Genomic DNA, 41,796 nt, shown 5'->3' with positions numbered 1-41,796 from the left:
TATTTGTACATTTTTATTTGGCCACTTTTGTACATTCTTATTTTAGCATTTACACTCACCAAGCAGTTCTGAGAACTTCCTTAATATTTTATTTGCTTGTATGATTTGTTATATAGTTTAACTTTATATTTGAGGAGTTATCCTTGTTTTTTTAATCTAATCTACAGATTAGAAAAGCTAAGATAGATATATCTAGTATAGTATTAGTACATAGGAGGGATTTATGGACAAGAAACTTAAGGAAGAATACATGATTGTTTGTGAGATGATTGATTTGTATCATAGGAAGAATGATAGTTTTTCTGATGATGAGATTAGTGAGCTTAAGGCTTATGTCAAAAGTAAGCTTTCTTCTTGTATTCATGGTTCTAGTAAGCTATTTTGTTCTTACTGTAAGATTCACTGCTACGAACCTGCGAGGCGAGAGCAGATTCGTGAGATTATGAAGTTTTCTGGTCCACGCTTTATTTTTTATAGACCTGGCATGTCTATAAAGCATCTATTACATAAATCTAGTCTTATAAGAAAACTTGCAAGTAAAAAGTCCTACAGAAAATAATTTTCTAAGTAGGACTTTTTCTTTACTCAATGTCTAATTCTATTGGTTCATCTATTGTTTCTGATACGTATTTGCCGTCTTTTTTTCTTTGTTTTACGCATTCTGTTAGTAGATATTCTATTTGACCATTGATTGATCTAAAGTCATCTTCTGCCCATTGGGCTATTTGAGCGTATAGTTTTTCTGATACCCTTAGGGGTATTTGTTTTTTTGCCATTAATACAAGCTTCCTGTGTTAACTATTGGGCTTGCTTCGTGGTTACCACAAAGGACTACTAGGAGGTTTGATACCATGGCGGCTTTTCTTTCTTCGTCTAGGTCTATTACGCTATTTTCTTCAAGTTTAGCAAGTGCCATCTCAACCATCCCTACAGCGCCATCAACTAGCATTGCTCTAGCATCTATTAGGGCTGAAGCTTGTTGTCTTTGTAGCATAGCTGCTGCAATTTCAGATGCGTAAGATAGGTGGGTAATTCGTGCTTCTATTATTTCAAGGCCTGCAAATTCTACTCTTTCTTGGATTTCTTCTTTAATCCTTCTAGCGACAATTTCACTTGAACCTCTGAGTGATCCATCGTCCGGTTCTCCATCGCCAGTCGTGTCGATTTCATAGTGAGGGTTCACATCGTAAGGATATTGGCGAACAATATTTCTTAGGGCTGTATCTGTCTGTAGGGAAAGATATTCCTTGTAGTTGTCAACATTAAATACTGCCTTGGCTGTATCCTTTACCTTCCACATCACAGCTATACCAATTTCTACTGGATTTCCTAGATAATCATTGATTTTTTGCTTGCTATTATTTAGGGTCATTACTTTAAGCGATATTTTTTTGCTAGGTGCTTGGTAATTTGCCGTGTTAGCCTTGTCGAAAAATCCCTTGTTATCACTAACATCTCCTGATTGGCCAAGTTTGGTGCTTGCTGCTGGATTTATAGCAGATACGAAAGGATTTACATAGTAGAAGCCTTCGCCCTTTAGAGTTCCTATATATTTACCGAAAAGCGTTAGGACCAAGGATTCTTGAGGTTTTAAAATTTTAAGACCTAATAGCATAATCCAACCCAAGATTATATAGGCTATAGCTATAACAAATAAAACAATGTTTAAACTAGAATAATCTCCACTATCGAGAATATTTCCATTAACTACAATAGTTAAGATAGACCCGGCTAGAAGGGCTAGGTAGATAATTAAGATGACAATACCATTCTTTTTCGCTTTAAGAATTTTCTCTTCAACATTATTAGAATTTTCGAGTTTTTTTTCGAACTTATCCATACTTCCTCCTTTTATTCTTTATGATATCATAATGATATCATCATATTTTTATTTAGTCAATAGCTCTTAATATATTTTACATAATCTTACAAGACTTTTTTATTAAATTTAGGGTAAATATAGGCTAGGAGGGACTATGAAGTATTTTTATAAAAGTATAAGAGTAGCCAACAACGACATCATTAGAGGCGTTTTAAATACAGCTGATGATTTTAACGAGAATAAAAAGTATATTCCAATAATTTTCTATCATGGTCTTATGGATGATAGGAATGGAATTAATTATATGTCAATCCAGCAAGCAAAGTACCTAACTGCGGCAGGCTTTATTGTATATAGATTTGATTTTAGGGGCTGTGGGGAAAGCGAGGGGAGCTTTTACGATTTGACCTTTACTAGGCAGATTGAAGATGCAAAGCTAATTTATGAAAGTGTAGAAAGAGAAATTTTTGTAGATAAAAACAAAATATTTATTAGGGCCCACTCAATGGGAGGGGCTGTAGCAATAAAAATAGCAGAGCTTAAAAATCCCAAGGGACTTATACTTTATGCGCCGGGAATCAACTATTCTTTGGAAAACTCAAATCTTATAAAAAGCCTAGATGACTTATCCAGAAGCCAACTTGTAGGCGAGAAGGACTTGGGTGGCCTTAGACTATCGGCAAAGATTGTAGAAGATAGCAGAAAATATGATTTTTTAAAAATGGCAAAGTCTTATGAGGGCAAGGTCCTCCTTGTTAGGGGAGAAAAAGATCCTGTTATAGAAAAAGAATCCATGACCCTTCTAGAAGAGAAGTTCACGGATTGTAAGTATATAGAAATAGAAAATATTGGCCACAACTTTACGAGTTATGAAAAAAGACTAGAAATTTTTGAATTGACCAATGATTTTATTAGGGAAAATATTTAGAATTTCTTTTCAATGAGAATAACATAGGGTGAGATATCTGTTTTATTTGGGTAGGATAATTTAAGGATAGCAAAATCCTTTGGGTTTAGCTTTTCTAAGAAAATTTCAAGCCTATCCGCTTCGATTTTTCCTTGGGCGTGGCCTGGGTAGATGGTTATAATCACCCTGCCATTTTTCTGTAGAAGGCCTAAGATCTTCTTTAAACTTTCTATAGTAGAATCGGCCCTTGTAGTGATGGTCTTATCAGAATTTGGTAGATAGCCTAAATTATAAACCGCCAAGTCGATTTTTTCTTTTATGTAATTATCAATATGGGCATGACTGTCCAAAATAAAGGAAAAATTATCCCTAGGTCCAAGTAAATTTAAGGTATTTTCCCTTGCCTCTTCTTGAATATCAAAGGCGATAAGCTTCTTTGCACCCAAAACATCGAGGATAAAGGCCGAATCATGACCATTACCTGCCGTCATATCCACAGCGAGATTTATATCCTTCTTTCTAATAAGAATTTCCTTAACAAGCTCTGTTACTCTTTCAATCATACTTGCTCCTTAGAATAAGCATACTAGTAAGCTATCTTTTTATATTTTTGAATTTATGTAAGATGAAATTATAAGTATCAGGATCAGTTTTTTTAGAAATATCGAGGGCTTCTTTTATATAATCTTCGTAGGGAAGCTTATCATCCATTAGAATAATAGCTTTAGTATAAAGCATTACAGCGGACTTAGGATTGTCCGAATTATAAGCTAAGGCCATATTAATATATTCTAGAGCTTTCTGATTATCTTCCAATATGTAATAAATATTACTAATATTATGGTACAAAACTGCTCTAACATTATTATCTAAAACATCGCTCTCTTCTATAAACTTACAAATTATCAGCCTCTCTTGAATATCATCTAAACACGTTGCATAGTTCATCAAAATCCTATAATCTATATTATCATAATAATTATTATTTAGATCGTTGAAATCAAACTTTCCACCTGCATTTAGTGCCTTTATAATCAAATTCTTTCTAAGAGCAGGATTACCTTTGACTTCCATACTCCTAAAAAACAATATCAACTTTAAAGCCTTAATCTTCACAACATCTCTAGAAGTTCTTTCTTTTATTCTTATAAGTTCATTAATCTCAAGAGACTGATCTTTTCCTTCGTACCTATCTTTGCTATTTAAGGAAGAAATGATATTTTCAATATTTGAGCTATCTTCATACATTATCTCAAAATACTTTTCAATCAAATCGACAGATAAAATAGAAGAAAGTCTATCCAAGTTATCCAAATCAAAGTTAACCTTGGCATTTTCCATATTAGAAATAGTTTTGATATTAATAAAACTAAGCTCAGCCAATCTCTCTTGACTTAAATTCCTCTTATTTCTAATATCCTTTAAGAATTTCCCGAAAATATATTTTCTATCATTCATATACATCACCTAAATTAATATTTTATCATATATTTATATATTATTCCATAGACAATTTTTATATGGTAGTAAAAGAATTATATTGTTAAGATTAATTAAAGATAGATTAAATAAAGATTTATTTTCTAATATACATGAATCATGTATAGAATGCGAATATAGTGATTGCAAAGGCATTATACACATTCTTGAAAGTGAAGTTGATGAATTAGTGGATATAGGGGCGGAAATTGTTTGTTTGAATGATAATATAAATTTATTAAATACATTCGATAATGATGAAAGTGGAAACATTGATTTAACACAGCAGTCCCCAACATGTAAATTGAGAGATTCAAAAGGAAACTGTAAAATTCAAAAAAATAAACCATTATTTTGTATGCTCTTTCCATTTATGATAGTCAATTATTTGGATGGAAAAAATTATTGGGCATTAAGTAAAAAATGTTCGTATTATGATTACTTAGTATCTAATTCTAAAGTTGAAGATACTATAGAAAATTTTATTAACTATCTTGAAGAGATTCCAAGTAAAATATACAACGAAATTACAAGTACATTTATCAAAACAAAGGAGGTAGTCCACTATATTTATAGTGATGAAGAAGTTGAAATAATTAAAGAAATATAAATAATATATATTATTTATAAATAAATCTAAAGGAGGTGAATTTATGTCTAAATGCAAAGGTAGTATTTCTACAAAAAATGTTGTAAAAATTAGAATAATTAAGAAGGCATAGTAAAAACACAAGGGCTGTTGCAGAATCAAAAATTTGTAGATTTCAACTAAAGAACACATACAAAAATTTCAATAAGTTATCAAACGAGACTGAAATTTTTATGTGGTAATTATAATGATGATACGATACAATCATAGTTTTGCAGCAGCTCATTATTTTAAGAGGTAATTATGAAAATTGATTTACAAAAAAAATTTATTATTGCTATTCATGGAATTTTGCTTATTTTAATATCCTTGACAATGGTTTTTTATCCTATTTATATATCTAAATTTATTGATAACATTTCAAATATATATAGATTGAAAAATATTTTTTTGGTGATTGCATTACTAGTGATAGCTAAGGGAATTTTTAATATTTTCGATATGTTATTGGAAAATTATCTAAATTATTCATTAGAGTATGATCTCAAAAAAAATATGATGTCTAAGTTACTTGATATTAGTTACCTAAATATTATTAGAGAAGATGAAGGAAAATTGATTAATTTAAATAAGGATGTGGACTCATTAATAGATTTTTATATAAATTTTTTATCGATAACATTTAAGAATATTTTAATTCTTTCTGGAATTTTTATTGTATCAGTTAATAAGTTATCTTATTTTTCATTTTTATTTATTGTGATGATTATAGCTTTCTTAATCTTATTAAATAAAATTAAGGAAAAATCTAAAATCAAGGTTAAAAATACCAAGGAAACTTATGATAGAATGATAAGTCTATTCTCTGAGACTTTTACTTTATTGGAGGAGTTTGTATACATTGATAAAGATACTTATTTAATAAACAGGTTGAGAAAATCAATATCGAAATTTTTTAGTTACGAAGTTGTATCAAACTTTATTTCTTATGAGTATTGGATTAGTTCTATTTTTGTATTTTCATCTATGAAGATAATTGTGATGATATCAGGAATATTTTTAATCAACAATGAGCTAGTAACTTTGGGAAGCTTATATTTGTTTATATATTATATTGATTTAATAGAAGATCCAATTATGGAGATAAGATTACAATTAGAGACTCTACCTAATATAGGGATTGTAAAAGAAAGAATATTTGGATTTTTAGATTTGAATTCTAGAAAACTAGAATATGGGAATTATGATTTGTGTGAAAAAGTATCCAAGATTGAGTTTTCTAATGTAAGTTTTTCCTATTCTGAGAAGGAAATTTTTAAAGATTTTAATTACACTTTCTCTAAGAAAAAATATCTTGTAAGAGGAGTCTCTGGATCGGGTAAGTCAACACTGATTAACTTGATGGTTAGGCTATTTGATCCAATAGATGGAAGTATAAAATATAATGATATTGATATAAGGATGTTTAAGAAAGAATCTATTAGTGAAAAGATAGAATACATAGATCAAAAAATTGAATTATCTAAGGAAGCTATCATTGCTGATGTGATTAGTGAAAATCAAGAATCCATAAGAACTCTAAATATTTTTCTTCCAAATAAGGATTTTGCCACCCCATTGGATGAATTATCTAATGGTGAATATAGGAGCTTATATCTTCTTAAGGCTTTAAATTCAAATAAGGATATCATTATAATGGATGAGACGTTTTTGGGGATTGACGAAGGTAAATGTGATGCTTTCTTTAAGCTTGCTGATAATATTGATAAGATCATAGTTATTATCAGTCATGAAGAGAGAATTATTGCCATGGCAGACGAGGTGATTGATCTTGGAAAATATTAATGTAAAAACTTTAATTAAAGAATATCCTAAATATTTTGTATTAGACTTGCTAATTTGGCTTTTAGCACATAATATTCCTTTGTTATTATCATACCTAATCAAACTTTATTTTGACTCAAATCAAAATAATAATTTATTAATCATTGTATTTTTATATACAATTATCTTTCTGTTAAGATTTCCACTTATAAAATTGGGAGCAGATATAGATATTAAGGCGCAACATAAGTGGGTCAATGTTATGTATGAGAGAATCATTAGCAAATGCCTTGAATCTAGAAAAGTTTCGGATTCTAATAGCCAAATATTTATTGATACTATTCAAAATGATATTAATTCAATAGTATCATATATATCATATGGAGTTGATACAATCTGCAATGTAGTTGGCTCTATAATAGCGTTTATAATAATTGCCTCAATAAATATTTATGTAGCTATGGTTATACTAGTAGTTCCTATACTTATATTCTTCATATTGAATTTCCTAAAAGATAAGCTTTACGATAAAAGTATGATTATAAGAAACAATGAAACTAACCTCATAAAGATATACCAAGATGTTATAGGTGAAAGCAGAAAAATAAGGATTGAATCTCTGGAGAATAAATATTTTGATATCTATAATAAACATTTAATGAAAAATAAGAGTGATAAGTTTAAGTATAGCTATTTCAATATTATGATAAACACTATCAACCAATCTTTGGTAGATTTGAATTTAATATCTATACTCTTGGCAGTAATATATTTTAGAAACTTTTCTGTAGGAGACCTTGCTTTGTTGATAAGCTATAGTTTTATCATAAATGACTTATCGACATATGTATCGACATTTATAGTAATAAATAATGATTTGAAAGTGAGTTTAGATTCCTTTAATAATAAGCTGAACTTCAATTTATGCGAAGATAAATCTATTTTTAAAGTTGATAATATCATAAATAGAATAAGTTTGGGTGAAGTAAATGTATTAATTGGAGACAATGGTTCTGGTAAGAGCAGGATTTTTAAAGAGCTTGCTAGTAACAGAGAATATTGTTTGGTTCTTAAGAATTCATCAGTATTAAGCGAAGATTTATATGAGAACATAGTTACTGACGGTAATCCTTATATGTATAGAGAAATTGTAGAAAATTTTTCATTAAATGATTTGGAGGATAGGAAAGAACTAATTAGTGATGAACTATCAGGAGGGCAAATCGATAGAATTGCTATAGCCAGAGCTTTGCTATCAGGTAAGGATGTGATTTTAATCGACAATAATTTATTTTCTATAGATTTTGCTATTAGATCATTAATATTTGAAGAATTCGAAAATTCTGGCAAAACATTTTTGATTGCTGATACTGAGTATAGAAATGAATACAAAAATTTTAATGTTATATATTTAAAAAACTAGTGACAAGAAGTGATACTGAAATGTTTTATCTAACGATATAAATTTAGAAAAGTAGATTGGTCGATAAGAAAATATAGTTTTTTAATAAGATGTGAGAACAAGAGAATAAAGAATATTTTTTGAAAAAATTCGATGTGGATGATAATAGGTTATTGAAATCTTTAACCCATCTAAATGTTTCCATTAGCATGTTCGGTCAAACTCTTTTTAGTATTAATATTTTATCATCTTTGTCAGTTACATATATTTGTAGTATTCTGGTTAAGAATCAATATTTACAACTATCTGACCTCTTGGCTTCTCTAAAGTTAGTTTCAATTTCTACAGCGACTTTAGCAGATTCTTTTGGATATTTGGTTAACATTTTATCTACTAAGAAAATAAAGGAGATGGTGATAAGTGAGATTCCTGAAAGGAAAGAAATTGTCAAAGAAGAAAAAATTCCACAACTAGACCTTAGGCTAAACAATCTATCATTTTCCTATGGACCTATCAAGGTCTTTGATAAGATGGATTTGGATATAGAAAAATCTAAGTCCTATGCCATAATTGGAAATTCAGGTTCTGGTAAGTCCACTCTTGCCAAGATTCTTATGAAGGTAAATGAAGACTATGGGGGAGAGATTTCATTTTCTAATGGCAACTTCAAGGATTTTTCGGAAGAAGAATTATATGATAGTATCTACTATATCCCACAAAATCCTATAGTATTTGAGGATACTTTTATAAACAATATAGGCATGGCTGATGATGGGCTTGATAGAGATAGGATTGAAGGAATTATCGATAGGGTCGGCCTAAGTCGAGTTTATCATGAGAAGAAGGACGGGATAATAAAAAATGGAAGTCTTTCTGGTGGCGAGAAAAAGAAATTAGAACTTGCTAGGGCCTTGTATAAGGGAAGTGAAGTATTAATCTTCGATGAGCCAACTAGTGGACTTGATCCAGAAAGTGCTAGGTCAATCGAAGGATTAATCGAAAGCCTAGATAATCTAACTAGAATAGTAATCACTCACAATCAAGACAAAGCCTATCTACAAAGCTTTGACCATGTAATAAATATTGAAGATTACAAGAATTAAGCCCAGGCTCTCAAAGTTTATCCAAAGCTTTTATAAAACAAATTTATCAAGATAGTAGGCTATGCCGTCTTCGTCATTTGTGAGGGTTACGTAGTCTGCTATTTCTTTTATTTTTTCTACTGCATTTCCCATGGCAACTCCCACTCCAGCAGCTTTAATCATAGTCTCATCGTTCATTTCATCACCAAAGGCTATGATGTCTTTTTGGTCTATATTAAATATTTCTGCTATTTCTAGAAGGCTTTTTCCTTTGGAAAGTCCTTTTGGCATAACTTCATAGTAAAATCTTGAGGATTTAACTTGGACTGTAAGTTTTCCAAATTTTTCATAAAGTTTTTTTGCTGGATCATCAATTATTTCAGGGTCTGCTGCAAAGAGGATTTTATTTACAGGAAAGTCGATTTTTTTATAGAGATCTTCTACTTCGACTGCCTCCATCTTTAGGGTAGTAGCCTCACCCTTTGTGTAAGGACCGATTTTTGGGCTATAAACTGTATCCTTATAAGGGACCATGGTCTCGAGGACTAGGTCTTTGGCAAATTCTAAGATTTCTACTGCAAGCTTATGATCCATTTCGTGGTTAGAAAGAAGATCTCCTGTAGCAAAGTTTGTTATTGCTCCTCCATTAAAGCTTGAAATAAGACCTCCATATTTTTCAAATTCTAATCTTTCTGCCAAGTCACGAGCCCCAGCAGTAGGCCTTCCAGTAACTATTACGACCTTGTGGCCTTCTTTCATGGCAGAAATTAAGGCTCTTTTTGTATTTTCAGTTATGACCCTCTTGCTATTTACAAGAGTTCCATCGACATCTACTCCTATTAATTTCATTATTTCTCCTTTAATAAATTCTTTTCTATATAATAAGCTATCCCGTCTTCATCATTCGATAAAGTAATTTCGTCTGCTTCTTTTTTTAATCTATTGCTAGCATTAGCCATAGCGATTCCAACTCCTGCCATCTGGATCATTTCCATATCGTTTATTTCATCACCGAAGGCATAAGTGTCCTCATGTTTTATGGAAAAATAGTCGGCTATTTCCAAAATGCTTTTGCCCTTGTTTATTCCAAGTGGCATACAATCTAGAAATTGGGGCATGGAATGGATGGGATTAACTCTTTTTTTGAATCTATCCCTAAACTTTTCTATATTCTTTTCTATTATTTCTGGCCTTGCAGAAAAAAGGAGCTTATTTAGGGGAAAATCTATCTTATCTTCTAAGTTTCCTATTATCCTGTAAGGCATTTTGTTTTTTTGTGATAAAAATTCTAGGCTGTGGGTTCTGTCATTCTCAGCGAGGATTTCTCCTTTGTGATAGATTATATAATCAAAACCAAGACTTTTGCCGAAAGCTATCATCTCTTTTATGAGATTATAATCTAGGTAGTGGTTAATAATGGTCATTTTTTCTTTCATATCGTAGACATGGGCACCATTTGATGAAGAAATAAGACCGCCGTATTTATCAAAGGCCAGGGCTTTTCCTAGAAAGTCCGCCGCATAGAAGTCCCTACCAGTAATTATAGCAAGTTTATTGCCTTCTTCCATGGACCTTATTAGTGTTTTTTTCGTTCTTTCGCTTATTTGATTTTTACTATTAAGAAGACTACCATCTAAGTCTACTCCGATTAATTTCAATATATCCTCCGGTTTAAATAGAAATACCAGGCCTATATCAAACCTGGTATTAGTAATTAAGCTTCTATCTTTAGAAGGTCTTCGCCATGAACTATTTGACCTAGTTTAAGACAAGTGATTGTCTTATCATCAGTATTTGTAATAATGATTGGTGATTGGATTTCTTTGCCAGCTTCTTTTATAGCATCAATGTCGAATTCTATTAGAAGGTCACCACATTGAACTTGGCTATTGCTAGCTACTTTGATTTCGAAAGGTTTGCCTTCAAGCTCTACTGTATCTAGACCTATGTGAATTAATAGCTCCGTACCGTTAACACTAGTGATACCAATAGCGTGGCCAGTTTCTGCAAGCATTGAGATTTTGCCAGCAACTGGAGCATAGACCTTACCCTCACTTGGGATAGTGATAACGCCCTTGCCTACAATCTCTTGGGAAAAAACAGGATCGACACATTCTTTAATATCCTTAACCTCTCCTGTAATTGGTGCAAGGATAATTTCATCTTCTTTGACTTCCTTTTGGATATGTTCATCTTTTTTTTCTTCGCCAGAAAAAACTCCCTTTAGTTTATCTAAAAATGACATAATTCCTCCTTATCTTACTATCATTGCTCTTTATTATTAATATACTAATTTTTTTGAAAAAATCATTATCGTAACATATGTTACAGAAATAGGACTAGCCTTTAGCTTATAATAGATACAGTTAAGGAAATAAGAAATAAAGGAGAAATGTATGTTTTGTTATCAATGTCAAGAAACTTTTAAGAATCAAGGATGTAAAATACAAGGAGTTTGCGGTAAGAATGAAGATACTGCAAATATGCAAGACTTGCTTGTTTATGTAACAAAGGGACTTGCTGAAGTGATAAATAAAAGGGGCGAAGTTGAAGAAAAATATTACGATAGACTATCAAACAATCTTTTCGTAACCATTACCAATGCAAACTTCGATACGAAAGCTATACTTAATCTAGTTAAAGAAACTTTGGCTATGAAAGATGAGCTTCTAAAAGATGTAGAAAGTGATAAGCTTTCAGAATTTGCTAGATATAGGTCAGACGATAGCGATGAGCTTAGGAGAAAGGCTATCGAAGTTGGTGTTTTAAATATAATGAATGAGGATGAAAGGTCTCTTACAGAGCTTGTAATCTACGGACTAAAGGGAATGGCAGCCTACAACCACCACGCCAATGTCCTAGGCTTTAGAGATGAAAAAGTTGACAAATTTCTAGCCTATGCCCTAGAAGAAACTACTAAAGCTTGCACAGATATTACTAAGCTAATAGACCTTGTAATGGAGACTGGAAGCCACGGAGTTATGGCTATGGCCCTACTTGATAAGGCTAATACAGAAACTTTCGGCAATCCAGAAATCACAGAAGTAGATTATTCAGCAGGTAAGAAGCCAGGAATTTTAATCTCAGGCCACGACCTAAACGACATGAAGATGCTCCTTGAGCAAGCAAAGGATAGCGGAGTTGATATCTACACCCACTCAGAAATGCTTCCAGCAAATTACTATCCAGAATTTAAAAAATATGATAATTTCCATGGCAATTATGGTAATAGTTGGTGGAGCCAAAATGAGGAGTTTGAAAAATTCAACGGTCCAATCCTTATGACTACTAATTGTATAGTTCCTATGAAGAAAAATAACACCTACAAGGAAAGGATGTTTACAACAGGAAACGCAGGCTATCCAGGCTGTAAGCATATAGAAATAGATGAAAATGGCAAGAAGGATTTCTCAGAGATAATTGAGCTAGCTAAAAAATGTAAGGCTCCAACAAACTTAGAAGATATCAAAGTTGTCGGAGGCTTTGCCCACAAGCAAGTAATAGATCTTGCCGATAAGGTAATTGATGAGATTAAGAAGGGCAATATCAAGAAATTTGTAGTAATGGCAGGCTGTGACGGAAGACACAAAGAAAGGTCTTACTATACTGACTTTGCCAAGGCCCTTCCTAAAGATTATGTAATCCTTACAGCAGGCTGTGCGAAATATAGATACAATAAGCTTGGCCTAGGAGATATAAATGGGATACCAAGAGTGCTAGATGCTGGTCAATGTAATGACTCATTCTCACTTGTCCAAATAGCCCTTGCCCTAAAGGATGCTTTTGGCTTAGATGATATAAATGATCTTCCAATCGAATACAACATAGCTTGGTATGAGCAAAAGGCTGTAATAGTTCTACTCGCCCTCCTAAGCCTTGGTGTAAAAAATATCCACCTAGGACCAACTCTTCCTGCCTTTCTTTCACCAACAGTCGTAAATTTCTTGGTGGAAAATTTCAATATTTCAGGAAACACTAGTGTGGAAAAAGATTTAGAGGAAATGACAAGATAAAAAATAAATAAGAAGAAGTGACCTATCCCCAAAATTCAGTTTTTTGGGGATTTTATTTAAAATTTTATAAAAAATTTTCGAATTATTTTGAAAAAGTTTTCATTTATGATATCATGTTAGATAGAGAGGGTAATATGTATTATATTGGTATCGATATTGGATCGACAGCAAGCAAATTTGTTGTCATAAATAATGAAAAAAATGAAATACTTTATAAAGAAGTCATAAGTAGCGGATGGAATAGCAAGGAAACTGGAAGATTGATAATTAACAAGTTAGAAAGCCTTGGCTATAGTAGAAAGGAAAGCCACATAACAGCCACAGGTTATGGAAGAATTGCAGTCGACTTTGCCGATAAGGTGATTACAGAAATTACCGCCCATGGCAAGGGAGCACATTTTTTAGGTTCAAAAGATAAGACAGTCATAGATATTGGAGGACAGGATACTAAGGTAATAGTCCAAAATGAAGATAGGGTTGTTGATTTTTTGATGAATGATAAGTGCTCAGCTGGAACGGGTAAATTTTTGGAGGTTATGGCAAATAGACTTGGTCTTGACCTTGATGAATTTTTCCAAATGGCTAAAAATGGCAAAGATATTGAGCTTTCATCAACTTGCACTGTTTTTGCAGAATCTGAAGTAGTTTCTTTGATGGGCAAGGGAACAAAAAGAGAGGATATAGCAAGTGGGGTTATCAATTCTATAGTTTCAAAAGTTTCAAAACTTGCTCAAAAAAAGTCCAATACCGAAGGTTATTTTCTAACTGGTGGTTTTTCAAATAATACCTACATAATGAAATCTCTAGAAGAAAAACTAGCTAGTAAGCTTTATAGCCATCCAGATGGAAGATTTGCTGGGGCAATCGGAGCAGCTATCTTATGAAAAAAGGCCTAGAAGAATTTAGACGAGAGGCTTATGTCGATGCAATTTATGCAAAGATGGAAAAAGATAATGTTGTCGGAGTTTTTAGCGATACTTGTGAGGCTCTTCTAATTTCCTATGGTTTTGTTGCCTATCCAATCATCGGCTTAGATGCCCATATTTTTGACTATTGTAAAGTAGATGATTTTTGTGACCCAATAAATTCTACTATTGCCTATCTTAAAACTCAAAAATGTCCTCTTATATATTCATCACGATTTTTTGTTGTTGATAGTTTCTGTGAGAAATTCAATACTTGTTTGAAGAAATCCACTGACAAAGATCTAGTATATGAAAACGATTTAAGAGCTTATCTTGAAAATATTAAGGATATATCTTTCGATGAAAAAATCTATAAGGAAAGTCAAGATAAACTTGGTAAAATCAAAATTCTTCTAAGGGATCTAGAAAAAAGTGATATAGATGGAAGTTTGCTTTATAAATTAGGATTCTACATAAGATTTATCAAAGATTTAGATGAAAGAATCTCTTTTCTAAAATACATAAGGTCCAAATACCAAAGGAAAAATATTAAAAGAAAAATTATACAAGCGACTTGTCCTTTTGAAGTTACTGATCTAATCGATGAAAATATTGACAAAGCTTATAAAATTGTAAAGTCCAAAAGTCCTGACTTTACTTTTGATAAATGCATATATAAGGCGGATAAAATCTTAACTTACAAGGAGAAATAATATGGATAAGAATCATGAAATGTGGAACGGATTGAGTATGGACCTTGATAAGCACGATTTGTTGTGCGAAGCTTTGCCACAAGCCTTTGGAGATGTTTTTTTATCACAAGAAGACAGACCAGAAAAGATGGATTATTTTAATGCAGTTACAGCAGATATCCACGGAATAAGACCTGCAGAATTGATTGAAGCTCAAAAGAATGGTCAAAAAGTTATTGGAAGTTTTTGTATCCATGTTCCAGAAGAAGTTGTTTGGGCAGCAAATGGAATTTCTACAGGACTCTGTTCAGGTTCACAATTTTGGGTTCCAGGTGGGGAGAAGAAATTGCCAACAGCGACTTGTCCTTTGATCAAGGCATCACTGGGAGCAAGATTTGATAGAACTTGTCCATTTTTTAGGATAGCAGACCTCTTTGTTGGAGAAACAACTTGCGATGGGAAGAAAAAAGCTTGGGAAATCTTGGCAGAAGATGCACCAATGTATATAATGGATATCCCACAAATGAAGAGGAAGGAAGATTTCGAAAAATGGGAGAAGGAAATTAACTTATACATAGATAGACTTGAAGATTTAACTGGAAATAAAGTAACAGCAGAAAACTTGCACGATGCAATTGTAATGATTAATAACAAAAGACGTGCCATGCAAAGACTTTACGACTTTAGAAAGCTCGATAATGTTCCAATCTCAGGAAGAGATACCCTTCTAATAACTCAAATCTCATTTTTTGATGACCCAGTAAGATTTACTCAAAAAGTTAATGAACTTTGCGATGAACTTGACCAAAGGGTTAAGGAAAATGTATCAGTATTTAAAAAGGGAACAAAAAGAATTCTTCTTACAGGAACTCCACTTTCAATACCAAACTGGAAATTACACCAAATAATCGAAACAAATGGTGGAGCAGTTGTAGGAGAAGAATTGTGTACGGGTATTAGATATATAGAAAACCCAGTAGATGAAACCAAGGGAGATTTGGATACAGAAGTTAAAAATCTTGCCAAAAGATATCTAGGAAGCATAAACTGCGCTTGCTTTACACCAAATACATCAAGAATTGACGATATAATTAGACTCTATCACGAATACAATGCTGACGGAGTAATAGATATCAACCTTAAATTCTGTAACATCTATGACACAGAAGGATATTTCGTAGAAAAAAGACTACAAGAAGAAAACATCCCTTGCATAGGAATAGAAACTGACTATACAGACGAAGATGCAGAACAATTAAAAACAAGAATAGGTGCATTTATAGAAATGCTTGATTAATGAAATATTTTATTTTAGTAGAAAATGCGGCTATAGCCACAAGTTTATTAGAAATATTAAGAAAAGAGAAGATAAAAGCAACCCTTGCCCCAACACCAAGACAGGCGAGCCATGCCTGTGGCGTATCGGTCTATGTATATAAAAAAGAAGATATAGAAAAAATCGAGCCTTTGGCAAAGAAAAATCAAATAAAAATAGATGAAATTTATAAATCAGACCTAGACTTTGATAGTAAAAGAAATAAATTTCTATAAAAGAGGCTAATGGGAAAAGATAAACAAATTTTCCCATTAGCTTTTATTTGTAGGTTTTTTTCTTAAAAGTATATTCTTAGTAGAGAAGTAAAAGGAGGATATCTATAAATGAGTTTTAGCTTATCAGATGATATATTAGAAAAAATTATAGAGATTAGACATGATATCCATATGAATCCAGAAGTTTCCGGCAAGGAAGTAAGGACTACAGGGATAATAAGAAAATATCTAGAAAAACTTGATAATATAGAAATAATAGACTTTCCTATCGAAACAGGCCTTATAGCAAGGCTAAATACAGGAAAAAAGGGCACTGTTGTTGGTATTAGGGCGGATATTGATGCCCTCCCACAAAAGGAAGAGACAGATGTTTCCTATAAGTCAAAAATAGAAAATGTAATGCACGCCTGTGGCCACGATTACCACACTTCAGTTCTCCTTGCCATAGCAACAGTCTTATCCCAACATAGAGACGAGCTTTATGGGGATGTAGTTTTCATTTTCCAAAGATCCGAAGAAATCACTAGGGGAGCCAAGGAATATATAGACAAGGGACTTTTCAAAAAAGTGAAAATTGATAGGGTAATAGGTCTTCACAATTGGCCAGAAGTAGACTTCGGCAAGGCTATCATCAAGAAGGGTTCCTTGATGAGCTCGAAGGTTAATTTTAAAATCGACATCTTTGGCAAGGGACAACATGGTTCTATGCCTCATCTAAATATCGACCCAATAGTCTGTGCCTCAAATATAGTAATGGCCCTCCAGACTATAATCTCAAGAAACACAAATCCTTTCGACAATGCAGTTTTGTCTGTAAATTCTATAAGTGGAGGCTCAGAAGACAACCTAGTTGTAGATAAGACCCACCTATCAGCAACAATTAGATCCCTATCAGAAGCAAATCTCGAAAAATCTATAAAAAGGATGGAGGCTATAGTAGAAAATATAGCGACAGCCTATGAATGTAAATACAAAATCACCTATACAGAAAAAATTCCATCTGTATATAATGGTGAAGAAATGTATGAAAAAGTTCTAAAATCTGCAGAAAAAATCTTAGGCAAAGAAAATATAATCACAGAAGGCCACACCATGGCAAGTGAGGACTTCGCCTTTTATATGAAAGAAGTTCCAGGATTTTTCTACTGGTTTGGAAGCGGAGAAGAAGGCCATGCCAAAGAGGCCCTTCATAGCAAAAATTTCTACTGCTCAGATAAGGCTATAAGACCTGCCGTAGAAGTTATGGCAGCTTCTGTCCTAGACCTCCAAAAAGATGACTCTATTTAAACTGAAAACCTGTTAAAGCGTTGAAATCACTTGTTTTAAGCTCGGAAATTTAGTATAATTAAAACCGAATTCATATAAAGGAGAAGGGAATGAATATTAAAAAAATTTTTGCAAGTGCTATGACTCTAAGCCTAGCTTTTGGTCTTATGGCTTGTTCAAATGATGCTAATAAGAAAGAAGACGTTAAAGAAGAAACAAAACAAGAAGAAAAAGCTGATAATAAAGATAGCAAGGAAGATAAGAAAGAAGACGCAAATAAGAAAGACGCTTCAGCTAAGAAGTTCGATAGCCCAATTTACGATGTAAAATACAATTATCTTCCAGAAAATTTTGGAGAAAACTTTAGAGATGAGAAAAAAGATCTTTTGACAATTGAGTTTGGCGAAAAAAACAACCCTGCCAAAAAGATTACAGTTCAACTTTCTGATAATGCTGAAAGATTCAAAGGACTCTTCAAAATGCCAGAAGATGCAAAAGATGTGAAGGTTGGCGACAAAGATGGTAAATTCTGGGATGATGGCTCTTTCAGATACCTAGTTGTAGAAAGAGAAGGCTACTCAATCTTTGCTAGATCTTCCCTAGATAAAGATGAAACAATAAAAGTTGTTTCAGAAGCTAAATAAGCTAAGAATAAATCAAAAAAGACCCTGTGGGGTCTTTTTTTCTATGGAAAAAGGATTCTTTACAATCCCTAGTAATTATATGTCCTATCTTCTATATCCCTAAAGAAGGTAGACTTGGATGGGGCTTCCTTTCTTATGGGCATACCCATCCTGTGCATTTCATTTAGCTTAAATATCATGAGATTGACATTTACATCATACATACTCGCCAGCTGGTTGTAGGTGTAGCCTTCCTTGACATCTTCGATTAGACTTTTTTCGTCAAGAAGGAGGTGGGCTGCAAAGATATTGGCCTCAAGTTCCATTTCTGAATTTATATCGAAAAGCTCATATTCTATAAGCTCATTAGAGGCAGCATCTTCATGGAAAATATGATGGCCTAGTTCGTGGGCAAAGACCATATTTTGGATTCTTTCATCGACAAAGGGATTGTAGAAGACAAAGCTTACTCCCTTTATTATTTTATACATACCCAAAAGATGGGTGTTGGTCTTGAAGGCTATGAGGTGGACGCCTCTTCTTTCTAGGATATCCCTAGGATCTCTTGACTTGTATTTTTCTATAAGCTCCCTAGCTTTTTTGTAGATATTATCGTAGGATACTCCCATTATTTACCTTTCTTCTCATTTTCCATCTTTGCTATATAATAGGCCTCTGATATGGCATCTAGGATTGCTCTCTTGTCATTTTCAGGGAGTTGCCCACCAGCCATAAGGCCTATTACCCCATTGATCATATCTTGGGCATCCTTTGCTCCATTTTCGCCAAAGTTTTCTCTAGCCTTTAGGATAAACTCATCCTCATCTGTTACAAGATAATCGTGAGTTGTATCTAGGTGCTCTGCCAGAAGGTCGTAGGTCTTCCTGTACCTTGGCTTTGATTCCCCAAGCTCATACCTTGATATGGTCTTGGTGGAAACCTTACATAGTTTGGCTAGGTCTTCTTGGGTTAGTTTCTTTAGTTCTCTTAATTCTTTTACTTTGTTAGCGAATGCCATATAAACTCCTTTGCTAATATAAAGACTTTTAATTTATAAAATCGTTGACAAAAGACACTCAAGGTCTTATAATATTCATAAGTCATTTATTGTCTTAATTATATATTAAAAGTCTTTAAAATTCAAGGAGAAATTATGAAAAGAGTTATACTACATTCAGATATGAACGCTTGTTATGCATCAATAGAGCAAAAATTAAATCCTAAACTCAAAAATATCCCCATGGCAGTAGCAGGAAATCCTAAAAATAGGAACGGAATAATCCTTGCCAAAAGCCAAGAAGCAAAAGAGGCGGGGGTAAAGACCGGAGAGGCAATCTGGCAGGCCTTGGGCAAGTGTCCTAATCTTACCCTAGTCCCTCCCCAATATGACCAGTATCTCAAACATTCTAAGCTTGCTAGGAAAATTTATTATGATTATACTAATCAAGTAGAACCCTTTGGCCTCGATGAGTGCTTCTTGGATGTAACAGGCTCAACCCATCTTTTTGGAAGTGGGGAAGAGATAGCCAATGAAATTCGCCAAAGAATGAAGGAGGAGCTGGGAATAACAGTCAGTGTCGGGGTAAGCTTCTGTAAAATTTTTGCAAAACTTGGCTCAGATATGAAAAAGCCTGATGCGGTTACTATCATAAGAGAAGATAATTTTAGAAAAAAAGTCTGGCCTTTTCCTGTTGGAGAGATGGTTGGCATCGGAAGGGCTACTGAAAGAAAACTCAATAGGATAGGGATTTTCACCCTAGGCGAGCTTGCCAAGGCAGACCTTGACCTGATAAGAAACTTGCTTGGCGTAAATGGTCTTTATCTTTGGGAGTATGCTAACGGTCTAGACATTCGTCCAGTCCATGACAGGGACCACCAAGAGCCAATTAAGACTATAGGAAACTCATCTACCTGTAGGAAGGACCTTTTGACTAACAGGGAAGTCTTTAATGTCCTTCAAGAGCTTGCTTTTTCTGTATCAAGGAGACTAAGAGAAGCAAGACTTGAAGCTTGTGGGGTAGAAATTTTTGTAAGAAATAATGAACTTCAATCCTACAATTACCAAAGCCCAATCAAGCTTGCCAGCCAATCATCCATAGTCCTTGCCAGAAGTGGTTTTGATTTATTTAAGGAAAAGTATAAATGGGATTTTCCTGTTAGGGCTGTGGGTATTAGGGCAATCAAGCTTAGAAAGGAAGGTGGAGGAAGTCAGATAGATGTCTTTTGTGATTATAAAAAACAAGAAAAAGAAGAAAACTGCGATAAGGCCATCTATAAGATCAGAAAAAAATATGGGAGAGAGGCTATAAGCTTTCTTGGCCTTACTAGGGATATAAAACTTCCCAAAGAAATGAACGAAATAATAACCCTACCAATGAACCATTACAATTTTTAATGGCTAAAGGCTTGCATTATTTGTGAGCTTTTTTATTTACTCTTTACAAATTGCTAGAGCGTTATATAATAACTATAACAAGAAAGGAGGGCTCATGTTTTTAGAAATTGATTTTGGGTCAGATATGCCTATATATGAGCAAATCAGACGAGCTATTATAAAGGCATTGGCTAAAAATGAATTAGATTTTGGGCAAGCTCTTCCATCAGTAAGGCAGTTAGCAGGAGATATTGGAGTTAATCTTCATACTGTAAATAAGGCCTACAAGATGCTAGAAGAAGATGGAATTATTGTTATGGATAGGCGTTTTGGTTCTAGAATTGTCGATAAGGCTTATGATATGACAGGAAGTCAAAAGGAAAAAATCGTAGAAGAACTTGAGTTTATAACCGCTCTTTCCAAGGTTAAAAATTTGAAGAAAGATGATTTGGATGAGCTTATAAGAAATATTTGGGAGGAAAATTATGAGTGAAGCTAATAGGATGGCCATATTTTATGGGTTTATAATAATTATAATAAGTCTAATTCAAGCCTTTGTAACTTCATATTCAAAAAGGGGCTACATCCTCGGAGTAAGGTTTGCTGAAGGGGTTGAAAGGGATGAAAAAGTTAGAAAGATAGTAAAAGATTATAAGATTTTGACTATCCTTATAGGATTTTCTTTGGCTATTTTTGTAATAATTTTAAGCTACCTTGTGGGAAATTTAGTCTTATTAAATTCTGTCTATATTCTTTCAATTTTTCTAAGCTACATTCCCCTAGTCCTTGCCAATAAGAAGCTAAAGGCCCTTGCTAAAAATCAAAAACTAGATAAGAGGAAATTTGTAAGCCTTGATTATTCTAAGGCAAAAATATTTAACAAGAAGGAATTTTTCGGGCTTTATCTAGGTCTTCTCCTTATAGTAATAATTTTCGCCATAAAAATCCACCTGGATTATGAAAACTATCCAGCTAAGCTAATAATGCATATGAATAGCCGAGGAGAGATAGATAGAATGCCTGATAAGTCTTACTTATCTGTCCAGTCCCCAACTATTGTAAGTTTTTTAATGCTTGCTGTGATGTTTCTTTCTAATCTTTCCCAACTTCTATCAAAGATGAGGATAAGTCCTGATATGCCTGAAGAATCCTTGGATAGGATCTTGGAAACGAGAAGGATTTGGACCTATTATTTTGCTACAAGTTCGATCTTACTTATAGTTCTTTTTCAGGTTGGAATTTCTTCCTTTATGAGGACGGGAGATGACTTAATTGTCAAGGTCTTGGGCATAATTACTGTAGGATTTTCTGTTGGTGGAAGTCTTCTTATAGGAAAGTTTAGGTCAGTTGATGGGTCGGCTTTAAACGAAACTGGCAAGTATGGTTATGAGGAAGAGGACGATAAGTGGATCTTGGGTGGACTTATTTACTACAATCCAGACGATCCAGCCATATTTGTTGAAAAAAGAGTAGGCGTTGGAAGTACAATGAATTTTGCCAACACTTGGGTTAAGCTCTTATTCGTCCTTGTTTTGCTTTTTCCTTTTGTCCTAGGCTTTGTTTTATGATATTTGAATGATAGGAGATATTATGTTAGAGATTAAAAATGTATCCAAGTCCTTTGCTAAGGTCAAGGCCCTGGATGATGTAAGCTTTGTAGTCGAGAAGGGAGACCTTTTTGGTCTTATTGGTCAAAATGGAGCAGGTAAATCTACACTTTTTAGGTGTATAATGGACTTTTTCGATTCATTCGAGGGAGAAATCCTCTATGGAGGAGTTCCTATGAGGAAAATCCCCCTAGAAAAAATTGGCTTTCTTCCGGAAGAAAGGTCGCTTTCACCTAAAAAGACTATCGAAGAAGAAATCAGATACTTTGCAAGGCTAAATTTGATGAAAAACTTAGATGCTAAGACCCTCCAATATTATTTCGATAAATTTGAGATAAAGGGCAGGCTAAAGGATAAAATCAAGGACTTATCCAAGGGTAACCAACAAAAGGTTCAACTTTTGGCAAGCCTTATCTATAAACCTGAATTTCTAATCTTGGATGAGCCATTTTCAGGCCTTGATCCTTATAATATTAGCCTTTTGCAAGATATAATCAAAGAGGTAAATGAGGCTGGAACTACCATAATTTTCTCATCTCACAATATGGAAAATATAGAAGATATGTGTAACAAGCTAGTAATGCTAAGGGATGGAAAAATTGTCCTAAATGGGTCTCCTAAAGAAATAAGAAATTCTTATCCGAAAGATAAAATTCTTATAGAATGTGAGGGAGAAATTGCTGATATCCTCGATGATTTTCCTCTTAGCTACAAAAAAGAAGATAAAACTTACAAGCTAAGGTTACAAAATCCAGAGGATGGAAGAAAAATCTATCAGAGATTAAGCCAAAGATTCGATTATATACCAGTTTTTGCCCAAACTCCTCCAAGTTTGAATGAGATATTTACAAGAAAGGTGGAAGAAGATGTCTAGATTTTGGACAGTTGCCCTAGATTCGTGGAAAAAACAAATGAAGTCCATAAGCTTTTGGATTATGGTTCTCTTGCCTATCATAATGATGGGAGTAAGTGGAGCTATAGCCTACTTTTCCCAAGACACTAATGTCAAGGACACCTATGTAGTTTGTGATCAAAAGATAGGAAAATATTTTGAAAGTATGCCTGGCTATAAAATCTCAGATAAGGCTAAGGCAGAAAAGGCCTTGGAAGATAAAAAAATAGGAAGTTTTGCAGAAATTAAAGAAGAAAATGGATCTCTTCTAGCAGATTTTCATACAAAAAATATTAACTCTCAAGCTATCCTCGCCTTTAATGGAGCCTTGAAGGAAGTACAAAATGCTTTAAACATTGAAAATTCAGGTTTGAGCTCTGATAAGCTAGAGATTTTACAAAGAAAGTCCACTTTTAAGCTTGTAGAAGAAGGCTCTGAGTCTGAGATAATGTACTTTGCTTATTTTGCCCTAGTTTTTTATATGTATATGATGTTAATAATGTATTCTAACATCATAGTTGTAGAAATTGCTACAGAAAAAGGCTCTAAGATGATAGAATTTATCTTCTCATCTATTAGGGCTGGCAAGTATTTTGCAGGAAAAATTTTCGGCAATTTCCTAGCTATACTAACCCACACCGCTCTTTATGGCTTTGTTGGAATTATAGCCTACTTTTTAGCTAAAGCTTACGGAATCCAAGAAAAATTTAACATCAACATAAAATCCTACCTAGGCGAGATAAATATTTTAATGCTAGTAGAAATCGGGATTTTGGTCATCCTAAGCCTCCTTATTTTTATGATAGTAGCTGCCATGCTTGGCTCTCTTGCTCAAAAGCAAGAAGATGCAGGAAAGGTCGCAAGTCCTATGATGATTGTGATAATTTTTGCCTTTGCCTTAGCCATGACCTTCATGAATAAGGATGAGAATATCCTAATCAAAGTCCTATCCTACCTACCTTTCCTTTCAGTTTTCTTCATGCCTTTGAGGATGATAAAGGCAAGTGTTGGGCTTGGGGCTGGTCTTATCGCTATAATAATTATGATTGTTGCAATATTTGTAGTCTACAAACTTGCTAGTAGGGTTTATAAGAAAAATATATTAAATTACACTTCTTCATCTTTTATGAAAAAGTTATTTAGAAGAGCCTAGATGGGCTTTTCTTTTTTGTTTCATAAAATCGTTTTCTATGTTAAAATTATCTTATAAAGAAGGGGGCAATATATGAACGTATATGAAAAAGCTTTAGAAAAACATAAACAGTGGCAAGGAAAAGTCGCAACCTTAGTTAAGGCAAAAGTAGCAAATGCAGAAGATTTGACCTATGCCTATACGCCTGGAGTTGCAGAGCCTTGCAGGGAAATTGCCAAAGATAAGAAAAAAGCCTACACCTACACATCCAAGGCTAATACAATAGCCGTAGTAAGTGATGGATCAGCTGTTTTGGGTCTTGGCAATATTGGTCCAGAAGCTGGCTTACCTGTCATGGAAGGAAAGGCAGTTCTCTTTAAGGAATTTGGAGATGTAAACGCAGTGCCAATAGTTTTGGATACCCAAGATGCAGACGAGATAATAAAAACCGTAAAAAATATAGCTCCAGGCTTTGGGGGTATTAATCTTGAAGATATTTCTTCACCTAGATGCGTCTATATAGAAGAAAGTCTAAAGAAAATCCTAGATATTCCAGTATTTCATGATGACCAGCATGGAACTGCTATTGTAAGCCTTGCAGCTTTGATAAATGCCCTAAAGATAGTTGGAAAGAAAAAAGAAGATGTTAAAGTCCTAATCTCAGGAGCGGGAGCTGCTGGATATTCTATAGCTAAACTTTTAAGAGATTATGGGATTAGTCATATCATAGTTTGTGATTCTAAGGGGACTATAAATAAAGATCATCTAGAAAGTAGTAATGATGTAAAAAGAAGACTTGCAGAATTTACTAATGAAGAAAACTTAAAGGCAAGCCTAAAGGAGGCCATGCGAGGAAGAGATGTATTTATAGGTGTATCTGCTCCAAATATTATAGACGGAAATGACATTAAGAACATGAATGTTGACCCAATAGTATTTGCCATGGCAAATCCAGTTCCAGAAATAGACTATGATGAAGCTAAAAAGGCAGGAGTTAAGATTTTTGCAACAGGTAGGAGCGATTATCCTAACCAAATTAACAACGTCTTAGCCTTTCCAGGCATATTTAAGGGGGCTTTGAGTGCCCACGCAAGGGCTATAACTGATCAGATGAAGCTTGCAGCAGCAATAGGCCTTGCTGAAATGATTCCAGATGATAAATTGAATGAAGAATATATAATCCCGAAAGCCTTCGAAAAAGGAGTGGCAGATAAAGTTGCTGATGCTGTTAGGGCTTATGTAAAATAAAAGTATTTTATAAAATGAAAAAGTATCCTACAAAAGCTTAGCTTGGCTAAAAATTGTAGGATACTTGTCTATTAGCTTAAAAAATCCTTCTTATTCTTCCAGGAAGGGAAAATATTTGTGGTATTGTTCGTCCAAATTTTTATTTATTTCATCATTAAAGTCCTTGTAGGCTCTCATAAGCCTAAGGCCTTCTTCTGTAACTATGCTTTTTCCTCCATCGGTGCCACCTCTTTGAGTTTTTACTATTCCATAACCCAATTCCTTTTCGCATCTTTTGATAATCTTGAGGGCTTTAGAATAGGATAGGCCCATGGTGTTAGCAGCATCCTTGGTTGAACCTTTTTCATTAATAAGAAGGAGAAGCTCATTGATTCCAGGGCCGTAGAAGTTTGTTTTCTCACTTCTTATAACTAATTTTAATTTTGCTTTATAATTTCCCAAGACATTTCCTTTCTATGATTTACTTTCTTTTTATCATTATATCACGTCCCTGGCTAAGTCTTCAAACGAATTGAAAATCAAAGCCCTTCTAGTATTATAATATAGTCCACAAAATTGTTTAAATCTAGAATTTTGCAAGAAGGAGACCTATGAATAAAGATATAAAAATGATAGTGTTTGATCTGGATGGGACACTACTTAATGATAAAAAAGAAATACTTGACCAAACAGTCGAGGTCATAGAAAAACTTAAAAAGAAGGGAATAAGGATTGTTTTAAATTCTGGCAGGACCTTTAATGGTATGTGGAAGATGCGCCAAAAGCTTAATCTTATGAGTTTTGACGATTACTCTATATGTGGGACTGGAGCCTTTGTTAGAAGAAATGCTGATGGCAAGGCCCTAATAGAAAACCCCCTAGCCAAGGCTGATTATGAGTTTTTAGAAGAGATGATAAGAGGATATGATCTCCAACTTAGTATTCACACTATGAATATCCTCTACCTCAATGATGAAGTTCCTAATGAAGCCTTTATAGTTGATCAAAAGCAAGTGTCTATGCCTTGGTTTAAGTTTGAAAAATTTGAGGATATAGAGGATAGCATATCAAGGATAGCCCTAAATGGGGATAAGGAAGTTCTTGATGATTTTTATGAAAAAAACAAGGCCAAACTCCAAAAAGATTATAAGATTATGAGAAATGAAATCCATCTTTTGGAGATATTAAATAAAAATGCTGGCAAATCTGAAAGCCTAAAGAAGCTTTGCCAAATCTTAAAGCTTGATAGGGAAAATATCATGTATTTTGGAGATGGTATGAATGATATCAAGAGTTTGGAATTCGCTGGATGTGGTGTGGCTATGGGATCAGGAAGACAAGAAGCTAAAAAAGCAGCTGATTATATAATCGGCTCTAATGAACAAGCATCCATAGCTAATTTCTTAAAGGAATATTTTAACCTAGATGTCTAGATTTGTAACCCTATCATCAGGATCATCTGGCAATGTCAGCTTTCTTGAATACAAGGGCTGTCGTATCTTGATTGATGCTGGATTTTCTGGAAAGAAAATAGAAAATCTCCTAGGCCAAATAGGAGAAAACCCAAAAGACCTCGATGGAATCTTCATAACTCATGAACATAATGACCACATCCAGGGGGCTGGAGTCCTATCGAGAAGATTTGATATACCAATATACGCCAACCAAGGAACTTGGAAGGGTTTGACACAAAAAATAAAGAAGCTAAAGGAAGAAAATATTAAAGTCTTTAAGACAAATGAATTTATAAACTTTAAGTCCATGGATATCCTCCCTGTAGCTATCCACCACGATGCTATGGAGCCAGTCGCCTATGTTATATATATTGGCAACAAGAAGCTTACTATTCTTTCTGATACAGGAATAGTTGATGAAAAAATCGCTTACGAGATAAAGGGATCGGATATCTACTATATGGAAGCTAATCACGATCTGGAAGCCCTAAAGATGGGACCATATCCCCACAATTTAAAGCTCAGGGTTATGGGGAATATGGGACACTTATCAAATGATCAAGCCGCAGAGGCCCTTGCTGATGCTCTTGTTGGAAAAAATGAGACGGTTTTTTTATCTCACCTTTCAGAAACCAACAATACCCCTGAGCTTTCAAGACTTACAGTTGACAATTACCTAAGAAGTCTTGGTTATGATACAAAAAAAGATATTGATTTGGAGGTTTGCAATAGATACGAGCCTTCAAAAATAGTGGAGTTATAATGGAATTATTAGAAATAGAAAAATCACTTATAAAAAAATATAGAAAAGAAATCTGGTCGCCCTTTATCAAAGCCATAAAGGAATTTTCATTGATAAATGAAGGAGATAAGGTAGCTGTCGCCATATCCGGTGGGAAGGATTCGCTAATCCTTTCCAAGCTCATTGAGGAGCTTCACAAACACTCAAAGGTCAAATTTGATGTGGCATATATTTCCATGGATCCTGGTTATGATAAGGAAAATAGAGAGCTTTTAGAAGAAAACATCAAATACCTAAATATAGATGCTACAATCTATGATTCAGAAGTTTTTGAAGTAGCAGAAACTATAACCAAGGGGGCCTATCCCTGCTATATGTGTGCGAGGATGCGTAGGGGATTTCTTTATAACAAGGCCAAGGAGCTAGGATGCAACAAACTAGCCCTAGGCCATCACATGAACGATGCTATCGAAACAACTATGATGAATGTCCTCTATGCAGGAAACTTTAAAACTATGAAGCCCAAACTAAGAGCCCAAAACTTCGAAGGAATGGAACTTATTAGACCCCTCTACTATCTTCATGAAGATGATATTAAAAGGTGGAGGGACTATGTAGGTCTAAAAGCCCTAAATTGTGCCTGCACCGTAACAAAGTCTAGTGAGTCCTATACTAGAAAGAAGATTAAAGAGCTAATAGCAGATTTGAAGAAAGATAATCCGGAAGTAGAAAAGTCCATCCTAAGGTCAGCAGAAAATGTTAACTGCGATATGGTTCTGGGCTATCAAATAAAAGGCGAGAAACACTCGTTCTTGGAGGAATTTGAATGATAGTAGATTTTTTTAAGGTCCTAATCCTCTCCCTAGTGGAAGGTGTGACAGAATTTTTGCCAGTGTCATCTACTGGCCATTTGATTTTGGTAAATCAATTTGTAAAAATGGAAGGGGAAACTTTTTCCAATGCCTTTAATGTAATTATCCAATTGGGAGCGATTCTTTCCGTAGTGGTAATTTATTTTAAAAGGCTTAACCCTTGGGATAGGGAAAAAACTTCCAAGTATTTTCCTAAAAATTACGACAAGCTAAATGGTCAATCCAGGGCCTATTACAGGTTAACTCACCCAGATAGAAAGACAATAGAGCTTTGGAAGAGGGTAATAGTTGGAGTTCTTCCTGCCATGGTCTTGGGCCTACTCTTTGATGATTTCATAGACGAGCACTTATTTAAACCAATGGTAGTAGCAGCTATGCTTCTTGTTTGGGGTCTTGTTATAATCTTTGTCGAGAAGAAAAACAAGAGGGAAAATAGGGTTAAGCATGATAACATAGCCATGGTTTCCTACAAGACTATCCTTGCCATAGGATTTTTTCAAACCCTTGCTATGATACCAGGAACTAGCAGGTCAGCTGCAACTATTATGGGGGCTATGATTTTGGGCCTATCAAGGTCAGCTGCGGCAGAATTCTCTTTCTTCCTAGCTATTCCTACCATGCTTGGAGCAACTCTCCTAAAGGTTGTAAAGAACTTCTCTGGCTTTACAGGCTATCAATGGGTCTTGATTCTTGTGGGAATGCTTTTAAGTTTCCTAGTAGCCTATTTTGTAATCAAGAAATTTATGGCCTACATTAGAAACAATGACTTCATCCCTTTTGGTATTTACAGGATTATTCTTTCAGTCCTAGTCCTTGTTTACTTTTTGATTTTTTGAGATGAAAAATAGATGCGAATGGGCAAAAAGCCCAATCCTTATAGCCTATCACGATGAGGAATATGGCAAGCTAAGCCATGATGATAGATATATCTTCGAAATCCTAGTCTTGGAATTTATGCAAGCTGGTCTAAGCTTTGAAATAGTCCTAAAGAAAAGAGAGGCTATGAGAGAGGCCTTCGATGGTTTTTCTTATGAAATAATTAAAAACTATGACGAAAACAAAATCGAAGAGCTGATGAAAAATGAAAAAATTATTAGAAATAGGAAAAAATTAGAAGCTTTGGTAAAAAATGCCAGAGCTTTTATAAAAATAAGGGAAGAATTTGGATCCTTTGACAAATATCTAGAAAGCTTTATTGGGGAAGTTATTGACTATAAGAGAAAAGAGGGAGAAGTCATATCCCAAAGTCCCCTATCAGAAAAAATAGCCAAGGACATGAAAAAAAGATCCTTCTCTTTCCTAGGGCCAATCACAATCCACTCCTTTCTTGAGGCTATAGGAAGGATAAATTGTCATTGCCTAACTTGTTTCAAGCACTAAGATAAGTAGCTTTATAAAAATTAATAAAGCTAAAGAAAATAAGAATTATTAGAGGTGAAATATGCAAAAACACTGGTGGCATAAGGCGACTATCTATCAAATCTATCCTAAATCCTTCATGGATTCAAATAATGATGGAATCGGAGATATAAGAGGTATTATAGGAAAGCTTTCCTATCTAGAAAAGCTCGGCATCAACGCTCTTTGGCTTTCTCCAGTCTATCAAAGTCCCATGGATGATAATGGCTATGATATTTCTGATTATAGGGCTATAGCAGATATTTTTGGCAATATGGACGATATGGATAAATTAATAGCAGAGGCGAAAAAGAGGGACATCAGGATTATAATGGACTTGGTAGTAAATCATACTTCTGATGAGCATGCATGGTTTATTGAAGCGAAAGAAAATCGAAAAAGTCCTAAACGTGATTTCTATATTTGGAGAGATGAGCCAAATTCTCTAAAGTCTAGCTTCTCCGGCTCTGCCTGGGAGTATGACGAAAAATCTGGAGAGTATTATCTACACCTATTTAGCAAAAAACAACCCGACCTTAATTGGGAAAATGAAGCCTTGCGTCATGAAATCTACGATATGATGAATTTCTGGATTGATAAGGGGATAGGAGGCTTTCGTATGGATGTAATAGACCTCCTAGGAAAAGTTCCTGATAAAGAAATCCGTGAAAATGGCCCTATGCTTCATTCCTACCTAAAGGAGATGAATGAAAATACCTTTGGAAACTATGACCTTTTAACAGTTGGAGAAACTTGGGGAGCAAGTCCTGAAATAGCCAAACTTTATTCGGACCCAAAAAACAAAGAACTATCCATGGTTTTTCAATTCGAACATATAGGCCTTCAACATAAGTTAAATTTGCCTAAGTGGTATTATGAAAAAGACCTCGATGTTTCTAAATTAAAGGAAATTTTTAATAAATGGCAAAAGGAATTAGAGCTTGGTAAGGGTTGGAATTCTCTCTTCTGGGAGAATCACGACCTACCAAGAGTCCTTTCTCTTTGGGGTAATGTCGATGAATTTAGGGAAAAATCTGCCAAGGCCTTGGCAATCCTCCTCCACCTAATGAGGGGAACTCCTTACATCTATCAGGGTGAAGAAATCGGAATGACCAACTTTCCTTTTAAGGACTTATCAGAATTTGCTGATATTGAATCGATAAATTATGCCAAAGAATGTCTAGAAAATGGTGAGGACGAAGAGGATATTTTGGATAGGATTTCTGTCGTAAGTCGTGATAATGCAAGGACTCCTATGCAATGGGACGCTAGCAAAAACGCAGGATTTTCCAAGGCGGATAAGACTTGGCTAAGAGTAAATCCAAATTACAAGACGATAAATGTAGAAGAAGCTCTAGAAGATTTAGATTCTATCTTCTACACCTATCAAAAGCTAGTAGCTTTAAGAAAAAGTGAGGACTGGCTAGTAGATGGTGATTTCGAACTTGTCGATACAGAAGAAAAAGTCTTTGCCTATTATAGGAAAACGCAGGATGAGAAATATCTAATAGTTGTAAATCTCTCAGATAAAGAAGAAAAATTCGATAAGCTAGGAGATTATAAAGAAATAATCATCTCTAATACAGATGTGGATGAAGTTAAAAAAAGTGGGCTTCTTAGTCCTTGGGATGGTTTTTGTGTAAAAATTAAATAAAAAAAAGCTGGCCCCAGAATTTCTCTAAGGCCAGTTTTTTTAGGCAAAATAGTTTATAAAGAAAGTAATAACGATAGGGTTCATCAGATTTACAGCTATGGCAAGAACTATAGGAAAGACGAACATGGCAAGCTCTGCTGGGCCTCTTTCTTCTATGATAGCCTCCATATTTGCCATGGCATTTGGAGTTTGACCCAAACCAACCCCACAATGACCTGCTGCCATTACTGCTGAGTCATAGTCTTTGCCACAAAGCCTGTAAGTAACAAGGCTAGTGTAGATTGCTATAAAGATAGCTTGGGCTATGAGGATTACAAACATAGGACCTGCAAGACTTATTATAGCAGATATGTTTAGGTTGATTAGGGCGAGGGATAGGAAGAGATTTAAGGAAATATTTCCTACTAGATTTACATTTTCTATATCAAGGTCCCTTTTCATAAAATCATAAACATTTCTTATGACTAGCCCTCCAAATTGGCAACCCACATAGTAGGGAAAGCTTAAAGAGCTTTTAGCGAGTATTAGATTTATAAAAGTTCCCAAAAAACAAGAAAAAGCAACAAGAACTATAGCCTTCATCAAGGAAGCTTGGCTGATTTGGTGTTTGGCCTTTTCTAGGCTGAAATTTTCTACTAGGCCAGAGCTTTTTAGCTTGTTTTTGATGATAAGCCTTTTGGCAACTGGACCTCCTACTAAAGAGCCTACCAAAAGACCGAAAGTTGCAGCAGCAACTCCGATGGAGGTATTATTAACAGCCCCCATTGTTTCCATTATCTTGCCAAAGGATATGGCAGAGCCGATACCCCCTGTCATAGAGGTTGATCCCATGGCTATACCATGGAGGGGATTGATTCCTAAGAGAAGGGAAATTCCTACTCCTATAATATTTTGCAGGGGAAGGAGGATTATTATGGAAATGGCAAGTTTTACGCCAATAAGTCCTGCCTTTCTGAGGCTCTTAAAGGAAGCACAAAGTCCGATAGATGCAAAAAACACATTCATAAAGAAGTCTTGGAGGATTTTATCAAACTTAAAATCCACAGCTAGGGATGATTTAAGGGCAAAAATTCCAAGGCTTATTATAAGGCCCCCTATTACAGGAGAGGGGATAAAAAATTTCTTGAAAAAATCAAATTTATTTTTAATAAAGACTCCCAGGACATAGGCAAGCATGGCAAGACCGAGAGTCTGTAAGATATCTACTTGTATAGTCATTATTTTTCCTTTCTTTTTTATTAGATAAGTATATCCCTAGGAAAAAATTTTACAAGAGCATAGGTTAAAGAAGAAGCAATCTTTATTTGCTTCCAGTATAATGAATGTTATATAATATGCTAAGGAGAGTGTTTATGAAAATAATTTTTTGGGTATCAGTCTTTGCCATTATTTATCCTATGATAGGCTACCCCCTTACACTTTTATTATTAGATAAGATTATTAAAAGAAAAAACAAACAAGACTATGCTTACAGGCCCATGGTTTCTGTAATAATTTCAGCCTACAATGAAGAAAAAGTAATTGTAAATAAACTTACAAATATTATGAAGACTGATTATCCGAATCTAGAAGTCATAATAGCAAATGACGCTTCGACTGATAAGACAGTTGAGCTTTGCGAAGACTTTATTAAAAAGCATCCTGACTTTCCTATAAGGGTAAATACAGTCAAAAATCATTTGGGTAAGACTAATGCTCAAGATGAGGCGGTTGAAACTGCTTGGGGAGAAATCCTAGTATTTTCCGATGCCAACTCTATCTTCAAAGAAGATGCTATAAAGGAACTTGTATCTTATTTTACAGCGGATGATATAGAATATGTATGCGGATCTTTGCTTTATAAGAAAGACGACCAAGCCTCTGTTGTAGCTGAAAATACCTACTGGAATATGGAACTTACTATGAGAAAGATAGAGTCTAATATCAAGACCATAGCAGCTGGTAATGGAGCAATCTATGCTTGTAGGAAGAAAGATTATAGAAATTACAATCTAGTTAGCTCCCACGACTACGAGATGCCCCTCTATGCTGGCCTTAACAAGAAAAGGGCCCTCTATAATGAAAAGGCCATAGCCTTCGAAAAGGCGGGTGCTACAACTAGTGATGAGTTTAAGAGGAAGGTAAGGATGCAAAGAAGGATTCTTACTAATATTTTCACCAACCTAAGAAGATTAAATATCTTTAAATATGGATGGTTTTCCTTCTTCCACTTTAATCACAAGACTTTGAGATTCTTGCAGGCTTTTTTTCATATAGTATTATTTATAAGTAATATATTTCTTATAAAACATGGACTAATTTACAAGCTCTTATTCCTAGGACAAGTTGCCTTCATAATCTTTGCAATTCTTGGTCAACTTACAAAGGCTAAAAATAAGCTCCTATATTTTCCAAGATATTATTCTATGATGATGCTAGCCCAAATTCTAGGAGCAAAAAATGAGTTTACAGGTAAGAGCAAGGCCACTTGGGAAAAGGCAGAAAGTACGAGGTGATTATGAAAATAGAAGTATTAATATCGGCTATGAATGTCAAAGACATTAACTTCTACGAGAAATTCAATCTCACAACTGATGCCCTAATTATTAACCAATGTGATCACAATGGCTATGAAGAGCTTGATAAGGGAAAGTTTAAGATAAGGATGATATCGACAGACACTAAGGGGCTTGGAAGAAGTAGAAATCTCGCTATCCTAAACTCTAGGGCTGATATAGTAGTCTTTTGCGATGATGATGAAGTCTTTTTAGAAGATTATGAAAAGAAAATTAAGGAAGCCTTTATCGAGCATCCTGATGTCGACTTTTTCGTCTTTAGAACCATAATTTATCAAAATGGCGAAGAGATAATCAAGGTAAGGGAAGAAAAAGACCTAAAGATATACAATGCCCTAAGATATGGTTCGGTGCATTTTGCTTTTAAGAGAGAAAAAATCGCCGAAAAAAATATCTACCTATCGACCTACTTCGGTGCTGGAACTGGTAATGGTTCTGGGGAGGATTCGATTTTTATTGCTGATTGCATAAGAAAAGGCCTTAGGCTTAGGACTTCGATGAAGACGATAGCAAAAATTTATAATGATGATTCTACTTGGTTTAAGGGTTTTGATGAGAAGTTTTTCTATGATAAGGGAAAACTAGCCAAGGCTCTATTTCCAAAGATGTATAGGTTTTATATAGAATATTTTATTAGAAGATATCCAGAAAAATTAGTAAATGTTGATATAAGAAGAGCAAGACAGATAATGTTAGAAGGTGCAAAGGATTTTGGAGGTTAAAATGAAAGAAAAAAGATCGCTCTTTAGTGCAATTCCTGCAGGCCTAATCTGGGGAATACTTGCAGCAGTTGTTTTTTACTTTGCCTTGTCCTATTCAGGATTTAATGAATATAAGGCGAAGAGTAAGATTATTACTACAGATTTGGAAAGTGTTAATGAAAATGCAAGCGATGCAAAAACTTATGCAGCAACCATTAACTCAAATAAGATTAAAAAGACTGTCCTAGATAATTTGGGCATAGATATGTCCCTAGGCATGCTCGATACCAAGCTTAAAATCGAGCCAATCGAAGGTTCTTCAGTAGTAGATATTGTTGTTACTGATACAAATAAGCAAAGGGCAGAAGATATAGCTGATGAATATGCAGACCTTGCTGTAAGAGTAATTGGAAACATCTACGGAACAAAGGCTCAAGTTATGGAATATTCTTATCAATCAGCAGGTAAGGTTAATAATGGTATAACTTATTCAGCAATTATAGGCTTGGCTGTTTTCATCCTAGCTACTCTTATAGGAATGATTAGGGTAAATTCTTTTAATAACAAAGTCCTCCTTGCTAGGGCTAAGAATACTATCCTAGATGAAGAAGATCAAGAGCCTTACGAAGCAAGCGATGAAGACTATGAGGGAATTGTTTCTGATGGCAAAAGAGAAGTTAAGAATGGTAGGATGAGCTTTAGAAAAGAAGCTAAAGAAGATTACTCATATCAAGACAATGACGAGTCTAATGATAATGATTATGATAATGATAATGATGATGACTTCGATTATTTAGATACGAAAAGCCAAGAACTTCCTGATTTTGACAAGGAAAATCCAGCTGAAACCATAGTAATTGATAAAAACGAAATACTCTATGGAATTAATAGACAAAATAGGGTCGAGGAAGATATAGTTATCAAAGATTATCCAATCTTAGGCAAGCTTCCACCATATAGCAAAGGAGAATTAGATGTTTAGAAAAAAAGATGAAGAGAAAAAAGAGATCGCTCTTCAAGCCTTCTATAATCTTGAAGATGGTTTGCTAAGTGCTCTTAGCAATGATGATAAAGTAATAGCCTTTACATCAACATCAAAGCACACAGACCAAGACTTAAATGTCTATGTTATGGCCAAGCACCTAGCTGAGGAAGGTGATAGAATCCTCCTAATAGATGCTAATCTAAGGGAAGCAGGCCTTGAAGAAATAACTAATGATAAAAAAGAAAGAGGCTTTATTGATGGAATCCTCGGTGATTACCAAATAGATGATCTGATAAATTATGATGGAAAACACGATAATATTTATATAATGTATTCAGGTAAGGTTTCAGATTATGCCGATGAGTTCCTAGAACCAGCAGACATTAAAAATTTCTTTGAAAGCCTAAGGGCTTCTTATGATTATATATTTGTAAACACAACAGCAAATACAGATATAGCAGAAGCTAATATGTTTGCTTCCCTTGCAGATAGAGTAGTTATTTTTACAACCTATGCTAACAAGGATAACGACATCTACCAAGAATCAATTGAACAACTCGAAAGAGTTAATGCAGATATCCTGGGCCTAGTTATTACAAACTATGTTTATAGCGAAGCCGAAGTAAAGGAATTGTTTGGAGAAAATTAATGAAAAAGATTAAAGTATTGATGCTTCTTTGTCTAAGCCTTATCTTGGCTTCATGCTCAAATGACACTTATGTATCAAAGCGTCATCCAGAAGAAAATAACAAGACTGAACTAACAGAAAAATCTAAAGAAGACAAAGAAAACAAGGATGGCAAAGAAGCTTTAGAAAATTCTAAAGATGAAAAAGATAAAGATAGCGAAGAAACAAAAGAAACAAAAGAAGCTAAAAACGAAAAAGACAAGGGCGATGAAGACTCTGATGTTATGGCTGGAGTAAATTACCAAGTTGAAGATGTGGTAAATATGAGATCCGAACCAAGCACAGACTCTGAAATAGTAGGAGAAGCCCATCCAGGGGATGAAATTTTAGTTCTCCTAGAAAAAGACGGCTGGTCAAGAGTCTCAATTAATGGCCAAGCAGGCTACATCAAAAGCGATTTATTAAAACCAGTAAAATAATGATAAGGCTCTTGTGGGATAACCCTGCAAGAGCTTATTTTTCCATAAATTTCAATAAATTTGCTAATAATATGGCCATATGTGATATAATTATATAGAGGTATTATGATAAATTTATTTTTTGATTACTTACTATGGCCCTTGCTTATGGTTATAGCCGCCATAAGTTTTCTAAATTCTATCATGGAAAATAGGAAGAGCAGGATTGTTATTTCTATAATAATTTTGATTATGGCTGTGGTAATAATGATGGTTGTTTATAAGAAGTTTGACGAGGGAATATTCATCCAGCTATATTTATTCCTTTTTTTACTATCCATAGCTTTGGTTATCCTCGCTTTGAAAAAACAGGAAGACTCGTTCACCCTAATTGGTATAGGGCTAATGGTAGTTATGCTTGTTATTTTGCTAAGCTTTCCACTAGAATAATCGGACTTTTTGTAAAAATTGTAAGGATAGAAGCTTCTGCTAATAATAAATAAAATAGCTTTATCAGGGATAGATTGTCTATTGCTGATTTTTATTTACAAATAAGGGCAAAAAAAGATGATATTTAGAAACTGTTTTTCCAAATATCATCTTTTAATTTTATTTGCTTGAAGCATCTACAATAAGTTGTAGGTAGCTTGCGGTATCCTTTAATGTTGCTCCAGTAATTGAATCAATTGTGCCATCTTCCTTCTTTGAAGCTATGGCAGCCTTGATTTCGTCAACAGTCTTGCCGGAAACAAATTTTTCGATGGCTTCGAAGTTATCCTTGATAGAGACTTTAGATTTGGCTTTTTCTGCCATTAGCTTTGAGTACTTATCGCTATTTTCAAGTTTTGATCCCAATACATTCTTGCTATCAGCATAGCCCTTAGCAAATTCATCATCGGCATTGCTTAGGCCAAGTCCATCTTCCAAGTATTGGTATTCATCAAAGCTTGCCGCAACTATCCTATCGCCTTCCATAGCTACTAGGCAATCAGCAAAAGAATTATCCCCGTGGCCTTTTCCTATTATAGTCTTGAAAGTTAAGTTTTCAGGATCTTCGGCATGACCTACTGATATAAATTTATTATCCTTTGCACTATCTACTATGGCTTTGATTAGGTAAGGTGTGGATTCAAAGTCAGTTTTTCCAACAGCTTCCATTATTTGCTTATCTGTCTTATCTTTTAAGAAAGCTTCAACTTCTCCTATGCTTTTTCCCTTTACGAAATTTGCTATTGCTTCATAATTTTCGCCTAGGCTAGTTTTGGCTCCGGATTTTTTCATCTCGGCTGAGTAAAGCTTCTCATTTTCCATTTTAGATACGAGTTTTTTATCCTTGACAGCCCCTTTGCCAAAGTCCTTATCAGAATTTACAACTGCCTTTAGGTCGCTTGTGCTGTTTTCATATTGGTATTGATCAATTGATAGGCCAACAATTTTATCTTGGCTTGTGGCAACAACTATTCGTGTGAAGGACTTTGCTCCCTTATTTCTTGGGTAGGACCTATGAAGAATAACATTTCCTTCCGCTTGGTCAGGATTTTGTGGTTTTACTTCTTCTACCTTATCTTCTTTTTTATCTATAGCCTTATCTTCTACTGCTATTTCTTCTTTTTTATTATTAGCTTTGTCGGAAGTCTTCCCGCAGGAACTTAGGACAAAAGCACTTACAAGAAGTAGGCTTATTATATTGAATTTTTTCATTTTCCCTCCTAAATTTCTTATAAAAAACTTTCGCCCAACATTATATGCGTTCCATAATATATTTCAAGCCTATTTAATTATTAACTTTCCTTTTTTTAAGCTTTTTGATATAATATATATAAAATTAAAGATATTGGCAGGGCTAATTGATTATAGGTAGTTTTTTCAAAGAGAAACTGCCTTTTTTTTAGGAATAATTAAGGAGAAAGCATGAGAAATATCAATGTAAACAACGAGATTAACAAGTTAAAAACAGTTCTTCTTCACAGACCAGGCGAGGAACTACTAAACCTAACCCCAAATGCCTTGGATGAACTCTTATTTGATGACATACCAGACCTAGATAAGGCCAAGGAAGAGCATGATAATTTTGCTCAAATATTTAGAAATGAAGGAGTAGAAGTTCTTTACCTAGAAGACTTGATGGCTGAAACCATAGCAGATAATAAAGAACTTAGAGATAAATTTATGAATCAATATCTGGCTGAGGCTGGAATAAGTGATGATCTTATTTATCAAGAAGCAAAAAAACTTCTAGAATCAATAAAAGATAGCAAGGAATTTATCCTAAAGACCATGAGCGGGATAACCCTACATGAGCTAGGTATAAAAAACGAACATGTCCTCTTTAATTACAAATACACCGCCATCAATCCCATGCCCAACCTTTATTTCACTAGAGATCCCTTCTCATCAATAGCAAATGGAGTTTGTATAAATACCATGTATTCTGTAACTAGGTCAAGGGAAACAATCTATGCAGATTATATTTTTAACCATCACAAAGACTACAAGGATACAAAGAATTTCTATGGCAGGGGCAAGAAATATCACATAGAAGGTGGGGATATCTTAAATATCAACGAAAATCTTTTGATGATAGGAATAAGTCAGAGAACAGAGCTTGAAGCAATTAGGGACTTGGCAAAGAATATCTTATTCGATGATGAAAATAAGATAGAAGAAATTATAGCTATAAATATCCCAAACGAAAGAGCCTACATGCACCTTGATACTGTATTTACCCAAATAGATTATGACACCTTTACCTATCATCCGGGAATAATTTCTAGCTTCCATGCTGTTAAATTTACAAGCAAAGACCATAGGCTTGAAGAAGAGTTTATAGAAAAATCTCTTGATGAGCTATTGAGAGATTCGTTAAAACTTGATAAGATAAGACTTCTACCATGTGGGGGAGGAGATCCTATAGCAGCCCTTAGGGAGCAGTGGACAGACGGATCCAATACCCTAGCTATAGGACCAGGCAAGGTAATAGTCTATAAGAGAAATACAGTAACCAATCAAATGCTAGAAGAAAATGATATTGAAGTAATAAAACTTGACTCATCAACCCTAACTGTCGGCAGGGGTGGTCCTAGATGTATGTCCATGCCTTTAGTAAGAAAGGACTAAGATATATATTAAAATAAGGGACTATAAATTAACAAAATCTAATTTGAAAGTTAATAATATTAAAAGTATAATTTAAATATAATAAGTAGCTAGGTGTAAACCACCATAGAAATAAGAAAAGAGGCTATCATGTTTGATTACAAAAATAACAAGAAAAAAATAGAAGAAAACACCCTAGGTAAAATCCTATTTACAGCAGGAGCTGGTCTAGTAGGAGCTTACCTATATCTTAAAAACAATAACAAATTAGATGAAGTTAAGGATAAGATAGACGATATAAAAGATGAAATTATCGACTCACTAAAAGGTGAGGACCTTTTATAAGTCTTTACCCTTAAAATTTCAATCGAATTATTCAAAAGTAAATAATCATTAAAAAAAGTCCCAAGGGGCTTTTTTTGTTTGACAAGTCCTCTTTAATTTGCTACAATAGCATGAGAAAAATTAGGGAGGTATTATGAAAAATTCTAAAAAAATTTACCATGTTGATGAAAAAGTTCCATTGAAATTACTTTTGCCTTTGTCAATCCAACACACTTTCGCAATGTTCGGAGCGAGTGTTTTGGTTCCTATTTTATTTGGTATTAATCCGGGAATTGTATTATTGATGAATGGTATAGGAACATTGTTATTTATTTTAATTACTAAGAAAAAAGCACCTGCTTATTTGGGTTCTTCATTTGCATTTCTAGCTCCAGGTACAGCTATTATCGCAAGCGAAGGTTTCCAATATGCGCAAGGTGCTTTTATTGTGGTCGGACTTCTGGGTTGCTTTCTTGCTTATATAATTTATAAGTTTGGGATAGGATGGATTGATGTCGTTCTTCCTCCAGCAGCCATGGGTGCAGTAGTAGCCTTGATTGGTTTTGAGCTTGCAGGTAATACTGTAACAGGAGGATCTATCGGTGCTAACCTTATGACTGACAATGCTAGCAAAAAAGATTTCTTTATCTTCTTTGTAACCTTGTTTACAGCCATAATCGGATCAGTTGCCTTTAAGGGCTTCTTCTCAACTATTCCAATTCTTATTTCAATAGTTGTAGGCTATATAGTTTCAATTCTCTTCGGTATGGTAGACTTTACCCCAGTTAGGGAAGCTAGTCTTTTCACTATGCCAGCCTTCTCCATGCCAAAGTTTTCAGCAAGCGCAATAATAGCTATGCTTCCGGTTATTCTTGTAATAACAAGTGAGCACATATCCCACCAAGTTGTAACAAGCAATATCATAGACAGAGATCTACTAAAAGATCCAGGCCTTCACAGGTCAATCTTTGCAGATAACTTCTCATCAGCCTTATCAGGTCTTGTCGGAGGAGTGCCAACAACAACTTACGGAGAAAATATAGGAGTTATGGCAATCACTGGAGTATATTCTGTTCAAGTTATAGGAGGAGCTGCAGTAATCTCTATCCTTATGGCCTTCATTGGACCTCTAGCAGCCATAATCCAAACTATACCTGGAGATGTAATAGGAGGAGTAACCTTCCTTCTTTACGGAATGATTGGTACAAGCGGTATTAGACTCTTAGTTGATCAAAAGGTAGACTACTCAAAGTCCATGAACCTAGTTCTTACATCAGTAATCTTTATAGCTGGTCTATCAGGTCTTTCCGTTAAATTTGGCTCAATCCACCTACAAGGAATGGTTCTAGCATCAGTTGTAGCTGTCCTTCTATCAGCCTTCATGACTATAATAAGAAAGCTCGGCTTGATTAATCAATAAAAAACTACCTAGTAGGGAGTAAAAGCAAAAGGGTAGATGAAAAAATATCTTCATCTACTTTTTTTATTGATAATTTATCATAACAAGTGCAACACAAAATAAACTCATAGCTAATCAGCTGT

46 protein-coding genes are annotated in these 41,796 nt (G+C 34.4%); 34 read left to right on the top strand and 12 right to left on the bottom strand.

Annotation, left to right across the window (positions count from 1 at the left end):
* The first annotated feature begins 223 nt into the window (after nucleotides 1-223).
* Nucleotides 224-559, top strand: a complete 336-nt coding sequence (locus P6936_RS06610; protein WP_004837365.1) for a nitrous oxide-stimulated promoter family protein — start codon at nucleotides 224-226, stop codon at nucleotides 557-559.
* Between the two features lie 22 nt (nucleotides 560-581).
* On the opposite strand, the gene P6936_RS06605 is transcribed toward P6936_RS06610, so the two are convergent.
* Both P6936_RS06605 and P6936_RS06600 read right to left on the bottom strand, forming a co-directional pair.
* The gene (locus tag P6936_RS06605; protein ID WP_004837366.1) at nucleotides 582-776 is read right to left on the bottom strand and encodes a PTS ascorbate transporter subunit IIC; all 195 of its coding nucleotides are present in this window, start codon (nucleotides 774-776) and stop codon (nucleotides 582-584) included.
* Entirely contained in the window at nucleotides 776-1,840 is a 1,065-nt protein-coding gene (locus P6936_RS06600) for an SPFH domain-containing protein (protein ID WP_004837367.1), read from the bottom strand. The genes P6936_RS06605 and P6936_RS06600 overlap by 1 nt, the downstream gene beginning before the upstream one ends.
* A 136-nt stretch (nucleotides 1,841-1,976) precedes the next feature.
* Here P6936_RS06600 and P6936_RS06595 point away from each other — a divergent pair, with 136 nt between their 5' ends.
* Nucleotides 1,977-2,750 carry an alpha/beta hydrolase gene (locus P6936_RS06595; RefSeq protein ID WP_004837368.1) on the top strand — a complete coding sequence of 258 codons (774 nt, stop codon included), beginning with the start codon at nucleotides 1,977-1,979 and terminating at the stop codon, nucleotides 2,748-2,750.
* Here P6936_RS06595 and P6936_RS06590 read toward each other — a convergent pair.
* Together P6936_RS06590 and P6936_RS06585 are read right to left on the bottom strand one after the other, a co-directional pair.
* Complete coding sequence (locus P6936_RS06590; RefSeq protein WP_276881187.1) at nucleotides 2,747-3,292, bottom strand: class I SAM-dependent methyltransferase; 546 nt, start codon at nucleotides 3,290-3,292, stop codon at nucleotides 2,747-2,749. The two genes, P6936_RS06595 and P6936_RS06590, sit on opposite strands and share 4 nt — an antisense overlap.
* Nucleotides 3,293-3,323: 31 nt before the next feature.
* Complete coding sequence (locus tag P6936_RS06585; protein ID WP_276881186.1) at nucleotides 3,324-4,187, bottom strand: helix-turn-helix transcriptional regulator; 864 nt, start codon at nucleotides 4,185-4,187, stop codon at nucleotides 3,324-3,326.
* An 82-nt stretch (nucleotides 4,188-4,269) separates the two neighbouring features.
* On the opposite strand from P6936_RS06585, the gene P6936_RS06580 reads away from it, so the two are divergent.
* From P6936_RS06580 to P6936_RS06565, 4 genes are all read left to right on the top strand, one after another.
* Nucleotides 4,270-4,818, top strand: a complete 549-nt coding sequence (locus P6936_RS06580; protein ID WP_004837371.1) for a hypothetical protein — start codon at nucleotides 4,270-4,272, stop codon at nucleotides 4,816-4,818.
* Between the two features lie 282 nt (nucleotides 4,819-5,100).
* The gene (locus tag P6936_RS06575; RefSeq protein ID WP_004837372.1) at nucleotides 5,101-6,642 is read left to right on the top strand and encodes an ATP-binding cassette domain-containing protein; all 1,542 of its coding nucleotides are present in this window, start codon (nucleotides 5,101-5,103) and stop codon (nucleotides 6,640-6,642) included.
* 241 nt (nucleotides 6,643-6,883) lie between these two features.
* Nucleotides 6,884-8,044: an ATP-binding cassette domain-containing protein gene (locus P6936_RS06570; protein ID WP_276881185.1), complete on the top strand. Its 1,161-nt coding sequence runs from the start codon at nucleotides 6,884-6,886 to the stop codon at nucleotides 8,042-8,044.
* A gap of 119 nt (nucleotides 8,045-8,163) precedes the next feature.
* Nucleotides 8,164-9,126, top strand: a complete 963-nt coding sequence (locus tag P6936_RS06565) for an ABC transporter ATP-binding protein (protein WP_276881183.1) — start codon at nucleotides 8,164-8,166, stop codon at nucleotides 9,124-9,126.
* Between the two features lie 30 nt (nucleotides 9,127-9,156).
* On the opposite strand, the gene P6936_RS06560 is transcribed toward P6936_RS06565, so the two are convergent.
* Genes P6936_RS06560 through P6936_RS06550 form a run of 3 tightly spaced genes read right to left on the bottom strand, consistent with a single transcriptional unit; the run spans nucleotide 9,157 to nucleotide 11,350 of the window.
* The gene (locus P6936_RS06560; protein ID WP_276881181.1) at nucleotides 9,157-9,954 is read right to left on the bottom strand and encodes a Cof-type HAD-IIB family hydrolase; all 798 of its coding nucleotides are present in this window, start codon (nucleotides 9,952-9,954) and stop codon (nucleotides 9,157-9,159) included.
* Nucleotides 9,954-10,763 (bottom strand): Cof-type HAD-IIB family hydrolase, encoded by an 810-nt coding sequence (locus P6936_RS06555; protein WP_276881179.1) that lies wholly within the window; start codon nucleotides 10,761-10,763, stop codon nucleotides 9,954-9,956. Before P6936_RS06555 ends, P6936_RS06560 begins: the two co-directional genes overlap by 1 nt.
* A gap of 56 nt (nucleotides 10,764-10,819) precedes the next feature.
* Complete coding sequence (locus P6936_RS06550; RefSeq protein ID WP_004837377.1) at nucleotides 10,820-11,350, bottom strand: PTS sugar transporter subunit IIA; 531 nt, start codon at nucleotides 11,348-11,350, stop codon at nucleotides 10,820-10,822.
* A 151-nt stretch (nucleotides 11,351-11,501) separates the two neighbouring features.
* On the opposite strand from P6936_RS06550, the gene hcp reads away from it, so the two are divergent.
* From hcp to P6936_RS06515, 7 genes are all read left to right on the top strand, one after another.
* Entirely contained in the window at nucleotides 11,502-13,118 is a 1,617-nt protein-coding gene (gene hcp / locus P6936_RS06545; RefSeq protein ID WP_276881177.1) for a hydroxylamine reductase, read from the top strand.
* A 134-nt stretch (nucleotides 13,119-13,252) separates the two neighbouring features.
* On the top strand, nucleotides 13,253-14,002 hold the full coding sequence (locus tag P6936_RS06540; protein ID WP_276881175.1) for an acyl-CoA dehydratase activase: 750 nt from the start codon (nucleotides 13,253-13,255) through the stop codon (nucleotides 14,000-14,002).
* On the top strand, nucleotides 13,999-14,736 hold the full coding sequence (locus tag P6936_RS06535; RefSeq protein WP_276881173.1) for a hypothetical protein: 738 nt from the start codon (nucleotides 13,999-14,001) through the stop codon (nucleotides 14,734-14,736). The genes P6936_RS06540 and P6936_RS06535 overlap by 4 nt, the downstream gene beginning before the upstream one ends.
* A 1-nt stretch (nucleotide 14,737) precedes the next feature.
* Entirely contained in the window at nucleotides 14,738-16,012 is a 1,275-nt protein-coding gene (locus tag P6936_RS06530) for a double-cubane-cluster-containing anaerobic reductase (RefSeq protein WP_004837381.1), read from the top strand.
* Nucleotides 16,012-16,266: a DUF3343 domain-containing protein gene (locus P6936_RS06525; RefSeq protein WP_004837382.1), complete on the top strand. Its 255-nt coding sequence runs from the start codon at nucleotides 16,012-16,014 to the stop codon at nucleotides 16,264-16,266. The genes P6936_RS06530 and P6936_RS06525 overlap by 1 nt, the downstream gene beginning before the upstream one ends.
* Nucleotides 16,267-16,374: 108 nt before the next feature.
* A complete protein-coding gene (locus P6936_RS06520; protein ID WP_276881169.1) occupies nucleotides 16,375-17,553 on the top strand; it encodes a M20 metallopeptidase family protein in 1,179 nt (392 codons plus the stop codon).
* An 89-nt stretch (nucleotides 17,554-17,642) separates the two neighbouring features.
* Nucleotides 17,643-18,176 carry a DUF4367 domain-containing protein gene (locus P6936_RS06515; RefSeq protein ID WP_276881168.1) on the top strand — a complete coding sequence of 178 codons (534 nt, stop codon included), beginning with the start codon at nucleotides 17,643-17,645 and terminating at the stop codon, nucleotides 18,174-18,176.
* A 68-nt stretch (nucleotides 18,177-18,244) separates the two neighbouring features.
* Here P6936_RS06515 and P6936_RS06510 read toward each other — a convergent pair whose 3' ends face one another.
* Together P6936_RS06510 and P6936_RS06505 are read right to left on the bottom strand one after the other, a co-directional pair.
* A complete protein-coding gene (locus P6936_RS06510) occupies nucleotides 18,245-18,784 on the bottom strand; it encodes an ImmA/IrrE family metallo-endopeptidase (RefSeq protein WP_004837385.1) in 540 nt (179 codons plus the stop codon).
* Nucleotides 18,784-19,173, bottom strand: coding sequence for a helix-turn-helix domain-containing protein (locus P6936_RS06505; protein WP_060929778.1), 390 nt, complete (start codon nucleotides 19,171-19,173; stop codon nucleotides 18,784-18,786). Before P6936_RS06505 ends, P6936_RS06510 begins: the two co-directional genes overlap by 1 nt.
* A 135-nt stretch (nucleotides 19,174-19,308) precedes the next feature.
* On the opposite strand from P6936_RS06505, the gene P6936_RS06500 reads away from it, so the two are divergent.
* The 6 genes from P6936_RS06500 (at nucleotide 19,309) to P6936_RS06475 (ending at nucleotide 25,408) form a co-directional block, all read left to right on the top strand.
* On the top strand, nucleotides 19,309-20,550 hold the full coding sequence (locus tag P6936_RS06500) for a DNA polymerase Y family protein (RefSeq protein WP_276881167.1): 1,242 nt from the start codon (nucleotides 19,309-19,311) through the stop codon (nucleotides 20,548-20,550).
* A gap of 94 nt (nucleotides 20,551-20,644) precedes the next feature.
* Nucleotides 20,645-21,022, top strand: coding sequence for a GntR family transcriptional regulator (locus P6936_RS06495; RefSeq protein ID WP_276881166.1), 378 nt, complete (start codon nucleotides 20,645-20,647; stop codon nucleotides 21,020-21,022).
* Nucleotides 21,015-22,097 (top strand): DUF1648 domain-containing protein, encoded by a 1,083-nt coding sequence (locus tag P6936_RS06490; protein WP_276881165.1) that lies wholly within the window; start codon nucleotides 21,015-21,017, stop codon nucleotides 22,095-22,097. Before P6936_RS06495 ends, P6936_RS06490 begins: the two co-directional genes overlap by 8 nt.
* Before the next feature lie 22 nt (nucleotides 22,098-22,119).
* Nucleotides 22,120-23,010, top strand: coding sequence for an ABC transporter ATP-binding protein (locus tag P6936_RS06485; RefSeq protein WP_276881164.1), 891 nt, complete (start codon nucleotides 22,120-22,122; stop codon nucleotides 23,008-23,010).
* Nucleotides 23,003-24,181, top strand: coding sequence for an ABC transporter permease (locus tag P6936_RS06480; protein WP_276881163.1), 1,179 nt, complete (start codon nucleotides 23,003-23,005; stop codon nucleotides 24,179-24,181). The genes P6936_RS06485 and P6936_RS06480 overlap by 8 nt, the downstream gene beginning before the upstream one ends.
* Nucleotides 24,182-24,253: 72 nt before the next feature.
* On the top strand, nucleotides 24,254-25,408 hold the full coding sequence (locus tag P6936_RS06475; RefSeq protein WP_004837392.1) for an NAD(P)-dependent malic enzyme: 1,155 nt from the start codon (nucleotides 24,254-24,256) through the stop codon (nucleotides 25,406-25,408).
* 90 nt (nucleotides 25,409-25,498) lie between these two features.
* Here the strand turns inward: P6936_RS06475 and P6936_RS06470 are convergent, their stop codons facing one another.
* On the bottom strand, nucleotides 25,499-25,849 hold the full coding sequence (locus P6936_RS06470; RefSeq protein WP_060929784.1) for a winged helix-turn-helix domain-containing protein: 351 nt from the start codon (nucleotides 25,847-25,849) through the stop codon (nucleotides 25,499-25,501).
* 149 nt (nucleotides 25,850-25,998) lie between these two features.
* Here P6936_RS06470 and P6936_RS06465 point away from each other — a divergent pair, with 149 nt between their 5' ends.
* The 6 genes from P6936_RS06465 to P6936_RS06440 all read left to right on the top strand — a co-directional run bounded on the left by P6936_RS06465 (nucleotide 25,999) and on the right by P6936_RS06440 (nucleotide 31,507).
* Nucleotides 25,999-26,820: a Cof-type HAD-IIB family hydrolase gene (locus P6936_RS06465; RefSeq protein WP_276881162.1), complete on the top strand. Its 822-nt coding sequence runs from the start codon at nucleotides 25,999-26,001 to the stop codon at nucleotides 26,818-26,820.
* On the top strand, nucleotides 26,813-27,604 hold the full coding sequence (locus P6936_RS06460) for an MBL fold metallo-hydrolase (RefSeq protein ID WP_276881161.1): 792 nt from the start codon (nucleotides 26,813-26,815) through the stop codon (nucleotides 27,602-27,604). The genes P6936_RS06465 and P6936_RS06460 overlap by 8 nt, the downstream gene beginning before the upstream one ends.
* Complete coding sequence (locus P6936_RS06455) at nucleotides 27,604-28,413, top strand: tRNA 2-thiocytidine biosynthesis TtcA family protein (RefSeq protein ID WP_276881160.1); 810 nt, start codon at nucleotides 27,604-27,606, stop codon at nucleotides 28,411-28,413. Before P6936_RS06460 ends, P6936_RS06455 begins: the two co-directional genes overlap by 1 nt.
* Nucleotides 28,410-29,291: an undecaprenyl-diphosphate phosphatase gene (locus tag P6936_RS06450; RefSeq protein ID WP_004837397.1), complete on the top strand. Its 882-nt coding sequence runs from the start codon at nucleotides 28,410-28,412 to the stop codon at nucleotides 29,289-29,291. Before P6936_RS06455 ends, P6936_RS06450 begins: the two co-directional genes overlap by 4 nt.
* A gap of 1 nt (nucleotide 29,292) precedes the next feature.
* Nucleotides 29,293-29,835, top strand: coding sequence for a DNA-3-methyladenine glycosylase I (locus tag P6936_RS06445; protein WP_276881159.1), 543 nt, complete (start codon nucleotides 29,293-29,295; stop codon nucleotides 29,833-29,835).
* A 61-nt stretch (nucleotides 29,836-29,896) separates the two neighbouring features.
* Entirely contained in the window at nucleotides 29,897-31,507 is a 1,611-nt protein-coding gene (locus P6936_RS06440; RefSeq protein ID WP_276881158.1) for a glycoside hydrolase family 13 protein, read from the top strand.
* A 39-nt stretch (nucleotides 31,508-31,546) separates the two neighbouring features.
* Here the strand turns inward: P6936_RS06440 and gltS are convergent, their stop codons facing one another.
* Nucleotides 31,547-32,725, bottom strand: a complete 1,179-nt coding sequence (gene gltS / locus P6936_RS06435; RefSeq protein WP_004837400.1) for a sodium/glutamate symporter — start codon at nucleotides 32,723-32,725, stop codon at nucleotides 31,547-31,549.
* 134 nt (nucleotides 32,726-32,859) lie between these two features.
* On the opposite strand from gltS, the gene P6936_RS06430 reads away from it, so the two are divergent.
* From P6936_RS06430 to P6936_RS06405, 6 genes are all read left to right on the top strand, one after another.
* The gene (locus P6936_RS06430; RefSeq protein ID WP_276881157.1) at nucleotides 32,860-34,002 is read left to right on the top strand and encodes a glycosyltransferase; all 1,143 of its coding nucleotides are present in this window, start codon (nucleotides 32,860-32,862) and stop codon (nucleotides 34,000-34,002) included.
* A 2-nt stretch (nucleotides 34,003-34,004) separates the two neighbouring features.
* On the top strand, nucleotides 34,005-34,784 hold the full coding sequence (locus P6936_RS06425; protein WP_004837402.1) for a glycosyltransferase family A protein: 780 nt from the start codon (nucleotides 34,005-34,007) through the stop codon (nucleotides 34,782-34,784).
* A gap of 1 nt (nucleotide 34,785) precedes the next feature.
* A complete protein-coding gene (locus tag P6936_RS06420; RefSeq protein WP_276881156.1) occupies nucleotides 34,786-35,745 on the top strand; it encodes a chain-length determining protein in 960 nt (319 codons plus the stop codon).
* The gene (locus P6936_RS06415; RefSeq protein ID WP_276861732.1) at nucleotides 35,738-36,397 is read left to right on the top strand and encodes a CpsD/CapB family tyrosine-protein kinase; all 660 of its coding nucleotides are present in this window, start codon (nucleotides 35,738-35,740) and stop codon (nucleotides 36,395-36,397) included. The genes P6936_RS06420 and P6936_RS06415 overlap by 8 nt, the downstream gene beginning before the upstream one ends.
* A complete protein-coding gene (locus tag P6936_RS06410) occupies nucleotides 36,397-36,855 on the top strand; it encodes an SH3 domain-containing protein (protein WP_276881155.1) in 459 nt (152 codons plus the stop codon). Before P6936_RS06415 ends, P6936_RS06410 begins: the two co-directional genes overlap by 1 nt.
* Nucleotides 36,856-36,960: 105 nt before the next feature.
* On the top strand, nucleotides 36,961-37,284 hold the full coding sequence (locus tag P6936_RS06405) for a hypothetical protein (RefSeq protein ID WP_004837406.1): 324 nt from the start codon (nucleotides 36,961-36,963) through the stop codon (nucleotides 37,282-37,284).
* Between the two features lie 159 nt (nucleotides 37,285-37,443).
* Here the strand turns inward: P6936_RS06405 and P6936_RS06400 are convergent, their stop codons facing one another.
* Nucleotides 37,444-38,535 (bottom strand): peptidoglycan-binding protein, encoded by a 1,092-nt coding sequence (locus P6936_RS06400; protein WP_276881154.1) that lies wholly within the window; start codon nucleotides 38,533-38,535, stop codon nucleotides 37,444-37,446.
* Between the two features lie 210 nt (nucleotides 38,536-38,745).
* On the opposite strand from P6936_RS06400, the gene P6936_RS06395 reads away from it, so the two are divergent.
* The 3 genes from P6936_RS06395 (at nucleotide 38,746) to uraA (ending at nucleotide 41,674) form a co-directional block, all read left to right on the top strand.
* Nucleotides 38,746-39,951, top strand: coding sequence for an arginine deiminase (locus P6936_RS06395; protein ID WP_276881153.1), 1,206 nt, complete (start codon nucleotides 38,746-38,748; stop codon nucleotides 39,949-39,951).
* Nucleotides 39,952-40,080: 129 nt separating this feature from the next.
* Nucleotides 40,081-40,275: a hypothetical protein gene (locus tag P6936_RS06390; RefSeq protein WP_040349604.1), complete on the top strand. Its 195-nt coding sequence runs from the start codon at nucleotides 40,081-40,083 to the stop codon at nucleotides 40,273-40,275.
* Between the two features lie 133 nt (nucleotides 40,276-40,408).
* A complete protein-coding gene (uraA, locus tag P6936_RS06385; protein WP_004837410.1) occupies nucleotides 40,409-41,674 on the top strand; it encodes a uracil permease in 1,266 nt (421 codons plus the stop codon).
* Nucleotides 41,675-41,796: the final 122 nt, after the last annotated feature.

This window comes from Anaerococcus tetradius (assembly GCF_947087635.1).
Lineage (GTDB): Bacteria > Bacillota > Clostridia > Tissierellales > Peptoniphilaceae > Anaerococcus > Anaerococcus tetradius.
Note: the sequence above shows the minus strand (reverse complement) of the source record. Positions and strands in the feature narration are given on the sequence as shown.

Excerpts from the sequence above, each read along its gene's own strand:
- P6936_RS06610 (WP_004837365.1), top strand. The coding sequence starts at position 224 with ATGGACAAGAAACTTAAGGAAGAATACATGATTGTTTGTGAGATGATT.
- P6936_RS06605 (WP_004837366.1), bottom strand. The coding sequence starts at position 776 with ATGGCAAAAAAACAAATACCCCTAAGGGTATCAGAAAAACTATACGCT.
- P6936_RS06600 (WP_004837367.1), bottom strand. The coding sequence starts at position 1,840 with ATGGATAAGTTCGAAAAAAAACTCGAAAATTCTAATAATGTTGAAGAG.
- P6936_RS06595 (WP_004837368.1), top strand. The coding sequence starts at position 1,977 with ATGAAGTATTTTTATAAAAGTATAAGAGTAGCCAACAACGACATCATT.
- P6936_RS06590 (WP_276881187.1), bottom strand. The coding sequence starts at position 3,292 with ATGATTGAAAGAGTAACAGAGCTTGTTAAGGAAATTCTTATTAGAAAG.
- P6936_RS06585 (WP_276881186.1), bottom strand. The coding sequence starts at position 4,187 with ATGAATGATAGAAAATATATTTTCGGGAAATTCTTAAAGGATATTAGA.
- P6936_RS06575 (WP_004837372.1), top strand. The coding sequence starts at position 5,101 with ATGAAAATTGATTTACAAAAAAAATTTATTATTGCTATTCATGGAATT.
- P6936_RS06570 (WP_276881185.1), top strand. The coding sequence starts at position 6,884 with ATGTATGAGAGAATCATTAGCAAATGCCTTGAATCTAGAAAAGTTTCG.
- P6936_RS06560 (WP_276881181.1), bottom strand. The coding sequence starts at position 9,954 with ATGAAATTAATAGGAGTAGATGTCGATGGAACTCTTGTAAATAGCAAG.
- P6936_RS06550 (WP_004837377.1), bottom strand. The coding sequence starts at position 11,350 with ATGTCATTTTTAGATAAACTAAAGGGAGTTTTTTCTGGCGAAGAAAAA.
- hcp (WP_276881177.1), top strand. The coding sequence starts at position 11,502 with ATGTTTTGTTATCAATGTCAAGAAACTTTTAAGAATCAAGGATGTAAA.
- P6936_RS06540 (WP_276881175.1), top strand. The coding sequence starts at position 13,253 with ATGTATTATATTGGTATCGATATTGGATCGACAGCAAGCAAATTTGTT.
- P6936_RS06535 (WP_276881173.1), top strand. The coding sequence starts at position 13,999 with ATGAAAAAAGGCCTAGAAGAATTTAGACGAGAGGCTTATGTCGATGCA.
- P6936_RS06530 (WP_004837381.1), top strand. The coding sequence starts at position 14,738 with ATGGATAAGAATCATGAAATGTGGAACGGATTGAGTATGGACCTTGAT.
- P6936_RS06525 (WP_004837382.1), top strand. The coding sequence starts at position 16,012 with ATGAAATATTTTATTTTAGTAGAAAATGCGGCTATAGCCACAAGTTTA.
- P6936_RS06520 (WP_276881169.1), top strand. The coding sequence starts at position 16,375 with ATGAGTTTTAGCTTATCAGATGATATATTAGAAAAAATTATAGAGATT.
- P6936_RS06515 (WP_276881168.1), top strand. The coding sequence starts at position 17,643 with ATGAATATTAAAAAAATTTTTGCAAGTGCTATGACTCTAAGCCTAGCT.
- P6936_RS06510 (WP_004837385.1), bottom strand. The coding sequence starts at position 18,784 with ATGGGAGTATCCTACGATAATATCTACAAAAAAGCTAGGGAGCTTATA.
- P6936_RS06505 (WP_060929778.1), bottom strand. The coding sequence starts at position 19,173 with ATGGCATTCGCTAACAAAGTAAAAGAATTAAGAGAACTAAAGAAACTA.
- P6936_RS06500 (WP_276881167.1), top strand. The coding sequence starts at position 19,309 with ATGAAAAGAGTTATACTACATTCAGATATGAACGCTTGTTATGCATCA.
- P6936_RS06495 (WP_276881166.1), top strand. The coding sequence starts at position 20,645 with ATGTTTTTAGAAATTGATTTTGGGTCAGATATGCCTATATATGAGCAA.
- P6936_RS06490 (WP_276881165.1), top strand. The coding sequence starts at position 21,015 with ATGAGTGAAGCTAATAGGATGGCCATATTTTATGGGTTTATAATAATT.
- P6936_RS06485 (WP_276881164.1), top strand. The coding sequence starts at position 22,120 with ATGTTAGAGATTAAAAATGTATCCAAGTCCTTTGCTAAGGTCAAGGCC.
- P6936_RS06480 (WP_276881163.1), top strand. The coding sequence starts at position 23,003 with ATGTCTAGATTTTGGACAGTTGCCCTAGATTCGTGGAAAAAACAAATG.
- P6936_RS06475 (WP_004837392.1), top strand. The coding sequence starts at position 24,254 with ATGAACGTATATGAAAAAGCTTTAGAAAAACATAAACAGTGGCAAGGA.
- P6936_RS06465 (WP_276881162.1), top strand. The coding sequence starts at position 25,999 with ATGAATAAAGATATAAAAATGATAGTGTTTGATCTGGATGGGACACTA.
- P6936_RS06460 (WP_276881161.1), top strand. The coding sequence starts at position 26,813 with ATGTCTAGATTTGTAACCCTATCATCAGGATCATCTGGCAATGTCAGC.
- P6936_RS06455 (WP_276881160.1), top strand. The coding sequence starts at position 27,604 with ATGGAATTATTAGAAATAGAAAAATCACTTATAAAAAAATATAGAAAA.
- P6936_RS06450 (WP_004837397.1), top strand. The coding sequence starts at position 28,410 with ATGATAGTAGATTTTTTTAAGGTCCTAATCCTCTCCCTAGTGGAAGGT.
- P6936_RS06445 (WP_276881159.1), top strand. The coding sequence starts at position 29,293 with ATGAAAAATAGATGCGAATGGGCAAAAAGCCCAATCCTTATAGCCTAT.
- P6936_RS06440 (WP_276881158.1), top strand. The coding sequence starts at position 29,897 with ATGCAAAAACACTGGTGGCATAAGGCGACTATCTATCAAATCTATCCT.
- gltS (WP_004837400.1), bottom strand. The coding sequence starts at position 32,725 with ATGACTATACAAGTAGATATCTTACAGACTCTCGGTCTTGCCATGCTT.
- P6936_RS06430 (WP_276881157.1), top strand. The coding sequence starts at position 32,860 with ATGAAAATAATTTTTTGGGTATCAGTCTTTGCCATTATTTATCCTATG.
- P6936_RS06425 (WP_004837402.1), top strand. The coding sequence starts at position 34,005 with ATGAAAATAGAAGTATTAATATCGGCTATGAATGTCAAAGACATTAAC.
- P6936_RS06420 (WP_276881156.1), top strand. The coding sequence starts at position 34,786 with ATGAAAGAAAAAAGATCGCTCTTTAGTGCAATTCCTGCAGGCCTAATC.
- P6936_RS06415 (WP_276861732.1), top strand. The coding sequence starts at position 35,738 with ATGTTTAGAAAAAAAGATGAAGAGAAAAAAGAGATCGCTCTTCAAGCC.
- P6936_RS06410 (WP_276881155.1), top strand. The coding sequence starts at position 36,397 with ATGAAAAAGATTAAAGTATTGATGCTTCTTTGTCTAAGCCTTATCTTG.
- P6936_RS06405 (WP_004837406.1), top strand. The coding sequence starts at position 36,961 with ATGATAAATTTATTTTTTGATTACTTACTATGGCCCTTGCTTATGGTT.
- P6936_RS06400 (WP_276881154.1), bottom strand. The coding sequence starts at position 38,535 with ATGAAAAAATTCAATATAATAAGCCTACTTCTTGTAAGTGCTTTTGTC.
- P6936_RS06395 (WP_276881153.1), top strand. The coding sequence starts at position 38,746 with ATGAGAAATATCAATGTAAACAACGAGATTAACAAGTTAAAAACAGTT.
- P6936_RS06390 (WP_040349604.1), top strand. The coding sequence starts at position 40,081 with ATGTTTGATTACAAAAATAACAAGAAAAAAATAGAAGAAAACACCCTA.
- uraA (WP_004837410.1), top strand. The coding sequence starts at position 40,409 with ATGAAAAATTCTAAAAAAATTTACCATGTTGATGAAAAAGTTCCATTG.